The sequence below is a fragment of the Rubritalea sp. genome, from assembly GCF_051252225.1.
GTDB lineage: Bacteria > Verrucomicrobiota > Verrucomicrobiia > Verrucomicrobiales > Akkermansiaceae > Rubritalea.
In genome coordinates this window covers 173,014-230,684 of record NZ_JBPOGE010000001.1, presented here as the reverse complement: position 1 = coordinate 230,684, position 57,671 = coordinate 173,014, and the positions used below count along the sequence as shown (strand labels likewise).

The window sequence follows — 57,671 nt, the reverse complement described above, 5'->3', positions numbered from 1 at the left end:
CCATCGATAAGTTTCGGCTCAAGTAACTCTTTTCGCTCAGCTTCAACAACGTGTGTAAATGATAGTGGCAACCAGCGCCTCTGACGATAGTGCTGCCATAGCTCCTCATCTTTAACTTCCCAGTTAATCTCAAAAACCTCATTCGCCTTGGTGATTCGCTCACGTGCCCAAGCGACCACGAATTCCTTATCGGCATTGGCAAACTGCTGATACTGAAGAGAAGGATACCAAACTACTTTATTCTGCGCCAATGGATTACCATGCCGGTCAAGGATCTGACCACGCAGGGCTGGTATCGACAGCGTCATCGTCCGGGCATCAGGACGCGTGTAAATGTCAGCCTGATCCGCCGACCTATGGACTGGCGCATCAAGCTCAGAAATAGCTTCCGTATCACCCTTAGTGTCGACTGTTAGTCTAGGATCGCCCTCATTGGGTGCAGCCGCAGGTTTTGTAACTTCTGAGTTCTTATCTTCCTGCTGCTCTGACTTTTTATTAAGTTGAGCCTCCAGAGCGCGTAGACCCTCAGACCGCTGAGCCTGGATTACGCTAGAAACAAGCAGAGAACCAAGAACGACCTTCACTACAATAGAAGGCATCCGGTATTTAGTACTCTGAAATTGTTTCACTAATGTATATCTATAATACTTTCACTCATGGGCACAACCCTGAGCTAAAGAAAAGTAAGAGAGCTAAATCAATAGCTCTCGATTCTGCCGTGGATAACTTATAGTGTGATGCCTAGCAGTTCAGGCGTAGCTTCGCGTGGACGAGCAGTGAGAATGTCCGGACCATGTAGACCCACACATACGGTGTGCTCAAAATGGGCGGAATACTTTTTATCACCAGTGATCACTGTCCAGCCATCATCTAGGATGCGTACGCGTGGAGTACCACCATTGATCATTGGTTCTACTGCGAGCACCATGCCCTCCTTAAGACGAGGTGTACGTCCATACGGACGGTAATTAGGAACCGCTGGTTCTTCGTGCAGCTCTTTGCCAACACCATGACCAACGAATTCTTTCACCACTCCCAAGCCAAATGGCTTCACGTATTCTGCCACCGCACCGCAGAGATCTGCGAGAGATTCCCCTTCTTTAGCAAACGCAAGAGCCTCGTAAAGTGATTGCTCAGTGACAGCAAGAAGCCTCTTCACTTCATCAGTGACATTACCCACGGGAACCGTAGTTGCATTGTCACCAATCCAGCCATTTTTGACCACGCCGATATCAATGCTGATTACATCTCCATCTTTGATAATTCGATCTGAACCGATGCCGTGCACCACTTCTTCGTTAGGCGAAATGCAGATATTCCCAGGGAATCCACGGTAGCCGAGAAAGGCTGAAATACAGTCACGCTCTTTGATGAGCTCTGCAGCATAAAGGTCGACCTCTTTCGTGGTCTTCCCAGCTTCAATAAATTTTGCTGTGGCTTGAAGAATCTCGCTAGCAGTTTCACAAGCGACACGCATTTCTTTAATGTCCTGCGGAGACTTAATTGGGATCTTGTTCTTGTTTGGTTTACGTTTAGCCATGAGAAAATAAGGTGAGTTGTTTCTGAATCAGGATTTAGCGAGTTGAGTACCCATACTGAAAATGGCATCTCAATTTAATGATTCTATAGGAAGGTATTTAGCGTTGAAGGTGTTGTTCTATAATAGCAAACACCTCGTTAGGTGAGCGTGAACCATCGACAGCGAGTAACTTACCTTGTGCCGCATAGTAGTCAAATAATGGTTGCGTGAACTCACGATAGTTCGCGTAGCGTCTACGAAAATTTTCTAAATCGTCATCAGCACGTGACACCAACTCGCCTCCGCACTCAGGACACTTCTCGTCAGACCCTGCCGATACTGACACTGTAGCACCACACTGAGAACACTCGCGGCGACCAGCTATGCGATGTTCAAGAAGCGCCTCCGGCACGTCGAGCGCAATCGCTAATGTCGGAGCCTGAAACGATGGGTCAGATTCGAGAGCTTGTGCTTGGACGAGAGTGCGCGGAAAACCGTCGAGTAACCAGCCAGATTCATCATGTTCAGCGATCCAGTTAGCGACCATTTTCATGATCAATGGGTCTGGCACATATGCACCACTGTTGAGATATACTTCCACCTCAACACCGATCTCTGAGCCAGACTCCACTTCACGGCGCAGCAAGTTGCCTGTACTCAGCGCTGAAACGCCGAGTAACTTCTGGATGCGTAAGCTTTGAGTTCCTTTACCCGAAGCAGGTGGCCCCATTAGAATGATTCGATGCATGAATGAAGTATTCAGTTGGTAGTGAAAGTTAGCAGTGTTTCAGAGAAGGTGAACGTCTCTATCCTCTTACTTGATTAGTTTGTGAATAAAATGGCCGCTGGTGAGTAATACACAGCGGCCATACGTAAATTGATCTATGGGATGTAATCTATCCTTTGAAGGAGAGAGCGACGATACCGAGAATGAAGAGCACTGCGACTATGACGAGAAGGTAGAGCATGTTGTTGCTCGGACGTGCAGCCATCTGCTTGTTACGGCGATCAACGGCACCCTTGAGCTTACCTTGACGGAGGAAACCATCGTAGTTGCGCTGAAGAAGCTGAGTTTCTACCTGACGCATGATGTCGAGGATCACACCCACCATAATGAGGAGGGAGGTACCACCGAAGAAGCCTGTGACCATCTGGTTGAGCTCTGGAGCTCCGAAAAGACGTGGCATCTGTGACACCACGAATGGAAGTGCGAAGATGATCGTAAGGAATATTGCACCAGCAAAGGTGAGACGAGTCATCGTGAAATCGAGGAACTTTGCAGTTGGTTCACCTGGACGGATACCAGGAACATAACCACCACTTCGCTTGAGGTTCTCGGCGATCTCTGACGGCTGGAACATTGTTGCTACCCAGAAGTAAGAGAAGAAGAAGATCATCACGCCAGCTATCACGTAGTACCAAGGGCTGTTGAATGCGAGAATGTTGTTCAGAGCTAGTGCCCAGTCGGCAGTTGGGAACATCTGGTTGGCAATCATCGTCGGGATACCAAGAATCGCAGTAGCGAAGATGATTGGCATCACGTTCGCGTAGTTAAGCTTGAGTGGGAGATACTGAGTCTGACCACCGTACTGCTTGCGACCCACCACACGCTTAGCGTACTGGATAGCAATTCTGCGTTGTGCCTGAGTGATCGCAATCGTAGCTGCAGTCACAAAGATTAGGAAAGCGAAGAGAAACACCACGAATGCTGCACCTGCAGGGCCACCGCCACTGATCATTGACTTCCAGAGAAGCGCGAGCGCTGTAGGAAGTGAGGAGATGATGTTCACCGTGATGATGATAGAAGTACCGTTACCGATACCCTTCTCAGTCATTTGGTCACCAATCCACATTAGAAGGAGTGTGCCTGTTACCACAGAAAGTGTGAAAATAGGTATGAAAGTCCAAGTAGCATCTGGTGTGAGATTGCCAATTTGACTAATCCCTTGGAAGAATGGAAGTGACTCAGGGTTTGTTGAGACCTGACGCGCAAGGAAACCACCCTGCACAGTAGCAATGATGATTGTGATGAAACGCGTGTACTGATTGATCTTCTGTCGTCCACCGTCTTCACGTGAAAGCTTAGCGAGCTTTGGCATGACCGCGGTCATAAGCTGCATTAGGATCGATGCCGAAATATAAGGCATAATACCAAGAGCAAAGATACCGAGCTTCTGGAGCCCTCCACCGGAGAAAATCGTTGCCATGGTGTCGAGCAAGCCGTTATCACTACCACCTTTTTCAGCGATAGACTTCATGTGAGCATCGATCACACCAGCATCAACGCCAGGCAGTGAGATGTGCACACCAAGACGGACAATAACGATCATCACCAGTACATAGATGATGCGTTCACGTAGTTCGGCTACTTTCCAAGTATTCGCAAATGCGGAAATCATAATTTAGTTAGATTGAGGCGGGAGGCTATATAAAGAAGTGAGGAAGCGCGCAAGCGCTTCCTCACTAAAAGTTCAAAATAGCTTAATAAAGCTAGTTTTAAAATCGAAATGCTTAAGCAGCGGTGCCGCCAGCTTTTTCGATTTTTTCCTTAGCTGAAGCACTGAGTGCGTCTACAGAAACCGTGAGCTTTTTGCTGAGGTCGCCGTTACCAAGGACTTTGATCTGGTCGAAAGCGCCTTTTACAAGACCTTTAGCACGAAGTGATTCTTCGTTCACTGTGTCACCTTCTTCGAAGAATTTCTGGAGGTGAGCAGTGTTGATGACAACAACTTTGTCCGCGAAACGAACGTTGTTGAAACCACGCTTAGGAAGACGACGGTGAATAGGCATTTGACCACCTTCGAAACCAACGCGTACGCCGGATCCTGAGCGAGCCTTTTGACCCTTGTGACCTTTACCGGATGTTTTACCGAGGCCGGAGCTTTCACCCTTACCAAGGCGCTTAATGCGATGCTTGGAACCTGGGTTAGTTTTGAGATTGTGAAGATTCATTATCTTAAATTTCTATGGTTTGTAAAAGCAGCCGCTCTGAAATGCAGCGACTACTTCTGATTAACTTAGAGAGACTTCTGCTTGAACTTACCACGTGAGCTAAGCACTTCTTCGCGAGTGCGAAGCTGAGCAAGAGCTGCAACAGTAGCTTTCACTACGTTTGCGTGGTTGTTTGAGCCGAGTGACTTACCAAGGACGTTGTGAATACCGACTGCTTCACAGACTGCACGCACACCACCACCAGCAATAACACCAGTACCTGGGCAAGCTGGCTTAAGGAGAACCTTACCGCCGCCGAACTCAGCGTATGTTTCATGTGGGATAGTTCCGTCAACGATAGCGTAACGCTTAACATCGCGCTTAGCACACTCAGATGCCTTGCGGATACAATCGATAACTTCGTTTGCTTTACCGAAACCTACACCAACACGACCTTCGTGTGTGCCGGAGACCATAAGTGCGGAAAAGGAGAAACGACGACCACCTTTTACCACTTTAGCACAGCGGTTGATGAATACGACTTTCTCTACGAGTTCAACACCGTCTTCGGTAGTTGGCTTTGGAGGAGCTTGGCGCTGTGGACGCTCACGGCGACCACCTTTGCCACCACGGCCACCTTGGCCGCCTTGACCACCACGGCCACCTTGACCGCCGCGACCACCACGATCTTGCGTTGGGGCTCCAGCAGGAGCAGCTTTTGCTTCTGCAGGTTTTGCTTCTGCGTTTTCTTTATTTTCAGACATTGTTCGTGATGATTAGAATTTGAGGCCTGCTTCACGTGCTGCTTCAGCAAGTGCTTTAACTTTACCGTGGAAGAGGTGACCACCGCGGTCGAAAACGACTGCTTCGAGGTTCTTTTCCTTGGCGCGCTCTGCGATGAGAGTACCGACCTGTGCTGCAGTTGCAACATTAGAAGCTGCGCTCTCAACAGACTTGTCGAGAGAAGAAGCAGCAGTGAGTGTATTACCAGCAACGTCGTCGATCACCTGCACGTAGATGTGCTGGTTAGAATAGTTGATTGCAAGACGTGGACGCTCTGCGGTACCGGCTACCTTTTTACGGATACGGCTGTGAATGCGCTGGCGTACTGATTTACGATTGAGTTTGCTCATTGTATGAATTCAGTTTGAGATGATTAAATTGGTTCGTTTATTACTTACCAACAGACTTACCAGCCTTACGACGAACGTATTCACCAACGTAGCGAATACCCTTACCTTTGTACGGCTCAGGCTTGTAGTATGCGCGAACTTCAGCCGCGAACTGTCCTACTTCCTGCTTATCGATACCTTCAACCTTTACCTTAGTGGTTCCATCAACAGTAACTGTGAGGCCTTCTGGGATCGGGTGGAGGATTGGGTGAGATTTACCGAGGCTTAGGTCAAGCGCTTTGCCTGCGACCTTTGCACGGAAACCAACACCGATGATTTCAAGATCTTTAACGTATCCTGTAGATACACCAATGATCATGTTATTAACGAGGGAGCGAGCTGTACCGTGAAGGGCACGTACTTGGCGGCTCTCGTTAGCGCGTGTGATTGTTACTTCTCCCTCTTCCTGTGAGAAGCCGATGCCCTCTGGAAGTTGGAAGTCGAGCTTCCCTTTAGGGCCTTCAACAACAACGAGACCATTTGCCTCTGTTACTGTGACCTTCTCAGGAAGTGTGATTGATTTGAGTCCTACTCTTGACATTTTTTTACTTAAGTTAGGGTTACCAAATGTTGGCGAGATGCTCGCCACCAATGTTTGCCTTCTTGGCTGCAGCACCTGTCATAAGACCTTTAGAGGTCGAAACGATTGAGATACCGAGACCATTAAGGACACGTGGGACTTCACCTGCACCAACGTACTGACGGAGACCAGGCTTGGAAACACGCTTTAAGTTAGTGATAACTGCTTTACCTGTGTCCGAGTACTTGACTGTAACAACGATGGTCTTTTGGGTACCTTCGCCAGAAACTTCGAACTTCCAGACATAACCTTCTTCAACAAGGATAGCTGCGATAGCCTCCTTCATTTTGCTGTAAGGTGCGGAGAATGATTCATTGCCAGCTGAAGAAGCATTCTTCAGACGAGTAAGAAAATCGGAAATTGGGTCGCTAAGAACTGCCATAATATTTTTCCTTTTATATAAAATTAATGATTAGTGGAATTAGACTGCTGCTTCTTCCTTCTTGGCGTTCTCACGGAACGGCATACCGAGAGCGCGTAGAAGCGCACGGCCTGGCTCATCTGTAGTTGCAGTCGTCACAAAAATAAGATCGAAACCGATCTGACGTTTGATCTGATCAATCTCAACTTCCGGGAAAATGGACTGGTCTGCGATACCTACTGCGTAGTTACCTTTACCATCGAAACTCTTAGGTGAAATACCACGGAAATCTCGGATGTTTGGAGCAGTAACGTGAATGAAGCGGTCGAGGAATTCCCACATGTGTGCTCCACGAAGTGTAACACGGGCTCCTACTGCTTCACCTTCACGGACTTTAAAGTTAGCGACGGACTTACGAGCGTAAGAAACACTTGGCTTTTGGCCAGTGATCTTAGCAATCTCTTCGACTGCGTCTTCTACAGCCTGTTTGCGGTCAGATGCGCCACCACAGTGTGTGGTAACAACGATCTTCTCCAAACGAGGCACCTGGTGAGGGTTAGTGCACTTGAGCTCTTCTTTGAGAGCTGGCACTACCTTCTCCTGATAGTATGTTTGCATTGTTGGTTTCATAATTTGCGGGTCAGCTTGTTAATTCTGAATGCTTAGCTTAAGCGCTACCGTTCTCTTCATAAATGCTATGCAAATACGAAGGCGGGCGGGGGCTTTAACCCATCCCTCCGCGTTCGACAAGCGGAAAGCGAGAATTACGCACATTTTTTTCACCTAAACTCAGACAGATCACATAAACTAGAAGCTTCACAACAAGAGATGAACCAACCTCATACAGCATGTGACCATTTTGGGACCTATTGATTTTCGAAAAAAACTTGATCACATCACCAACCCACCCTAAGGAGACCGCGAACTGAGTTCTTAAGGCGTAATTGCCCCCGAATTCTCCCCAACACACTACAATTACACATATGAAAAAAGCAATCACCCTAGCCTTGGCTGGACTTAGCACCACTGCATTTGGCGCTAACCTCATCGGCAACAGCGGGTTTGAAATCGCACCTACAGGCACACCAGCTAAAACCTATGGAGCATTTATAGCCCAATACAACGAAGGCGACGTCGACTCTTGGGAAACTACTGCCACTGATGGTCTTATCGAACTTTGGAATTCTGACACCGAGGGTGTAGACTTCGACGTAGTAGCTTATGAAGGCAACACCTTTGCCGAAATCAACGCAACACAAGAAGCCACCCTCTTTCAAGACGTAGTGATCGGCGCAGGCATAGGAGTCGACTACCTCTTCGCTCATCGCGGCAGAAATGGTGAAGACACAATGCTTTTCACAATCGATTACTTAGGCGAGAATGGTAATGACGCAGCTGTTGAAGCATACAGCCTACAAGTCACTAGCGACAACGACGCCTGGAGAGTTCACTACGGCAACGAGGTATTCACCACCACTACTGAAACCGCCGGCGTATACCGCTTCAGCTATCAAGCCGTGTCCACATCCGGCGGCAACCTCAAGGAAGGCAACTTCCTCGATGCATTCGCATCTGGCGAAGGCGTAGCAGACGACTATCCTGGCACTGGCTCATTCGTAGCCGTTCCTGAGCCATCTTCTTCAGCTCTACTCATCCTCTCATCCACAGCATTCCTTGCACGCCGTAAGCGCAAGTAATCAATTAACACTTTAACTAGTAGTCTAGTTCTAAAAAGCCTTCGCAGAGTTTCTGCGAAGGCTTTTTTATTTACGCCCAAGCAACGCCCCATCCCACATAAATACTAGTCAACGTATCACCACACTCAACACAGCCAGAGTGATCAACGAAACACCAATCTCCCCATCAAGACTGACACCAACAACCCACGGACAACAGTATGCAATGGACTCGGCGAAACTCAAGCCCCCCTCACTCAACAATAATAAAAAAGCGGCCGACGAAATTAATCGTCGGCCGCTTTGTTTGAAATCTAAGAATCAGAGAAATTACTTAGCGTTACGCTCAGCAGCTTCTTTAATCACCTGCTCAGAAACGTTCTTAGGACATGGTGCGTAGTGGGAGAACTCCATGGAGAACTGACCACGACCAGATGTCATTGTACGAAGGTCACCGATGTAACCGAACATTTCAGAAAGGGAAGCTTCAGCCTTGATACGAACAACACCAGATGGAGTTGTGTCTTGTGACTGAATCATTCCACGGCGACGGTTAAGATCACCGATCACATCACCGACTTTTTCTTCTGGAGTGAAAACGTCGAGCTTCATGATTGGCTCAAGAATTTGCGGACCAGCCTTAGGAATGGATGCACGGTATGCAGCTCTTGCTGCGATCTCGAATGCTACTGCAGAGGAGTCAACTGCGTGACAACCACCATCAGTAAGAGTAACCTTAACATCTTCCATTGGGTAGCCAGCGAGAACACCTGCAACCATGGATGTACGGAAGCCCTTCTCAACAGCTGGGAAGAATTCCTTAGGAACGTTACCACCAACCACTGTGGACTCGAATACGAAACCTTCACCTGGCTCACCCGGCTCGATTGTGTAATCAATCTTACCGTACTGACCAGAACCACCAGACTGCTTCTTGTGTGTGTAGGAATCAGAAATTGTCTTAGTGATGGACTCACGGTAAGCAACCTGAGGAGCACCAACGGTAACTTCTACTTTGTGCGTACGCTTGAGGATATCCACCTTAATGTCGAGGTGAAGCTCACCCATTCCCTTAAGGATTGTCTCACCAGTTTCTTCGTCAGTCTCAACGATGAATGTCGGATCTTCTTTAACCATCTTACCGATAGCTATGCCCATCTTCTCAGCATTCGCATTATCAACAGGCTTTACTGCGATAGAGATAACTGGTTCAGGGAACACCATTGGCTCGAGAGTCGCTGGGAACTTAGGATCACAAAGCGTGTGACCTGTTTGAGTATTTTTAAGACCTACAAGAGCAATAATGTCACCCGCTTGAGCTGAGTCGAGCTCAGTACGGTCATCTGCGTGCATCTCTACGAGACGGCCTACGCGCTCAGTCTTACCAGTGAAGGTATTAAGAACTGTATCGCCCTTATTGAGGACACCAGAATAGATACGCGTGAATGTAAGCGCTCCGAACTTGTCGTCCATGATCTTGAAAGCAAGTGCACGAAGTGGTCTATCAGTAGAAACGATAGCGAATTCGCCAGTTTCATTACCTTCTGGATCCACTTCAGGCTGAGGTTTAACCTCAGTAGGGCTAGGAAGGTAGTCAACTACACCGTCAAGCACGTTTTGCACACCCTTGTTTTTGAAGGAAGAACCACAGTAAGTAGGGAAGAAATCGAGAGCGATAGTTCCCTTACGGATACAACGCTTAATATCTTCGATGCTTGGCTCATTACCTTCAAGGTATTCCATCATGAGTTCATCGTCTTGCTCAACGGCAGTTTCGATAAGTTGCGCGCGGTACTCCTCAACCTTGTCAACCATGTCAGCCGGCACGTCTTGAATCTCGTAATTTTCAGGCTTACCTGAGTCATCCCAAACCCACGCCTTGCGTGTAAGAAGGTCAACAACACCAACAAAATCATTCTCAATACCAATAGGTAGAACCATGATAAGTGGCACAGCGCCAAGAATTTCTTTCACCTGAGCTGACACACGGTAGAAGTCACCACCTGTACGGTCGAGCTTGTTGATGTAGATAACACGTGCAACACCAGACTCATCAGCATAACGCCAGTTAGTCTCGGACTGAGGCTCAACGCCGCCGGATGCACAGAATACACCTACACCACCATCGAGAACTTTAAGGGAACGGTATACTTCAACAGTGAAGTCAACGTGACCTGGAGTATCAATGATATTGAAGCGGTGACCATCCCAGAAACAAGTTGTTGCAGCTGACTGAATGGTGATACCACGCTCAGCTTCTTGTTCCATGAAGTCAGTAGTGGATTCACCATCGTGAACCTCACCAATCTTATGGATTTTACCTGTAAGGGACAGGATACGCTCTGTTGTAGTGGTCTTACCCGCATCAACGTGCGCGAAGATTCCGATGTTTCTGTATTTGGATAGATCTTTAGCCATATGAATGGTCCTTTCGTGTTCCAGCCCTAAAGAGGTTAGTGCCGAGTTACTTGCAGCGCTGATTACAACGCCCCCAACCATTTAGCAATCACTCTATGCGAATTTCGCTAAAAAAACACCAAACCCTTCCAAAAAACACCCAATTTTGAAACCCTAGAGATTAAAACTCCATCTACCAAACACTCCACATTAGCGAACTAGTTCGTCGCGCACTGGCACCAGAAACCCAACTCCTTGATTCATAAAAGAAACTTCACACACACCATTTCGCCAGTCACACTTCCACTCGTGTTCCCGCGAATCGCCATATTTCTCATCCTACTTCTCAGTTCCCTCCATAGCGTCTATGCGAGCGACTACTGGAAGCACAAGATCGACCAAGGAAATGTAGGATCATGTCACACCTTCGCGACCCTTGCTCTAGTCGAAGCTGAATACAGGAAAGTCACAGGAAAATTTATTAACCTTTCCGAACGCGAACTCTTTGCTCGGCACTATCTCAAGGACTACGGCTCCTTCGATAAAATGATCACTAGCCAGTTCGAGCTAGCAACCCGCCAAACCGTTGCACCCTACTATAAAGAGTCAGGCCACATCACTGACGATTTCAAACTCCTCCAACAGCACGGTGTCAGGACAGAGAAGGAGCTTCCGTATTCACCCTTTTTTAAAATGGGAGTACCAGAAGCCATGAACTCGCTACGTCATGCCCGCCACTCAGTGACACACGAAATGTTCTCAAGCCGTAAATCAGGCACTTGGAACGAACAGACGAAATCTACTGCACTCAACTCTCATAAACAGCGCCGTTCCACCACCTCACTCAGCCCATTCTTCACATTCCCAGCCAACACGCCTACCCAGCAAACGACAAAACAGTTTTGCTCTAATTACACCCTAAATAAACACACCCCAAAAACCACAGCGCAGGCGAAACAACAAATCATTACCCTACTCATCTCTGGACCAGTCGCTGTAGATGTAAGCAACTACAAAGAGCTCACACAGACTAAGACTCACGCACTTTATGAGCGCCACAGTTTTGTCGTCAGCCACTACCACCCACAGCACGACACCTTCACTATCCGTAGTTCAACTACAGGCAATGGCAAACAAGTCGACGCCAACGCGCTCGCTCGTGGCACTTACCAAATATACCACCTCGAGAGAAAAAAGTGATTAATGTGGATTTTGGACACACACCTGAGGATAAACCATGGGTTTCCCCCTCGTATAGTAGGCAGTTAAACATTCAATACCCAGCCATACACACGACACACCATTTACTCTCCAGCAAGACTCCCCACTCTTGAAACCCATCCACTGTCTCGCAGCAGATCAAACCTTAAATCCCCCCTGTGCGCGTCAAAAGAGCACAGCACGCTCTAACAATTAGTTTTACCTACTGCGCTTTTACCGCATAAACCACTCACTCTCCTACACTCTCCTACACTCTATGTCTCACGAAAACTGGTTCTCACGCCTTACTCAAATCAAAGCTCACGAAGTAGCCACCACACTACTCTCCTTCCTCTTCATTTTCATTTTAATGGCATCATACATGATTGTTAAACCAGTCAGAGATGCATTACCCAGCGACTGGGGAGACACGAGCTTAGCTCTCCAATGGACCTATACCTTCATCGCCTCGACCATTGCCGTTTCCGTCTATAACTTCTTTGCCTCCAGAGTGTCACTGAAGCGTCTCGTCCCCTTTGCCTTTGTATTTTTCTCCCTTAGCTTTTTAGCCATTTATTGCGCTTTTAGCCTCGGCTATAACCCGACAACTCTGGGGAAAGTATTCTATTGCTGGACCAGTGTTTTCAGCCTCTTTCACCTCTCTGTATTTTGGAGTTACATCTCACAGCACCACTCTAAGGAACAAGGGAAGCGCATCTTTGGCTTCATCAACACTGGCGCAAGCTTAGGCGGCATAGCTGGACCTCTCCTCGTAATCCTCTTGGTAAAGAGCATGGAGCTGAAGGACATCCTCCTAGTTACCAGTGCCGCACTCTTTTTAGTGCTACCCATCATCTACCTCCTCAACAAAAAATTTGCCGATATTGAAAACTCTGATGATGCTCAAACCAAGTTAAACCCGAACCCATTCTCTGGATTCATTGAACTCATCAACCACAAGCGCCTCCTCGGCATTGCCGGCTTCATCTTTCTTTTCGCAGGCATCAGCGCATTCTTCTACATTGCACAAACAGAAGTTCTTGCCGACTACACCCGCAGCGAACGTAAAGAGCTATTAGGCTCACTCGATCTAATCACGAATATCCTAACGATTTTGTTAGGCATTTTTGCAGCCAACCGTATCTCCCGCAAGTTTGGCCTCTCGACAGCGCTCTCGCTAGTTCCTTTCGCCACAGCGGCACTACTTCTACTCCTATCTTGCCATCCAGCTGTCTTTCTCATTCTCGCACTACAAGTCCTCCGAAAGGCTGGTAATTACTCTATAACCCGCCCCGCACGCGAAGTACTCTACACTGGCGTTGATAGAGAAGCGCGCTTCAAAACCAAACCCATCATCGATGTCGCAGTTTATCGCGGAGCGGACGTCTGTTGGATCTGGATCCTCGCCTTCCTTGGCGACGGGGCACTTCAACTTTCACTCCCACAAAAACTCATCGTTGGAGCCGGCATAGCTATCCTCTGGGGCTTGCTCGGTGTATACCTCGGTCGAAAGCACGAACAAGAAGAATACCAGCCATAGCGCACAGCTAGTGACGCATCGCTGATGGGCTAATCCCGTTCAACTTTTTAAACACTTTCGTAAAACTGTGGCTATCAGCATAGCCCAACTTAGCAGCAATGTTAGCGATCTTCATCTGTGTCGCGCCTAACAAATAGCGTGCCTGCCTCATTCTCAGGTACGCTAGTTGCTGCTTCGGGCTTCGCCCAAACTGCTTTTGGCATAGGCGCCGAAGCTGTTCCCTACTCAAAGTGGCTATCTCAGCCATCTCCTCTAGGGTCCACGCATAGCTTAGCCGCTTTTCAACCTGCATCCAGAGCTTCCAGAGCCTCTCATCCGCAACCTTTGGCTGAGCGTAGTGTAACACGTACTTATGAATCAGCTCCACCCAGAGATTCTGAGCAGAGAGACACTCTCCCGACTCGCAAGCATAATGCAGACCGAGTATCGCGTGATAAAGTGGAGAAACAGCCATTTTACCAGAAATAGGAGACATCGCAGTCACTAAGGGACGCGAGCCCACATCCTCTAAATACTTCACCCAGAGAAAGCTCCACTCCCCCCCCTCAGCCGCCTGAATAGAATTAAAAGCATAGGGCGGTAACAGGCAGGCGCATCCTGGCTCCAGGATAACCCACTCACCGTCGACCAACACCTTTCCCACTCCAGCCACTGTCGCTACTAAACAACTCCCGGATTGGTATGCGCGAGTCAACTCGTATGGGTACCCTGCCACCTGATAACCAGCATGCGCAATTCGGTAGTGCCAGAGCATCGCGCAGTGAAGATCTTTCACCAAACGTGCATCATTCGCATCACCCGCAACAAGCACGCGCTCGCGAATATTCACCTTCACATCATTATCTCCCAGCCCTTTCACTTCCGCTATCTACCACCATTCTCTTCAGTTTATCAAGTTCTACGCAAACTCAGCTGAATTTTTCATTTTTTAGTAAGTGGGTGGCTTACACCTTGACAGGGCTGACACGACCAGCCAAACCCCAATAGTCAAATGTGACAAACACGTCACCCCACCACCTACCCAACATGGTTACTCTGCTCACAATTCTCGGCGCTCTCGGCATCTTCCTTTATGGCATGAAAGTAATGTCGGAAGGCATCCAAAAAGTGGCAGGCAACGGCATGCGCCGCGCCCTAGCCACGATGACTAAGAACCGCTTTAGCGCAATGCTAACCGGTCTCTTTACCACGGGTCTCGTACAGTCTTCCTCAGCCACCACAGTCCTAGTAGTAAGCTTCGTCAATGCAGGCCTACTCACCTTAGTCGAATCAATCGGTGTCATCATGGGCGCCAACCTGGGCACTACCGTCACGGCCTGGATCATCGCCACCATCGGTAAGTTCAGCGTTTCCTCTGTCGCTCTTCCTATCATCGGCATAGGACTTCCAATGCTCTTTGCTGGCAAAGGTAAATGGAAAAGCTACGGTGAAGTATTCATCGGTTTTGGCCTACTCTTCTTCGGACTTGGTGAGCTAAAAGACGCCGTCCCCGACCTCAAAGGCGCAGTGAAGTCTGGCGACATGGAAACCATCGAATTACTACAATCCGTAGTGACTTGGATTCAGAGCACCGGCTTCGCCTCCGTAATACTCTTCATGATCGCAGGTGTCGTTCTCACCTTAGTCGTCCAGAGCTCCTCTGCAGCCATGGCCATCACCATCACATTTGCCATGAATGGATGGCTCGGCGATGACCCTATGGTAGCATTTAAAAACTCAGCTGCTATCGTGCTAGGTGAAAACATAGGAACTACCATCACTGCTTGGCTTGCCTCACTAGGAGCTAATGTACACGCCCGTCGCGCAGCCCGCGCCCACCTCGTCTTCAATGTGATTGGCGTAGTATGGATGCTCATAGCTTTCAGTCCCTTTACTAATTTCGTATGGTCCCTTGCCGACTCACTCCCAGACTCACTTAAGAGCGCCAAGCAAGATTTTGGGCAGTCTGAAGTCGCTTTCGCCACTGCTGTTTTCCACACCAGTTTCAACCTCATCAACATCGCAGCCCTCATCTGGTTTGTCCCACAAATAGCCAAGCTCGTCACACGTCTGGTCAAAGATACTGAAGACATAGCAGATGAGTCACCTAATCGGATCAAATACATCTCTCAGTCACTCGTTGATCTCGGCGAACTGAACATCGTCGAAGCTGAACAAGCTGTAGTGAAACTAGCGAAACATTGCTCTAAAATGTTTGATGGTTATATAACAGTCTTTGAACATCCTGAGCGCGACATGGGAGAGCAGGTGAAGGAGATCAAAGCAATGGAAGATGAAGCTGACCTCATGATGCACGACATCACCGAGTACCTCGTTAGTTGCACATCGCAAGAAGTCTCACCACACCTCTCCGAGCGCATCACCGGACTCCTCCGCATCACTGCTGAACTGGAAGAATGCTCTGACGCTATCTATCGCCTCATCAAACTTGCGGAGCGTAAATACAATAAGGGCCGTGCATTCAGCACCGAGCAATCCGATGCCGTCCGTGAACTCGCTGGCCACGTCGAGAAATTCCTCAACTACACGGAAGAGAACTTCCTCAAGCCTCTCGACTCTACGGTTACTGAAGAAGCTGAGCGACTACACGATGAAATTAGAACTCTGACGAAGAGCTACAATAAGTCTGCCATGTCACGCATGTCTACCGGAAAAGTGAAAACGGAGATGCTCAACATCGACACAAACAACCAGCTCAGTGTGATCGCTAACCACCTGCTTCACGTCAATCAAACGGCAGCTGAAATGAGTTAATCCACACACACTTGTGTGACAGAATTGCCACTGTCACACATTCGTAATTAGCCGAGCTGACCACTAGATCAGGCTCGGCTTTTTATTTTTACAGCAACGAGCATTTCGACTAAATCAAATAGTAAGATTCATAGATCTTAAAAAAATCGATCATATTGCAGTAATCCGCCCAGCCGCCACCACTTATCCTTATGCAAAAGATTCTCATCATTGAAGACGAAGTAGACATCGCAGACCTCATCTCCTTCAACCTACAGCGCAATCAGTTTGAAACAGTCATCGCCAACGACGGCATCGGCGGACTCAACAAGGCTCTAATGATCGAACCCGACCTCATCATCCTTGATCTTATGCTCCCAGGAATGGATGGCATCACCATCAATAAAACTCTCAAGCGCGACCCACGCACCCGTCACATTCCAGTGATCATGCTCACAGCAAAGGCTCAGACTGAAGACCGCATCACCGGACTCGAGACTGGAGCAGACGACTACCTCACAAAACCTTTCAGTCCAAAAGAGCTCGTCCTCCGCGTCCAAGCCATCATCAAACGCACCTCCACCAAAATGAGCGGCACCATACTGGAAGTCGGACCATTTAAATTCGACAAAAACACTCTCACTTTCTACTTAGAAGAACAAGCCGTCGATCTCACTTCCACAGAGTTCAAGCTGATGATTTTCCTCTGCGAGCGACTCAACGCACCACAAGACCGCAGTATTCTACTTAGAGAAGTTTGGGGATACAGTGACGATGTCCACTCCCGTACCCTCGACACCCACATGAAACGCCTCCGAAAGAAACTAGAACCGCACGCTAACTACCTCGAAACTGTCCGCGGAGTTGGCTACTGCATCACAGATAAGCCAGCTACGTAATCCCCCTAAAAACCATAGAAACACCTTAACCCCTTTTCATGTTTTTCGAAATCGTCATCACGATCATTGCCATTGCAGTGATCGGCTACTTGATCATACACCTGAAGGCACAACGCCTCCATTTAAGTAATCAACTCAAAGCTGCGCGTTCACAGCGAGATGAAGCTCGTAGAGAACTCAACGAGGTCACTCTAGACAGCAAAGTCACCCTAGATGCCCTCGGCGACGCCCTATTCATCGTCAGTCGCGATCTAGAAATTCGTAAAACAAACTCCCGCGCAAAAGAGATCTTTCGCAACCAAGACCCTGTGGGTCGCGAGATACCTGAAATCCTGATGAATCCAACCTTCACTGAAAACATTCAGCGTATGGTAAAACTGGGTAAGACCTCACAGAAAAAGCTCATACTCTCATCCAGCAGTCACGTACTCGGAGGAAATTTCTCAGAAGGCGAAACCGCCTGGATTCTACAAGTCACCCCTTTGCCAAATCACATAGCTGACCCCCTCAGCTGCGTCATACTGCGCGACATCAGCACAGAACACCGCACAGAGCAAATCCGCACTGACTTTGTCGCAAACGCATCACACGAACTGCGCACACCGCTCGCCATCATCAATGGCTACTTAGAGAATCTCGTCGATGACGACATCGTAGACGAACCTGAAATCGCTCGTCGCATGCTCACCACAATGCAACGCCACGGTGCAAGATTATCTAGGCTCATCGATGACATGCTCGTTGTATCTCGACTAGAGTCAGGAGAGAGCGCAGCCCTGAATCGTGAGCCATTTGACCTTATAGAATGCGCTGAAGACGTGCTTAACAGACTCGACCAGCTAGTCATTACGAGCTCGGCCCGCATAGTCAGAGAGTACGCCGAAAAAGAAATCATTATTACTGGTGACCGCTTCTACTGGACGCAAGTAATGTTCAACCTGATCGAAAATGCGATCAAGCAGAACCCGAATAGTAAACTTAAAGTCACGATTACAATCAAACGACTGAGAGATGATAACGTACAAATCTCCATTAGCGACAACGGTATCGGCATTCCGTCATCACACCTCCCCTTTATTTTCAAGCGCTTCTACCGCGTCGACAAGCATCACACTCAATCTGACATCAAAGGAACTGGACTGGGACTATCTATCGTAAAAAGAGCGATCGAAGCCCACGACGGCAGCATTGAAGCAAGCTCACAACCCGGCATTAAAACCACATTCAGCATAGTCACCCCCTGCGGTTCAGAAAAGCCTAACAAATCCACCGAAAACAACGATGCAACACATTCTTAATGAGCTAATTACAATTGTGACAACTTCGTTCCGCATTTCCTTTTGGCAGATTGCAATTTTCAGAGGATGTTTCGAGCGCTCCAACAAATTAGGAGAAACAATTAACTGAATACTCACAATGAAATTTAACACAATTGTAAAAGCAATAGTAGCCGGCCTTGCAATCACAGCAACAGCTTCCGCACAAACTAAACTCGTAGTTAAAGGCTCCGACACACTCGGCGCTAAGATGGTTCCTCAGCTTGCTGAAAAGTATAAGTCTGAAGGAAACAACGTTAGCTTCGAAATCGCAGCTGAAGGCTCCTCCACATGCTTCACAAACCTCCTCGCAGGCACAGCTGACTTCGGCATGTCCTCACGCGCAGTCAAATCTTCCGAGAAGAACAACTTCGCATCTGCTGGCAAAGACCTCGTTGAGCACATTGCTGGTGTTGACATGATCGCAGTCATCGTCAACGAAGCGAATGACGTTCAAGAACTCACTAAAGACCAAGTAAAAGGTATCTTCACTGGCACTATCACTGACTGGTCTGAAGTTGGTGGCAAAGCTGGTGAGATCAACGTATTCACACGCAACACATCCTCTGGAACTTATAAAACATTCCAGAAGCTAGGCATGGACAGCGTCGACTACGGCAAGAACACTCAGAAGATGGCTGGTAACGAGCAGATCGCTCAGGAAGTTGCTAATAGCGCGAACGGCATCGGATATGTTGGCCTCGCGTACATCAACAAAGATGGCATCTCTGCAGCAGCAGTTGACGGTGTTCTCCCTGAACCAAAAAACGCAGCTGATTACGCTCTTTCCCGTAACCTCTACTACTACACCGTTGGCGAGCCTACTGGTGAAGTAGAGAAATTCATCACATGGTCCACTACCTCTGACGATGCAGCTGAAGTCATTGAAAAAGTTGGCTTCATCGCTCCTGCTAACTAATCTTGCTATCCGTTTATTTCATAACAACAAAGGATAATTTACGGGCACCGCACAGCGTAATGTTTGTGCGGTGCTTTCTTGACTAAACTAGGAATTTTTCGCTCCCTCGCAACACACTAGTCGCAACCATGAAATCGAGCAAAAAATCACAATCTCCCAATCCTTTTGGTAAGCCAGGCGGTATTCGTCTCTTCGGAATTGGGAAGCAAGAAGCCATCAAGTATTTCTTTGGTGGAAATGCGACACTTGCGATCATCGTCATTGGACTGATCATTTTTTTTCTTATCTATCACTCTTATTCGTTCTTTCCTCAATACAGGGATAAGCTCGAACTCTATCGCAAATCTGGTCAGGAATTCACAGATTTTGCATCCGAGCAACTTACAGCTCAGAAAGAACTTTCCTCACTTGCCACGCAGGCTCGTGAATATGAAATCCAATACCAACTCGGAGCTCTCTACCGAGTCCGTTCTATTCACGCAGAATTCAAGCGCGACATACTCAAAGTTATTTCTGCGGAGCGAAAAGACTTCATGCGCGCGGAATCCAGTCTTGAAGACCTTCAAGACGGTGACTCTAGCACAGCTCAACAAATCGCCTCTGCCGAAAAAGCTGTGCAAGCTTCTCGTGAGCGACTCAAAACAGCCGCAACCCGAGCAGCCGAGGCCCTCGACTTTGGCAACCTCGCTGACAAATCTTGGAAAACCGATAATAAATACCTCACACCACTTCGCGAATCCGTCGTTGAGAGTATCGTTACAGGTAAATCGAACACAGAATTTACGGATCGAATCAAAGCAGAAGAAAAAGAAAAGGTAGCCAAGCTCGACGAAAGTAAAGCATTCCAAGACCTAGTCGCTGCTGGTGCTAGCTTCAAGGCACCACAAAGATCATTCGAAAATTTTGTCTCTGATCTACGAGTAATTGCAGGGACCAATAAAAGCCAGGCAGTCACCTACTCTTCGGCTGCTGCACGTAAAGAGGCACTTTTACAAGGAGCAGAGCTCTCCACTTCTAAAGTATCTCGCGAACGTAACATACTCGAGTCCAAGCGAGTTCTGACAGAAGAACCCGACTACGCTTCACTCAATGCACCACTCTATGCAAGCCTTCCTAAGCACAAAGAAATGCTCGCTGAGCTTTCCGCTAAAACTGCCGAAGGTTTTGCTAAAATGCCCAACGTCGACGCGTTCGAATCTAAGCTCGCTGAACGCCGCCTCCATCAAATCTCTGATATAGAAGCAGAAATCCCCGAACTCTTCGAAACCAAACGAAGTGCCATGGAAAATTGGGACCACACTACCCCCATGAGCATGACAACAGCGGTAACCGGTTTCTTCTTCGGCACAAAATGGGTGACAAACTCATCATGGCAGGATTTCTATGGTATCCTCCCACTGCTCGCTGGCTCCGTCTCTGTGGCCCTAATCGCTGTAATCCTGGCTATTCCATTCGCTATAGGTGGTGCCATCTACGTCAATCGCCTTGCATCGCCTTTCGAACAGAAATTCATCAAACCGATCATCGAATTCATCGGTGCTATACCATCCATCGTCCTCGCATTCTTCGGCGTCGTTGTACTCGGCGAATTGCTCCAGACATACTCCCAAGAACCCTGGCTCTCATGGATTCCTGGCTTCCCAGTAGAAGGCCGTCTCACTATTCTGAATGCGGGCTTCCTTCTCGCATTCATGGCTATACCTACCATCTTCACCCTCGCTGAAGATGCTCTAAACAACGTCCCCAAATCTTACAAAGAAGCTTCACTTGCCCTAGGCGCCACTCCGCTCCAAACAGTGATGCAGGTCATTCTTCCGAGCTGCGCTTCTGGTATCATTGCCGCAGTTCTCCTAGGCTTTGGCCGAATCATAGGTGAAACGATGGTAGTGCTATTGGTAATGGGCGGCCGCATCGCAATTCCGAAATCCATTACCGACCCCGCACACTCCATGACCGGTATTCTGGCTCAAGAAATTGGAGAGGTCGATGAAGGGTCTCTACACTGGGGTGCTCTTTTCATGGTTGGTCTCGTCCTCTTCGTGATCGCTCTCTCCCTCAACTACATTGCTCAAACTACTCTACGTAAGTTAGGCAATAAGTAACATTTGCATAATTAATAATCTTTAACGGCACACGACACCATGTCCGCACCAAATCAAAAGCAGACCAATCCATTCTGCAAATCTAACGATAATCGTAAAAACAAAGAAAGTGTTATTCGCACGATCTTCCGCTTTGCGACCTATTTCATCATCCTCTGCGCCTTCTTTATTTTTGGTGACATTATCATCAAAGGCGCCCCTGTTCTCTTCCACAAGGGAACAGATTTCCTGACAAGAAAGCCTCAAACACTCAATGTCCTTGAAGTCGAAAAGGCCGACAACATCCAGGTTCCTGAAGAAAACTTTGATGCCATCCTACGCAGTAATTCCAGCGTAGAAGACGTTTTTGCGAATGTAAAAGATGTAAACAGAGTCTTCGATTACACCCGATTCAATGTGCAGCCAGGCTCCCTTATCGGTGAAGGATACCTCAAGAATCTCGAACAGCAAAACGATGGATTCTACCTCCGGTATGATAAACGCGACATAAATGCCCCAGTAGCTTTCACACTCAGCTCAGATAAGGTATTCACTCTCAAACTAGATGAGTTCGACGCTTTCAAGCAACTAGCTCCTGAGTTCGTTCCCGATGAAGTCGAAACCAAAGAACTCAATCTATCCGAATTTGAGGTCACCGTAGCCAAAGGTGAATATCCGCTAGGAAAATCTGCCCACGATGCCCTCGTGCCCACTGGCCTTATCTTTCAAATGCGCCAAACATTTGCAGATGATGAGCCAGACAAGATTAACCAAGTCGTCATCCCTGAGACTCAGACCATCACCATTGACGCCGGTACATTCTTTACAGCATTCGATGAAGAAGAACGTGGCACGCTTCCCTTAGAGTCGCAAAAGACCATCCCAGTAAAGTCCACATTCTATGACTTCTCCATTCCAGCAGGAACACATGAAATCGATCCTGCGGCACTAGAAATTATTTCCACCAAAGGGGCAAATAGTCAGCACAACACCACTAAAGGCTCCATCATTTTCAACAATGAAGAGCCAATCAGCCTTCTCACCCCAACAGACGAGTACCAAGTTCTCGTAGCTGAAAACCCAGGTCTCATTACCTCAGAGGTAGAAGCTGTCGAAGAACTACAACCCTATGTCAGCTTTTCTATCGCCAAGGACACTGAACTCCGCCTCGATATTGAAGACTATGAAGCCATCACGCTCGCTAATGAAGAAAGCGGGAACTTCCACACACTTAGCCAAAAAACCCATTCCTACTCAGGCGGTGGTATCCTAGGCCCCATTATCGGCACCGGACTTCTGGTTATCATTTGTATGGTCGTCGCCCTCTCTACCGGTATTGCCACATCGGTCTACCTCAACGAATACGCAGCCAAAGGCAACTTCATTAAATCTGTTCGCCTCGCCATGCTCAACCTAGCTGGCGTACCATCCATCGTGTTCGGTCTATTCGGTCTCGGCCTCTTCGTCATACTAGCGCCAACAATCACAAGCACCCCCAATGCTGAAAGTAAATTTATCCTACCTATAGCCCCCATCGCTAGTGAGCCAGGCCAACGTGAAATCGAAGATAAAAAAATCTATATTTCAGATCATAAGATGAAAACATCTGAAATCGCTACCAAAGCTTCAGCTGCAAACAGCACACTCTTCTACGATGGCTGGACCTACATTTCCTTCCAGGGCTGGGGAACCTGCATGCTCGCAGGTGGCTTCACTCTCGCCATCATGGTACTCCCGGTGATCATTACCTCCTGTGAGGAATCACTCAGAGCCGTCCCGATGGGCTTCCGTGAGGCATCTCTCGCGCTCGGCGCCACCAAATGGCAGTCCATTAACACAGCGGTCCTCCCCTACGCCTTCCCTGGTATCCTCACTGCATCCATCCTAGGAATCACACGTGTGGCAGGTGAAACAGCGCCCATCATGTTCACAGCAGCAGTAGCCGAGCGCTCCGATCTGCCATGGCAAGCAATTCACGAGACTGGGTTCGACGCATTTCTTGCCTTCCTACAACAATCAGTCCAAGCCTTGCCCTATCATATTTACACCGTTGCCGGAAGAATCCCTCAATCAGAATACACTGAACCTATGCAATATGGCTCAGTACTCGTCTTCATGATAATCGTGATGACCTTCGCTGCATTCTCAGTTTGGTTGCGCATAAAAGTTCGCAACAAGATCAAATGGTAATATTTCTCTCTCACCCATTCACCTCACCGCCATGTCCACTATAGAAGCCACAGCCCCAAAGTCTTTAGCTAAGAAAATCACGAACACCGAATGTACACCTAAAGCGAAACCTACGCCTAAAGCGCAACCAACGACTATGGAAACCACTCCACAACAAACTCCTCCAGTTAAAACAATGATCGAGATAGACGATGTCTCCTTCAGTTATGATCTAGGTAAAACGAACACTCTTCGTAACATCAGCCTTGAGATCCCTGAAAAACAAGTCACCGCCTTTATTGGGCCATCTGGCTGTGGTAAATCCACCCTCCTTCGCTGTATCAACCGCATGAACGATCTCGTGGAGACTTCTTGCGTCACCAATGGTCAAATCCGCATCATGGGTCAGGACATCAATGCTAAAGAAGTGTCAGCTATTGAGCTGCGCAAGCAAGTCGGCATGGTGTTCCAAAAGTACAATCCCTTCCCTAAGTCTATCTACGACAATGTCGCATATGGTCTCCGTATTCAGGGGATAAAAAATAAAGACACTCTCGATGAAGCTGTAGAGCGTGCTCTCAACGGTGCGGCCCTCTGGGACGAAGTTAAAGACCGCCTCAAAGATTCCGCACTCGGTCTCTCCGGTGGACAGCAGCAACGTCTCTGTATCGCTCGCACAACTGCCGTCAACCCGAAGGTCATCCTCATGGACGAGCCATGTTCAGCGCTCGACCCGATTGCTACAGCAAAAGTCGAAGAGCTCATCACCGAGCTTCGTAGAGAGTTCACTATCGTCATCGTCACCCACTCCATGCAGCAGGCATCACGTATCTCTGATAATACAGCCTTCTTCTACCTCGGAGAACTGATCGAATACGACTTCACAGATAAAATTTTCTCGAACCCTTCAGTCAAACAAACTGAAGATTATATCTCTGGCCGTTTCGGTTAGAGCACTTCAACATTCTCCCCAAATACCCCAACATAATTACATGGAAACCGGCGGACACATACTAACCGACTATAACACAGCTCTTAAGTCGTTCAAAAATAAGACAGTCAATATTGGTTGCCTCGCGCAGCAAAACCTTGAACGCTCACTCCAAGGCCTCTTCGAACGCAACCCTGACCTTTGCAACAACGTTATCGCCGAAGATGAAGATGTGGATCAACTTGAAATAGAGATCGACGAAGACGGCATGATGCTCATGTCTAAATACCGTCCATTTGCGAGCGATCTCCGCATCGTGGTGGCCTCAATGAAAATCACCAATAACATTGAGCGTATTTCTGACCATGCTGTGAGTATTGCTAAGCGCTCACGTAAGCTTATTCGTAATTCAGAGCTCTCAGAAGTTGGACTCATCGAGCCTCTCTTCCTGCAGTCGAACAAGATGCTAACAGATGCTCTAGCTTCATATGCGGATGGTAATGGAGAACTCGCTATGTCCGTCATTCAGGCTGACGCCTCAGTGAATACTCTACATAAAAAGGCGACTAAGCAGCTCACCAAGTGTCTTGAAGGTGAAACTGGTAAGCACAAGGACTACCTCCACCTTGTCTTCATCTCACGTTGGCTAGAACGCGTGGGAGACCTCTCCGTCAACATCGCCGAAGATGTCATCTTCATGACCACAGCCACTGATATTCGTCACGGCGGCGAACTCCCTGAAGAGATCACTGCAAATAACTAATAAGACTTACATACTTTTAGCAGACCACAGATCGCCCCGCGACTGTGGTCTTTTCTTTACCTTATAGCCTCTTTCCAGCAGACTTCTAATTGTATCAAGGATTACTCTTAGCATGGCCGAAGAACCCACTCCACCACTACCCACAAAAAAGCGAAAATGGCCCAAGCGCTGCCTCTGGTTCTTGGGTATCATACTCGTTCTTCTCTGGTCGATAAATGGCCCCATTGCGCGTAAAGCCGCCCACTTTGGTATCAATAAAGCCTTATTGAGCCAAGGTATGAAAGGTGACTGCCAAGTAGAAGGCACGCTCACACACGGCTTCACTATTACCGATTTTTCCTATAATGGAGTCGCAGGGCTACAGAAAATTCAGCTTAAAGAAGTCGCCGCCGACTACCGGCTACTCAGAGAGCTCATCCACGGGAAAATCAGATCTGCTCACCTGACTGATGCGACTATCATCATAGATCTGGACAAATTCGTCTCCAACAAAGAGAAAAAAGAGAGTCATAAAAAAATAAAAGATTCCCTAAAGCTAGCACGCAAGTGGCTTTATCAACCAGAGATCACGCTCAGTAATATTGATCTAACCATTCTAAAGTCCAGTGAGCTGATGGCGCGCTTCCGCCTAGACAAGCTCCATCACCCCACCAATGGAGACGACTATAATCTCTCCAATTTTCAAGCGAGCGATGGTTCTGGAATCGAAACACCAAAACAAGACGTCACCCTCACCTGGACACCTAGTCACATCGAGCTCACCCGACTAGAGTTCTTTCCAGATTTCGCAGTCAACTCCGCCCATGTCGATTGGCAAAACGAGATTTCAGGCACAGCCAACCTCCAAGTTCTCAGCGCAGTTCTCGATGTCGAAGTAAATCAAACAATCGACGCTAAGCTCACCAGTGGCTATCTCAATGCTGAGATAATCGAACAACGCTTTGGCATCACACTCCCACTCGCATTTGAGCTCAACCACATTGAAGCAAATGTCGTCAACTGGCTCGCTCCGATGAAAGACTGGGAGATAGACTGTAAACTAGATATTCCTAGAATAGCGTACCAAGATTACCTAGCCGAAAGTACGCGCCTCACATTTTCCCAAAAAAATGCAGCCTATCAACTCGAGCTAAACTCTACTGTAAAATCAGCTCCTATTGATTTTAACATTTCAGGAACATGGTTAGATCCTGCTGCACAAAACTGGTGGGAAAGCACAGAAGCCACTTATAGCATGGAGTGCCCACGGTTAGCTGATATCTCTTCCCTCATTCCACAGATTCCCGCACAGCTGCAACTAGCTGACTGCTCACTCAAAATTGCAGGAACGACATCTCTTAAGGAGCTCGAGCTATACAGTCTAGATGCGGATCTTTCAGCCTCGGGCATCAAAGTAGGAGAAGAAACTCTACCCGCACTTAAACTAAGCGGAGAATACCAACACCTGGCACACGGCGAGGTCTTCTGCTCCTTTGAGCAAGCTGACGATAGACCCATCACCGCAAATGCTCGCTACACATTTGAAGACGACCACTACCAACTCAACCTGGACGTAAACGAAGATGACCCAGAATGGCTGAACGCCATGCTTAAAAGCTTCGGAGTCGATATCGCCATCCAGTCACCTCTCGTAATTAACTGGAAAAGCAACGGAAGCCCTGACTTATCTAAGCAGCAGCTAGGCTCGATCGCCATTGAATCGCTAAAGGTCAAAACCGGCCCAGAGTTAGAATTTAACCTCATTGCTCAAGCTAAATACGATTGGCCAAAATCGCTACAACTCACCTCGTTTGAACTTAGTGAAGAAGACTTCTTAGCTAAAGCTAAGATGATATGGGACGGTAAAATACTCAAAGTTCTAGAAGGGCAAATACACCGAGAAGAAAAACCCATCGCTAAACTCACTGCGGATATTCCCTTCACTGCTGAGATAACGAGTTTAGAAAAGTTTCTAGAGCAACAAGCTGAGTGGTATCTCGACCTCGATATTCTTCCACTCGATATTCAGAAAATTAACGAATGGCTTCAACTTCACGAAATCAAACAAATTGCCGACCTCACAGGAACTGTCGCCATGGGCATCGAATTCGTTGGTTCACCATCTAACCCAGATATCAAAGGTTATGCTAAACTTGAAAACCTAAAGGGCATTTCTAACAAAGACCTAGCTCCCCTCCATATGTTAGGCGAGTTCAACTCTGCTGACAAATCACTCAGTTTCTCAGGTCAACTCTTAGAAGCCTCTACCGAACGTGTAGTCTTAAAGGCAACCCTCCCATTCAAACCACTAGAATGGGTACAAAATGCGGATGACATCCCAGCTATACTCGAAGACACTACTATCGATGGCGAACTCCAAATCAACACCCTCCCGCTAGATCGCACCGCACGCTTCGTCCCCCAACTCAAAACCATAAAAGGCTCTCTAAATGGTAATGCACACATTTCAGGGACTCTAGCAGACCCTAAAGTTGAGCTTAATACTCGCATTAACATCCCTCTTTTAGTCACAGCTGGCGACGCCATAGACGATATCCATGATATCGAAATCATCTGTAAAGCTAACGACGACCGACTAATCGATGCGACCTTAAAAGCAACCATCAATGGCGGATTGTTAGAATCCAAAGCAAATATCAATTTAGCGGATCTCAAAAACCCTGAATTTGAAGTCACGGCAAAGGCATCTTACGCGATGGTGTTTAGAAATGATGCCGTATCAATTAGAGCCAACGCCGATGTCAAACTTGAGGGAACTCTAGAAGAAGCTACACTGAGCGGTTCAATAGGAGTCGTTGAATCTCTTTTTTATAAGGATATAGACATTCTCCCCATTGGAGTTCCCAGCTCTGCAGTGTCAGACGTCGAGCTACCTGCACTCAATGCTAAGCTCATCGATTTCGACATACCCGAGCCGTTTAATAAATGGAAACTCGACCTCTCACTCCGTTTTGAAGACCCCTTGGTTATTAGTGGCAACATTGCACGAGGACAAATCACAGGAGGAATTAAAGCTACTGGCACGCTCGGAGATCCAAAACTCGACGGAGCAATCGTTGCTGAAAAAATCATCGCTCGCCTACCATTCAGTAAACTTCGAATCCATAAAGGACTGATCGAGTTTAAATCAGAAAATGGCCTCATCCCATACTTGGACATCCAGGCCAAAACCACCGTCAATAATTACGATGTCTCCATTTTCGTTTATGGGCCAGCTACCAATCCAAAATCTGCGTTCACGTCCAATCCTCCTCTCGCGGAAAATGACGTAATCACCCTCCTCGCTACAGGTGTCACAGCATCTGAACTTACTAATAATACCGGAGCAGCCACTCTACGTGCCGCTCAGCTTTTCCTTGTTAAGCTACAACAAGAAGCTGGTGAAACCCGCAAAGCGATAATCATCGAAAAGCTCTTAGCCATTCTCCAAGAATTTGAATTGAACATCAAAGAGACCGACGGCTTTACCGGTAGAGAATACTCATCTGCACAAGTACAACTCACTAAGCGCTTCTATCTAGCGGCACAAATTGACGACGACAATCAAACCCGAGGACTACTCATTTATGTCCTACGTTTTAGGTAATGCGCTATTTCCTCTCCATATTTTTCCTATTTGTCTGCACCGCAAGTGCAGCTGAGATTCGTATTACCGGCTTAGACGAAGATAGTAAAAAAAAGTACTCTACCGCTCTCGAGCCACGGCTTTTGTTCATTTCTTCTCGTCCTGCTACAAGCTGGCGTGCTGATGATGCTGCCTTTTTCCTCAAGCGACTGATCATCCGAGAAGGTTATCCTGACGCTGAAGTAAAATGGGCAATCAGCGGCCAGACTATCGACCTCCGTGTCAACGAAGGTCCCCGGCTTTTTTATGGTATCGTAGAGTCCCGTCAAAGCTCTATTCTCGATGCTGAAACTCTAACCAACTACTTCTATCAGCCTATCGTCGTTGGTGAGCTCGCGAGCATTGACAAGGCTCCATACATTGCAGAGTACACAGATAAAGGAGTCACTAATGTTGAGAATTATTTGAAATCTCAAGGTTACTGGAAGGCAGCAGTTACATTGGCAACCGAGACCCGTAATCGTAGTACAGACAAAGTTAACATCACTCTCAACATCCACCAAGGCGCTCTCCATCACCTTGCTCGGCCACAGTTTTCTGGGATCAGTAGCGACACTGAGCAACAGATTCTCACTGGACTCACCCAGTACCTGGGTGGAATTGCAACTTCCAGTAATATCACAGAAATGAATGCATTCGTGCATGCCTACTTCCGAAAAACTGGATTCCATTTTGCCAAAGTCTCGGTCGAACCAATCCATGCTAACGCACTAAGCACACTCAGATTCAACATTGATCAAGGTCGTCGTTACACCGTCAGAGACATCAAAGTGAGCGGAAACGTAGACACTCAAATACGTCGAATCAGGAGAAACTTTAACGACCTCCAAGGTAAACCCTACGACGCTGTCCAAGCCGATAAAGACACTAACAGACTTCTATCGACAGGGATTTTCAGTAAAGTAGTCGTCACTCCCGTCACTCACGAGGACGGCATGATAGACCTCGATATTGAAGTCGAAGAAGGGAAATCTATCACTGTTCGAAGCTACATAGGTACGGATTCCTATGACGGTCTGATCTTAGGCCTCTCCTATACTGACCTGAATTTCCAAGGGAAAATGTGGCAGCTGAATGCACGTGGCGAGTACAGTAGTCGCGGACTCTTAGGTGAAGTAGGTATCACCGAGCCCTTTTTCATGGGTGAACATATTAGCTTCAACTTCCGTGGATTTATCCTTCAACACCGCCCAGATGGTTACGACGTGAACGAAGCGGGCTTCGAAGGCTCATGGATTTGGCGACCAAAAGATACTTATTCAGCCAGAGCATACCTTGGCAGCTCGATTGTTAGAACGTCATCAACATCCATGACGGATGAAGAACTAGGCCCTGAAGATTATATCAATACTCGCTTCGGTCTACTCAACACTTTCGAGTACAGAGATGATCCTATTCTTCCCACCAAAGGCTACCACGGACAAATCCTCACCGAGATTGGCAATATTACGGGCGATGCTAACTCAAACTACCTTAAGTTTGAACTCAATAACTCCTACCGTCATCACCTCGGCGACAAACAATTCTTATCTGCCCGACTAGATACAGGTTTGATAATCCCACAAAATTCAAGTGACCTCCCGATTGACCGGCGCTTTTTTGCTGGTGGGCCGAACTCAATGCGCGGCTTCAGTGAAGGTGAGCTCGGTCCGCGCTCCAAATCTGGCGATCCATTGGGTGGTGAATCCTATTGGACTGGAACTCTCGAACTAGTTCGACAAGTAAAAGGACCCCTCAACCTTGGATTCTTCTACGATCTAGGCCAAGTCTATCAGAAATACGAAGATCTAAGCTTCAGCGACCCTAGTCAAGCTGTTGGCCTTAGTGCACGTATCCATCTCCCTATTGGTCCCATTCGTTTCGAGTATGGCTACAACCTCAACCGAAAAAAACATGAGCCCTCTGGCACCTTCAACTTCACCATTGGTGCTAGCTTCTAAAAAAACACCCCATCCCTAATGAAAGGAATGAGGTGCTTATAAAGTTTATTTGGGAGAATCCTAAGTTGGATTCTAGCGCTCGCTGATTGGCGGCACTGGCACTGTAGTCTCAGGTCCTACGTACTTAGTTAGTGGACGGTAGAGGCGGCTGTCTTGCAGCTGCTCGAGAACCTGTGCGGTCCAGCCTGACATACGCGCAATCGCGAAGATCGGTGTGAAGAGGTCAGTCGGGATACCAAGTGAGTAATACACAGTAGCGGAATAGAAATCTACGTTTGCATTAAGCCCCTTGCGCTCGCGCATGATGGTTGCAATGCGCTCAGACATGTTGATCCACTTAGACTCACCAAGTTCTTCAGTAAGCTTGATCGCCATTTTCTGAAGGTGTGGAGCACGTGGATCGAGCACCTTGTACACACGGTGACCAATACCCATGATCTTCTTCTTGTTCACGAGACAATCTTCAACGAAAGCATCTACTGCATCTTCGCTGCCGATTTCTTCAAGCATCTTGATCACGCCCTCATTCGCACCACCGTGAAGTGGCCCCTTGAGAGTACCGATCGCAGATGTCATCGCTGAGTAGAGATCAGAAAGAGTTGCGATAGTCACACGTGCTGAGAATGTAGATGCATTCATGCCGTGGTCGGCGTGGAGAATGTATCCAATATCAAGTGTGCGAGCTTCAGCATCAGATGGAACTTCTCCATTGATGAGGTAAAGGAAATGCGCTGCTTCTGAAAGGTCCGTGCGCACTGCAGGAAGTTCTTTGCCCTGACGAGCAAGGTGATAGTAAGCCACGATCACAGGAGTCTTTGCTACCAGTGAAAGAGCAACCTCACGGTTCACTGCGTGGTTTGGCTCACCAATCGCTGCACGCTTATCAAAAATACCAAGCATGGAAACTGCCGTACGAAGCACATCCATTGGAGTCGCGTCATTTGGCAGAGTCTTGAGGAAAGCAATCACCTGCTCAGGGAGCTCACGGTCGTTGCGAAGTTTTGTTTCAAATGCAGCTAGCTCTTCAACCTTAGGAAGACGGCCGTTATGAAGAAGAAACGTGACTTCTTCAAAGCTGCAGTTCTCTACAAGATCATCAATGCTGTATCCGAGGTAGGACAACTTACCTGCGAGACCTTCAACCTTTGACAAGGCTGACTCATTCGCTACTACTCCTTCTAAACCTTTTGCGTAATCGCTCATAACTATTCTGGTGAAAATTTTTCAACCTGACTACAAAACGAGTCGGCTGACGCGAAAGAGAAGAACATAGCAGCAGCTAGATTCAAGAGCGAATACATCAGATTCCGAAAGATTCTACATCCGCCGCATGAATATTATTCAAAGAACTGTTTACTGTGCCTAATATACTCGCCATCGAAACCAGCGTTCCTGCTGCTAGCATTGCCCTAACAATCGGCAATTCGCCCTCTATCTGCAGAGACTTCGTCAGTCACAGACAGCAAAACCAACTACTCTTCCCCCCTCTCCAAGAACTACTAGAGTTCATCCCAGAGGGAGAGAAGCTTGACCTCATCCTGATAGGTACAGGTCCCGGCTCCTACTCAGGCTCCAGAATCTCCATTGCTGCAGCCCAAGGCATGGCGGCCGCACATTCATGTGATGTCATTGGCCTCTCCTCCTTTCTAGCCACAGATACATTTCTTAATGATGGAGACGCAGTTGCAGTTGGCGATGCGAGACGTGGCGCCTATTTTATAGCAGAGGTACCAAAGAGCCGTCTGCCACTCGAACCTAAGCTGATGGATCGTGCAGCATTCGACTCTCAGCTAGTAAACGAAACTCGTTCCATTTTCACCCTCGAGCCTAACATGCAATTCGCTGACGGCTCCGCTATACTGTTAGAAGTCCCAACGGCTGAAAAACATATTCAAGCATGGCAAGCTCTCAGCTCTGAAGATCAGGCCAAGCTACGTAACACTCCACCAGCTCCCACCTACCTCCGTGCGCCGTTCATCACTAAAGCTAAACCTGGCCACCCTCTGCTGCGGGGGAAAGTAAAGGAGCGCTAAACCTCTTCGTTAAATCCTTCATCTTTTGGTAAGTTCTCACCCTCAGTGCTGCCAAAAGCCAGTTCATCACAGCGTTCGTTCATTGGATTTCCAGCATGCCCTTTGACCCACGACCACGTCATTTGGTGAGAACTCGATGCCTTATCTAATCTCTGCCATAGATCGGGATTTTTCAATGGCTTATTGGGTCCTCGCGACCAGGCTTTCTTTTTCCAGCCATGGATCCAACCAAGCCGCATCGCATCGATCACGTATTTTGAATCTGAAATAAGCTCAACAGCACACGGTTTCTTCAACGCTTCCAATGCCACAATGGCCGCCATCAACTCCATTCGGTTATTCGTCGTCTTAGCAAAACCTCCTGACAGTTCTTTCTTATGGCTACCTGCTATCAAGATAGCACCATAGCCTCCAGGGCCTGGATTCCCACGTGATGATCCATCGGTATAAATGGTGACGCTCTGCATTATGCTGCACGTCTAACCTCCACACTTGAAACTTCCAACCGGAAACTTCACTCTCCCCCACATGCGCATCGACATTCTCACGCTCTTTCCAGAAATAGCACTCGCTCCACTCAGTGAGAGCATCATTAAGCGTGCGCGTGAAAAAGACCTAGTCGACATCCATGCCCACAATATCCGCGACTGGACGACAGATAAACACCGTAAGACAGATGAGTACCTTTGCGGTGGTGGCCAAGGCATGCTACTCAAACCCGAGCCTATTTTTGCCGCTATCGAAGAGCTCCAAACAGAACACAGCAAAGTCATTCTAATGACACCCCAAGGAAAGCAGTTCAAGCAAGCTACCGCACGCACCCTGTCCACTGCTCAGCATCTCATCATCCTTTGTGGTCACTACGAAGGCGTAGACCATCGCGTCATCGAAACCCTCGTCGATGAAGAAATCTCTATTGGGGATTACGTACTCACAAATGGCGCCATTGCTGCGGCAGTCGTCACGGATGCTATTGTTCGCCTCATCCCCGGAGCTCTCGGCGATGAGAGATCTCACCAAGAAGAATCTTTCTCAGACCCAAGTATGTTAGAAGCTCCATCTTATACCAAGCCGAACACCTTCCGCGACATGTCTGTCCCAGAAGTACTTCTCTCTGGGAACCATAAGAAAATCGATGCTTGGAAAAAACAAAAAGCCCTCGAGCGCACACAACAAAATCGCCCTGATTTATTAGAGAGCTAGCAGTCACGGCTGCCAGTTCAACCTGAATAATCCGCAGAGATTCTATCCCCCCCTTTCGAGATTTTCGTATATTTCGTGGCCTCACATCCCAATAGAGCGCTTTAATTCACCAAGAATTTCACAAAGCTACAAAAGGCCCAAGTCAGCATCGCTACCACAATAAAAGTCCCAAGCCACATCACAGCTTGCATTCCACCCGAGCGTTTATAGTTCACAACGGTCTCTTCACCATCGTCCCCCTCATCGCGTAATTTCTTAATGAGACTAAAAGCGGTGTCATAGTCCTCATCATTACTCACCCATAATTCTGGATAAACTTGGGTAAATGGCACCTCACCAGCTGCCAGTTGAGCATACTCATTCTTGACCAAAGTCTGAATACCATCCTCCTCTAAAACCGTACGGTAGTACCCCACCATTGTCATATCCTGATCCTCGTAGACTTTTCGCATCGCACTAGTAGTAACTAAAAATCACAGGAGGAACAATAATCTTCACATTAGGCACACCAGCATTCTCCATGCTAGCAATACTACTCACGACAGCGTCCTCAAACTCAAGGGTGAGCTTCTCGGTTTCCTCATAAATCAGATGCGAAAACTTGCGGTAGATTTGCCCAGTACCTGGATCCACCGTAGTCGTATACATTTTTCGCTCACGCCCCTTCGAGTACTCCCACTTCCCAGTCATCCCATCTTTAGTCTGCTTACTCTCTTTTTTTGTGGGATCACCGATAGCCTGAACGACCTCGTCACTAGTCATCCCTATAGCGACTTCACTATTTGCTATGAGCTCTCTTATCTGCATTTCACGCTCATAATGCTTCCTCAAATTTTCGATAAATTTAGGATCCTTCGAAGCTAAGTTCTTTGGTGAGAGCCAGCCAGTCACTAAGCTATGTGTTGCCTGACCTTTCACTTTGTAACCCTTATCTGTCATAGCAAGAAGCTGTAACTTGGTATCCACCGGATACACACCTAGTCTCCGTCCTCCATTTTTAGTCGCGTACACAGTAGCTGGTTGGACAACTAACAGCTCCATTTTTTCACCTTCTAAGCTAACGACATCAGGGTCCTTATCTAAGTTATAGGCTGAGACATTGCTCACAAAAATGAGTAGGAATAGCAGATAAATCCTCATCAGTCTACTATGTCCTATATATGACACCCCGACAAACCCGATCTTCTGACTTCGCAAAATAGGGATCAATACAAAAAAATATCGCTCGTTCCGCTAATTTCTGAGAAACCTACTCCCAGTAAGCCCCTCGCTCATTTCACACATTCTCAGAATCATGGTAGGACCACTTTCCAAAAAACTATTCGCTAAAGCTAAGACAGTCATCCCAGGCGGCGTCAACTCGCCCGTCCGAGCATTTAAAAATGTCGATGGCGACCCTTTCTTCGTGCGTCGCGCTGCAGGCAGCCGCATCACTGATGTTGATGACAAAACATACATCGACTACATCGGCACCTGGGGCCCTGCTATTCTAGGCCACGCGCCGATCGTCATCACCCAGACCATTCACGAAGTCGCTAAAGACGGCGTATCCTTCGGCGCTCCATGCCCTTGGGAGGTCCAGATGGCGCAGAAAATCGTCGACTGGGTTCCTTCAGTCGAAAAAGTCCGTATGACCAACTCTGGCACCGAAGCCACCATGTCAGCCATCCGTCTCGCACGCGGATACACTGGCCGGGATAAAGTGATCAAGTTCGATGGCTGCTACCACGGTCACGTCGACCACCTTCTTGTAGCTGCTGGCTCAGGAGCCCTCACTCACGGCGAACCGGATTCTGCCGGCATCCCAAAAGCATTCACAGAACAGACCATCGTTCTCCCGTATAACAACTTTGAAGCAATCCAAACGGTCTTTGATCAGATTGGCGACCAGATTGCCGCCATCATTCTCGAACCATTCCCAGCGAATGCTGGTCTCGTCTTCCCGCGCGAAGGCTACCTCCAGTTCCTCCGAGACATCACTAAAAAGCACGGAACTGTGCTCATTTTTGATGAAGTCATGACCGGCTTCCGTGTCGCTAAAGGCGGCGTGCAGGAACTCGTTGGCATCACACCTGACCTCACGTGCATGGGCAAGGTCATCGGTGGCGGCCTCCCCGTAGGAGCCTTCGGAGGACGCGCTGACATCATGGACTGCGTAGCTCCCATAGGGCCAGTCTACCAAGCTGGTACGCTCTCCGGTAACCCACTCGCAATGGCAGCCGGCCTAGCCCAGCTCAACGCGCTCGAAGAATCCAATGGCTACGCTCAGCTCGAAGTCAAAGGAGCACAGCTTGAAAGCGGCATCCGCGGCTTACTGAAAGACCGTGGACTCGACTTCACCTTCCACCGCGTTGGTTCCATGTTCTGCCTATTCTTCACTGACAAAGAAATTTGGAATGTCGATGACGTCAAAGGTGCTGACATGGAAGCATTCAAGCGCTTCTTCTGGGCATTGTTAGATGACGGTGTTTACATCGCACCAAGCCCTTATGAAACGGGCTTCATCTCCCTCGCTCACAGCGCTGGCGATATCGATGACACTCTCGATGCCATGGCCAAAGCAATGAAGGCGATCTAATTTTCTCAGCCAGAAATTTAACATTGTAAGGCGGGACAATTCCCGCCTTACTGCGTCCCATCCAAGCGGTGAGTAGAAAAAAGACTTCCTCCTTTTTCCTCACCCCTTTTCCCTCCCGAGCTCAGCTCGGGTCAAAGGTCCCATGGTGTAATGGATAACACATCGGTTTCCGAAGCCGAGGATTCGAGTTCGATTCTCGATGGGGCTACCACTTGTTAGCAAGCTGAGAACATCCTCATTGAGGTTGTGCTTTAAGTAAGTTTCACCCCACTAACAGCTGCTTCCACTGTTCAGCAATTGCTGGCCACGTCCACTCGGTTTTCGCTACGCGCTCGCGTCCGGACCCTCCCATCATTTCTCGATAATCACGGTCGCTATACAATCGCTCTAGCGCGTCTGCGACTCCAGCTGGAGAGACCGCGGCCATCTCCAAGGGGGAATAATGCGGTACCTCGTAGATAGTAGGAGCAACAAGTTCTGCCGCTCCTTTCCAGATTTCAGAACAGGCACTGTGGTCTGGCACCACTTGTGGTTTTCCGGCCGCAGCATGCTCACAGGAGACCAAGCCCCAGCCTTCCCCTGACGAAGTGTTTAAGCCCACATCGCATGCATTGTAGAGTCGATTGAGTTCGGCATCGCTCAGAGGCGCGTCACCACACGAGAGTGGGTTCCACAGAATTCTCTCCAGAATTCCTAAGTCAGTGGCCAGAGCTCGAAGCTTTTCCTGCACTTGCGCGCTGCTCTTGGCATGATGCAAGCAGAGCATGACGTTGGCCGGCTTCCCCTCAGCAAACAGAGCAAAACCTTCTAAAGTGATGTCTAACCGCTTACGCACATCGGGCCTGCTAGCATTCAATATGATAAAAGCCTGCTCAGGATCTTCGATCTTAGGAAAGGCCTCCCTTTTCAACGACTGCTGCTCGGCATGGTTTGCAGACAAGGGATAGAACTGGCTCATGTCCACGCCGTGTGCAATCACGTGCACTTCTGGCACCCGCTCCCCCTCCGTAGCCACAGCGGTCATGGCATGCGCCACATCATCCGATGCTCGCTGAGTGTAGGTCACTACCAGATCAGCCTTCAGCAGAGGAGCCGCTAGAGACGCCTCTTTAATCCTTCCATCGAGTGGGAAATACACCACAGTCCGAAACCGCTGATGCTCGGGTTTCAGGATTCTAAAATAGTACTCAAACATCCAAATGTCGTGCAGGATGAACACCACCTCTGGATCCACGCTTGCGATCAATGCCTCGGCCGCAAAGACGCCATACATATCACTCCCATCCGAGTCGCAGGGATAGAGTGACCAATCACCATCAAGCCGAGGCCCATGGTACCCAATGCCAACCTGGTGGATTTCAAAATGGGATGTCAGAGGACGTAGCACCTCATGGAGGACACGTGTAAAACCCGTGCCCTCTGAGGCCCATCCCAGCACAACCATGCGGGGCAAACTCATAATAATTTAATCACTGAGGGATGTAGGAGTCCACATGCTAGTTCCATTCTCTAAATCGATATCTCTTAGCTCTACGGTCAATAGAGCGGAGGCTCCGTAGGTGGTATCCACTTCTTCGAAACCAACCGCTGGCCCCATACCTGAAGAACTAAATAAAGTATTTACCATGCAGTAACTCATTCCACCATAGGACCCACAACCAAACTGAGTCGCAATATTGATCATGCGTCTCAATCCACGACCTGCACCATATTTGTCCAAAAACTTGAATAGCTCACCCTGTGGAGTGTGAAGCATGCTCAAATAAACCGACGCCACAACCAAGATATACTTATCATCGAGGTAAGGCAGAATTTCAGGTGGAACTGTCGTGTTATCATCATGAACAATCGATAGAGCTAATGCTAATGTGCTGCGATCTATCACGGCAAACCATAGTCCCGATTTCGGTGAAGGTGGAGCATTATGGGTAATTGCTGAAGCGCCCTCCCCAATAATAAAAAGTGCTGGAGATTGGACACCGTAGGCTTGGCTCCTTACAGAGAAAGCCGCAGGTGAGGCGAGATTGGCATTTGGAGTTGTCATGGTTTTTTATATTTCAGTTTTATCTATAGTGAAAAAGAAGAACACCCTATGGAGCTCCCCAAAATCACACGAACGACTAACATTAAATACGTTAGTTCACCACTAAACACTAACAGAATTAACATGGAAGAAAAATTTAACGCTCTAGCTGTAATAGCAAGGAACTAATAACCAACCTTATAGAACTTAAAACTCTCACCATTTCCCTACTCGCCATTTAGGTAGACGTGAGAGAAAATCCTCCCCCACTTTCCCTATTGCTCAGCGCAGTGAATCTACCACCCTTTTAGATTCTCACTGATAGGGATGAACCTACGCTGTGCTGTCTTTACATAATCAACTTTGATTTCAATGTGGCCATCTATCAGATCAACTTCTGACCATTTTAGCCTTTCAATTTCTGAACGTCGTGCTCCAGCAAAAAATGAAAAGGCACGAGTTCGATTCTCGATGGGGCTACCACTTGTTTACCCGCTTACTTTTTACCTGCCTCGCTGTGATAAGAAGGCGTGAAGTCACTGTTATAGAACCTCCCTTTGGAAACTTCGGCTAAATTTTCCAAATTCCTATCATAGAGGTTCGAAGGCACTGATTTACCACCAATCACTTCACCTTCGCCATCTAAGATTAACACAGCGTAGCCAGAGTATTTAGCTCCACGGCTAGTCTCTTTAGTACCGTCCACATAGCTAAAACTAGTAGAGTTCATCTCAAACTCCTTGCTTTCACGTGACTCTAGGCTCGGCAACCCTTTCTTCTGTATATCGAGTATAAAGTAGTTACCACTCTTAGCCTGTGAACGCCCGATGGATATAACTTTCATCTGAGCGGCAGCTGAAGGAATATTGTTCGCGCCGTTCGAGACAGTAACTGTGAGCTGTAAAGTATTCATCACCGGCTGAGATTTATTGTTCTTATTCGAATTTTTAGCGTTATTGCCTGTATTCGTAGCCTTTGGTTTCTCTGTATCTTTACTCACTTTCACACTCACATCGAAGTCCCGGGAAAGTCCACCACCAGCATTTTTCCACTCTGTGATAAGAGCCTTTGATTCATCGCTTAATGAGGTCAGAGGAATATTTACCACCTTACGAGAACTTGAAAGTAGTCTCACCTTAATATCGCTCTCCGTGAAAGAAATCAAATCCACAGTAACTGCCTTCCCATCAGAATTGGTTAAATCCACTTTCTTTGCATGCGCTCTCGTTCCACCCAAGAATAGGCTAAGGCAAGCTACCGTAGGTGCTAGTAAATTTTTCATACACAATATTATACAATATCGATCCCTTAATGAGGACACCACCCCCTCTAATCTCCAACTTTTATTTTCTACACTTAGTCTAAAATCACCGCAGAAACGCTCCCCGCTTAATAGCAAATCAAGATCAACAAAGGCTAGCCAGCGACATAACAGATTGTTGCTTCATGACCGCTATAGACCTTCTAAAACCACTAAAGGGGGAAACACTTTCAAGCTCCTAAAACTCGTCCTCCTGACGCAGACTATACTCTTGCATCGATCTATCATAATAGCCTCGCGCCTTCAGCTTCAGCAAATCTAGGCCATGTTTTTCTAAAGTAGAAGGGACAGTTTTAATCGCTAAAAGCGCCCCTTTACCATCGTGCACTAAGACTGCATAACCGTGATAACGTGAGCCGTACTTAGCGTATCCCCTGTCATCGTAGTCGATACGTACGTCTGAGAACTTCACCAACAACTCCTCTAAAGACTCAATCTCTCCAATGCTTTTAGTTTCATTTAAGAAGACATAATACGCTCTAGAATCCGTCACACTCTTACCAAAAAGCAAAAGAGTTACCTGCTGCTTGCCTGTTTTCAACCTATAATCCGTATTCTTTAGTGTCGCCTCCGGAGTCAATTTGAGAGTTCGATCGTCATAATCCTCGTTTTTTGAATGAGCTGACACCTTACCTGACTTGAAACTAATCTCGTAATCCGCAGACAAGCCTCCCCCTTTAGTCTTCCAAGCCTTAATCTTTTTAACACTGGCAGCGCTTAAGCTCTTAAGCGGAAGTGTAAATTCTTGGCCTCTCGAATCGGCTACTTTGACCGTCACATTCTTACTATCGGCAGCTATCAAATAGGCTTTTAGAGATTTCCCTGACTTATTCGTGAGCGTGACGGGCTCCTCCGCCGAAAGAACCGGCAACATAAAAAACAAACACACAACACACTGAAAAAAAGTTTTCACGTGGGAGAAACTAATAGTCTATTCAAACTCCTAACAATTACAAAATTGTGCAATTTCCACACCCACACATAAGTCTTTGCTACACAACACGCAGACCTGATCACATCAATTCTCACACACCCTACTAGCTTAACCTAGACTAATTGTCGCCCCCTTAGAACTGAATGTTTTAGGACGAATCTGCTGAAAATTTAAAATCTTATGAGCCGATCCGTTTTTTCAGCTTTGACCTTCGTCTAAAAGTTGCCTAGTTTCCCGCCCCCGTGCCGAGCGACTAACGCTGTCGCGCATGAGCAACGACCCAATTTATTGAACCAATTTCGTCATGAACATCACAGTAGAAAAGAACACATGCACTGCAACAGTGAACGTTGAAGTGCCAGCTGACAAGGTAGCTTCCGAGCGCAAGAATATTGTTAACGCATACGTAGGCCAAGCGAACATTCCAGGTTTCCGCAAGGGCAAAGCTCCTGTGAAGGTTGTCGAAAAGCGTTTCGCAACTGAAATCAACGAGGAACTCACTAACCGCCTTGTTCAAGAAGGTTGCCAGTCTGCAATCAAGCAAGAAGAACTCAAGGTTCTCAACGTACAAGCTCCACAAGCTCCAGTTTTCAAAGAAGACGGCGCATTCACATTCGAAACATCTGTGATGCTTGCTCCTGAATTTGAACTCCCTGAATACATGGGTCTCGAAATCGAAGTTCCTTCCGCAGAAGTTACTGACGAAGACGTAGACAATAGCCTCGCTGAACTCCAGCAACGTTTCGCAGACTTCAAAGAAGTCACTGACCGCGCACTCGAAGACGGTGACTTCGCCGTGATTGATTTCACAGCAGCACTCGACGGCAAGCCTGTAGCTGAAGTAATCGGCAAGCCAGCTGGTTTCCTCGAAGGCCGTGAAGGTCACTGGGTGAAGATAGAGGAAGACTCATTCCTCCCTAAATTTGGCCCTGAACTCAAAGGTCTCAATGTTGGCGATAGCAAAGACGTCACAGTAACTATCGGTGAAGACTTCCCGATCTCTGATGTCCGTGGTGCGGAGATCGTATTCTCTGTAACAATCAAAGAAATCAAGCTTCAGGAACTTCCTGAACTCAATGATGAATTCGCCGGCAAGCTTCTTCCTGAAAAAGGTATCGACGAGCTCAAGGAAGTGATCAAAGAGCAACTCAGTCAGGAAAAGACACGTGCATCTGAAGACGCTAAGGTCAACCAAATCGTTGAACAGCTCAACAACGCTGTTGACTTCGACCTTCCTGAAGAACTCGTAGCAGCTGAAACTCAAGGCAACATCCAAGGCATGGCGCAGCGCGCAATGCAGCAAGGCATGACCCAGGAGATGCTCGCATCACAAGCTGAAGAGCTTGAAGAAAATGCAGCTAAACAAGCGCGCATCAATCTTAAGACTAACTTCCTTCTCCAGGAGATCGCTCTCAAAGAAGGCATCAAGGTTGAAGACCAAGACGTGCTTCAGCGCATCTACCAAATGGCTCAGCAGGAGAACAAAGCTCCTAAGAAGTACATCAAGGAACTCCAGAAAGCGAACGCGATCCAGAATGTTAGAAACTCCGTCCTCATCGGCAAGGCTATTGACTTTTTGGTAGAGAACGCAAAGGTAACAGGAGCAACTGCTACTGAAGAAAAAACCGATGCTTAATCAATATAGCCAAAACTCAAATCCTATGGCCCCGCAGGCCAATTACTACCCGATCCCTACAGTCATCGAATCAGATGGCCGTGGTGAACGCGGGTACGACATTTACTCACGCCTGCTTAAGGACCGCATTATCTTCATTGGTACTGCGATCGATGACCACGTAGCAAACGCAGTCATCGCGCAGCTCCTGTTCTTGCAAATGCAAGATCCGAAGAAGGACATCCACGTCTACATCAACTCACCTGGTGGCTCCGTCACCGCTGGTCTTGCGATGTATGACACCATGCAGTTCCTTACCTGCGATGTGAACACCTACTGTATCGGAATCTGCGCCTCCATGGGCTCAGTACTCCTCACAGCTGGTACTAAAGGAAAGCGCTTCTGCCTACCTAACTCACACGTCATGATCCACCAGGTTTCTGGCGGAGCTCAGGGCACAGCATCTGATGTCGAACGCACAGTAGAATTCATGTACGGTCTCAAGTCCCGCCTCAACGGCATTCTTGCTAAGCACACTGGCAAAACTGCCAAGCAGCTAGAAAAAGACGCAGACCGTGACAACTACATGTCCGCAGAAGAAGCCGTGAAATACGGCCTCGTCGACAAAGTACTCGAAATCAGCAACACGCCTGACAAGAAGTAGACCACGTCACTTACCTTTTAAAATCCCGCTCAGCTTCACCGCTAGCGGGATTTTTTGTTTTTACTAAATTAAGCTTTGCGAGAACGATGAAAACAGCAACCGCCAAGACCAAGGAGAACCATTATTGAACTACTAGGCTCTGGCACACTAACCACTTCACTAATCATTACATTTGAGAAAGATGGATTATCTGTACCAGCCTGCGGTGACGAACTCTGATCTAAATTTAAAGTATACTGACCAGCATCCAAATTAAACGTTTGGGAAAAGCTTCCTGAACTAATCACTTCCATACTCCCACCAGCAATACTATCTCCTGTGAATATCAACCCAGAATTACCAACAAGATCCAGTGATGTAGTACTCCAATACAACTCACTGAAGAGTAGGACAACTTCTATCTCAGCCCCCTCAGTCAGAGTAAAAGTTATCTGAGTTTCAGCTCCTGAATCAGAAGTGGACCCAAACGCGTTGGCTGAATTAAAGTCAATATCTGTGCGCAACTGTACAGAAGTATCTGAAATAACTACATCAACCTCGGCTAAGGGATCTAATTTATCTTCTACCCCAGGGAAAACCTCATTTAAGTAAGGAGCATACGCATTATGTTCATAGAGACCGCTAGCTGGAGAATTGACGACTAAGTCAGCTGGCTCATCTAGCACATCAGAGCCAGTAGTGGGAGTGGATCTAGCATAAACTGAAGATTGGATCTCATTTACTGTTATACTCGCAAAAGTTAAGCCTGAGCTTAAGAGAGCTACACCACCGACATAAAACACACATTTGTTAAGAGTCATTGCATTCAATTACAATCTATCAGATCTTAAGTCCAACGCTAAAGAATCTATTATTCACAATAATTCGCATCCTCTCACTGACGCTAATACTCCTTGCAGCACCATACAAATGGGTGCAAACTCTATACACAATCGATAGAGTGCACTCCTCGCTAAATTTCATTCAATATTTAATACTCAACACTTAACACTCTCAGAAATTCTCCGAAGTTTTTGAGCCCATATCATGGCACGTTCTACTAATCTCACTCTCTGTTCATTCTGTGGTAAAAGCCACTCAGAGGTGAAAAAACTCATCGCAGGTCCTGGCGTCTACATTTGTGACGAATGTATCGACGTCTGCTCCACCATTCTCCAAAAAGAGCTCAACGGCGTCACCAAGTACGCAAACTCGCCGACCGACATCAATGCTCCTCAGACACCTGCTCCGGATGTGCTGACACCAGCCCAGATCTGCGCTCGTCTCGACGAGTACATCATCGGCCAAGAACATGCGAAGAAAACTCTCTCCGTGGCGGTGTACAATCACTACCAGCGTCTCCGCCAGCACGATCACCCACACGACCCAGAGCTCGAAGGTGTAGAGATCGAGAAGTCAAACATCCTCATGCTCGGGCCCACTGGCTCAGGCAAGACCCTCCTCGCACGCACGCTTGCACGCGTGCTCGATGTTCCATTTTCTATTGTAGATGCCACCACGCTCACTGAAGCGGGTTATGTCGGTGAAGATGTTGAAAACATCATCCTTCGCCTCCTGCAGTCTGCCGATGGCGATGTCGAACGCGCCCAACGCGGAATTATCTATGTCGACGAAATCGATAAGATTGGCCGCAAGACAGAAAATGTTTCCATCACCCGAGACGTCTCCGGTGAAGGTGTTCAGCAAGCCCTCCTTAAGATTCTCGAAGGCACAGTCTGTAACGTACCACCACAAGGTGGCCGCAAGCACCCACAACAAGAGTACATTCAGGTAAATACTGAGAAGATTCTCTTCGTCGTTGGTGGTGCATTCGTTGGAATGGAAGACCTTGTCCGCAACCGCCTAGGCAAGCGCACTCTCGGCTTCAAGGTGTCTGAAGAAGACGCCACTGATAAAGAAGACCGTGACCTTCTCACCAAGGTTTTACCGGAAGACCTCCTCCACTTCGGACTCATCCCTGAATTCATCGGCCGTCTCCCAGTCTTTTCAGCGCTTCGTAAACTGGATGAGGCTGAACTCGTCAAAATCCTCACTGAGCCGAAAAACGCCATGGTCAAGCAGTACCAAAAGCTGCTGAGCATGAACGACGTCAAACTCGAAATCACCGAGGACGGACTCACCGCACTCGCTGAAGAAGCGGTTCGCCGCGGCACGGGCGCTCGCGCACTCCGCTCTATCGTAGAAGGACTCATGCTCGACGTCATGTACGACGTCCCAAGCCGTGAAGACATCGAAAGTGTCACTATCACTCGCGAAGTCGTAGAAGGCAAAAAAGAGCCAATCCTCAAAAAGAAAAAGAGCAGCGCGGCCTAAGCCCAGTAGCTCCTAATAATTTAAATTAACAACACCCGCTCAGTTCGCTGTGCGGGTGTTTTGTTATTGAGTGATTACGAACGCCTTCTACGAAGGAAAAAAGCTGAGCATCCTATCACTAATAGGGCTGAAGACGATGGCTCGGGGACAGCCGTTACCGACAAACCAAAACTTATACCTGGCAAGAAAATGTCATCATTATTAGTATCCACATTCTCAATCTCCATTGTCGCTGTATCCGCTGCAGTGAAACTAGTTCCTGTGAAGTTCACACCATTCACATCATAATCATAGCTTACTGAATTAGTAACAGTACCTCCAGTAAAGCCATCAAAAACAGCAGTCCCTGAAGCTCCACTCGAAAGCACAAAGGGAGAGGCTGGCAAGATCATACTATAAGTAAGCACCTCTCCATTTGATAAACGAGGATTTCCCACACCTACATAACCTGAACCATTTGAGTTTACTATTCCAGAAGTAGCAGTGGCAACAAGGGTGAAAGAAAATGAATCATCAATAGTGTCCCCATCAAAATCATCAGTGAGAGTGTAGATTGCTGAGTGTGAAGCGGCATTGTTATCAGCTTTACTGTCATAGGTAAAAGCACCTGCACTTACCGCACCGGCCTGTGCGTAGCGGATACCAGAGAAATCATAGGCCATGGTTGCAGCATGAGTTAGTGCTGCACTTCCGATCAAAAAGATGAAGGGTGAGAGATATTTCATAAGTGTTTAAATATGAGGTACATTCATAGCAAATATTCCAAGCTTAGGTCAAGATGAAACATTATGTCACAGCAGGAAAGTCAGCTTATACCCTCGCGCGGCAGAGTAAGATACTCAGCAGCTCCACAGGACAACGTTGCCACTTTAAAAATCGCTTCGTTAGCGTGATGTCCCAAATGTGCACTCACCAGAATGCACATAGAATGAGACTGAACTAAAGTCCTAAGCGCGCAGCTGTCTTCGCCTTAAACTTACCCGGTGGCTTTGGAAGCTTCGGATAATACGTTTTAACGAAGCTCTTAAGCTGTTTCTGCATCGCCTCCACCACTTCTGGCTTTTGCTGTGCAAGATTCGTTGTTTCGCCTAGGTCTTCAGAAATGTCGTACAGTTCATCCTCATCCCCAGTGAAGAACATCAGGTATTTCATGCCCGTTTTCTCGTCGAACATCGCAGCATTAGCGCGCTGCCCCCAGTGAGGTCGGCTGTCAGGAAAGTACCAATAAAACTTCCGAGGCTCTAGATCATTCCCAGCGAACACCGGAAGCAAGGACGTGCCATCAGTCGGATGGTCCGCAGGGATTTCCTGCTCCGTTCCATCCATCACTGTATTGAACACATCGCCGATAAAAATAGGCTTCGTGTATTCGGACCCAGGCGTGATGTGACCATTCCAAACCATAAAGGCCGGCACACGCACCCCTGCTTCATAGGTAGAATTCTTACCACCATTGAGCGGCGCACAAGGCACATCATCAGTGGTCGAACCATTATCAGAAAAGAAGACAATCAAGGTGTTCTCGTACTCACCAATCTCTTTCAACTTGGCGACCATTCGCCCCACCGACTCGTCGAGCGACTCGATCATCGCAGCATAGAGCGCATTGGTCTCACTGCTCAGTAATTTTGAGCCAGTCTTAGGGTCGACTCGAAACGTTTTTTTGATCCCCAACTCAGCGATCTTCTTTTCATATTTTGCAATGACATCAGCCTTCGCCTCCTTTTGATTGTGCACCGTGTAATACCAGAAATTGAGGTAGAATGGTTTTTCAGCGTCACGCTGATCCAGCAACTTGAAAGCTTCGTTGGTCAATCGATCTGTGAGGTACTCCCCTTCTTTACCTCCTTCTTTTAGCATGGGCACACTAGTGCGCTTCGGGCTCTTTCCATTCGGCATCCAGTTGTATGGCCAGAAATAGGAGCCTGGCCCCCACGCTGTCCAACCGCCGATGTTCACATCGAAACCGAGATTCGTCGGCATCGTCTTCTGCCTCTCGTTACCGATATGCCATTTGCCTACATGCCAAGTCTGATAGCCTGCTTGCTTCAGATAATGGGGTAAAATTTTCTGCTCCTTTGGCAGAGTGTGATGGTGATTCCACATGCCGAGTTTCAAGCAGTGTTGGCCCGTAAGTGCAGTAGCCCGTGCTGGTGAACAAATCGCTGCCGATGTGTACGCCTGAGGGAAACGAATCCCCTCAGCGCAAAGCTTATCAATATTTGGCGTCTCATAAAGCTCCGCACCAAAACATCCTAGATCCTTCCAGCCAAGATCATCGACTAAGAAAAACACTACATTCGGCTGCTTACTTTCTGCGCTCACCTGCCCTACTAGCCCAATGGCTAACAGACACTTTAAAACCCATTTCATTCTCATCATCATTTACTTTTGTCAGTTTTGTTCATCCCATCCAAAGGCATGCCGCGATACTCGAGCATCGCCTGCATCATGGTTTCCATTCTCTCAGGCTGCTGCGCCGCGAGATCATGCATTTCACTTCGATCCTTCTCGAGGTTATAGAGCTCAAATTTCTTATTATTGGTGGTCACTATCTTCCACGGGTATTCGATATAAGCAGTCGAGTCTCGATAGTAGAAATGCATTGGACGTCTCAGATCAGCTTCACCACCTTTTAGAATTGATGCAAAAGAGACTCCGCGCATTGACTTAATAGTCCTCCCCTCAAATTTCGCTGGATAGGCAACCCCAGTGAGGTCTAACACCGTTGGCATCACATCCATCACCATGATCGGTTCTGAACTGAGCGTACCTGCCCCTTTAATCACTGACGGGGCATTCACAATGAAAGGCACGGAAAGCCCGCCTTCGTGACAAAAATTCTTCCACTTACGCAGCGGCGTATTGCTGTAATTCGTCCACGCTGGGCCGACTTGCCAATGCGTTTCTTTCGAGCCAAATGCCGCCTTGCTATCGTACTTTCTACCAAAGCGAGAACCTTTATGTCCCGGCCACATCCCCTTGCCGCCCTCAGGACAGCCACCATTGTCGGATGAAAAGAAGATCACCGTATTCTCGCGCACTCCCATCTTATCTAACTGTTCAAGAACGCGGCCAATATTTTGATCCACATTGTCAATCATCGCACAGTAACCTGCCATCACACGATCGTAGAACTCCTTCTTTTCATGACTGAGTTTTTTCCATTCGCTGTTCATCTTGGCGAGGTCAGCGGAAAGTTTCATTCCTTCAGGTACCAGCCCAAGTTCCTGCATTCTTGCGAAACGCTTCGGACGCAAGGCGGATGGACCTTCCATAAATTTCCCCACATACTTCTCAATATCCTTCTCTTTGGCCTGAATGGGATAATGCGGTGCGTGATAAGCGAGATGCAGGAAGAAAGGTTTTCCCTCTTCATGCTCTTGGAGAAACTTGAGTGCGAAGTCCGTGTGCACATCCGTCTTGTAAAACGGCTCATTGGTGTTCCACGGTTTCCCATCGAGCAAGGTCTGCTTCAGAGTGTGATCCCAGTAATTCCCACCATCTTCATTGCCGAAGCTCCGCTCGAACCCACGCTCTGGAACGATGGAGAAATTATCCATCACCGCCCCGTGCGTTTTGCCGACAAAGTAGGTGCTATACCCAGCTGGCTGCAGCGCCTCCCCTAGAGTAATTCCATCCTCTACAGTTCGCACTGGCGGAGAATCCATCCCCGTCATGATTGCATCCCGTGTGGGAAAGCACTTCGGGTACGTCCGGTAATTGGTAAAAAGAATCCCACCTTTAGCCAGACTGTCGATGTGAGGAGTTTCGATCTCCCCCCCCATACACATCAAATCCGAATACCCCATATCATCGACCATGATGTTGATGACGTTTGGGCGCTCAGCTGCACTCAATAAACTGAGTAGGCCCAAATAGAGCACGCTGACGATTCGGATTCTTCTCATAGTTTTTACTTAGATGACTTTGGTGTCGTTTCGGAGATCCACTTCTCAAGCTTCTTATCCATCTCGCTCACCCTTTCTGGATACTGATCGGACAAGTCCATTTTTTCACCTATGTCATCAGAAAGCTTGTATAGTTCGTACGGCTTTCCTTCGCTAAATTTGATCAATTTCCAACCATCGATCTGGATCGCCGAAGACGGCTTATGGCCATTCCCGTGGATATGTGGGTAGGTCCACGCTAGGAAACGTCCATCTACAGCCTTATCAGAATTTCCAGCTAACACTTTCTTAAGAGAAACCCCATCGAGGTGCTGCTCTGGTTTCAGCGGCAAACCACAGAGATCTAACAACGTAGGATACACATCCATTGTAATAATCTCTTGATTACTCTCCACCGGCGAGATCTTACCCTGCCAGCTCATAATCGTTGGAATTCTAATCCCACCTTCGTAGGTCCAAGCTTTCCCTGAACGCAGCGGAGCATTACTTGTTGGACCGCCAGTTTGCTTACGGTGTGCAAGCCCCCCATTATCCGAACTAAATACCACAATAGTATTCTCGAGCATTCCTTTTGACTCTATATGCTCCATCACGCGACCGATATTCGTATCCAGGTTCTCCATCATCGCCGCATAGGCTGGATCTTCCTGGCGAGCGGTCGACATCGTACCGTATTTGTCTTCGAGCAACTTAGGCTTTGCCCCACCATACATTTTTTCCTTCTTTGTCTGATACTTCTTCACCAAGTCCTCAGGAGCCTGAATCGGCGTATGGACCGCGTAGTGCGAAAGACAGAGGAAAAATGGCTCTTCACTTTTTGTATCAATAAAATCAATTGCTAGATCAGTAAGAGCATCCGTTAGGTAATCCCCCTTCTTGTAGTTTCCTAGATCAGGCACACTCGAGCCACCTTTCCTCTTACCAAATGGATAGAAGAAAGACGCAGGCTGACCCGCGCGATTCACCGCTGCGGTGTAGCCAAACCCTTGAAACTGTGGCTGCACATCATCAGATTTACCTAGGTGCCATTTCCCAATATAGCCCGTTCTATAACCAGCCTCTTGGAATGCCTCACCAATGGTTACTTCTGTTAAAGGGAGGGCAATCTTACTTCCAGTCGGTATCCACTGAGTGATCCCCACCCGCTGCGGAGCTTTCCCCGTCATCAAAGCTGCACGCGTCGGCGAGCACACCGGGTTCGCAGCATAGGAGTTTTTAAAGTTCGCCCCAGTCTTAGCCAGCGCATCGATATTTGGTGTCTCATGAAATGTAGAACCATTCGCCCCGATGTCAGCCCAGCCAAGGTCATCGATAAAAAAGATCAGAACGTTAGGCCGTGTACTTTGAGCAATAGCACTCGAGCTAACAGCCAGTGTACTTAGAGTGAGAATAGAAAGAAATAATCTACGCATTTTAGTTGGTGTGGTGAATAAGAAAAAGCCCGACGCTTGCCGAGCTTTGTGAATTACTTTCGTAAAAATAAGATTAGCGTCAAGCTATAAGGACTAGCGACGGCGACGCATTACTGAGCAAAGGCCGAGCAATCCCAACATTACTGAAGTAGATGGCTCTGGGAGGGCTGCAATACTGGCTTCGTCAAAGCTCGTTTGCTGATTACCACTAGTCCGCTTGGTGATGAACTGAACTGCAAGCTGCTTACCAAAGGCATCATCAGATGCCAAAATAGTTCCATTCACAGTAAAATCAGTATAGGCACATTGACTCCAAATACTCAAAACGAGTATCCAGCAGCCATCAGGCCTTACTCAAACTCTACTTCAATCGTATCTAGAATTGGCTTGGAATCATTCTCAGTGACATCAATGAGCCGTACTTTGACCTGGAAACCATAGCCATCAGGTAATTCGCTAAGGTCGAGCTGCGCAGGTGTCTTAGCTACTTGCTTGGCAAAGCCGTCCACGTAGTCGTAACTTTCTTTGACCTTGGACCAATCCGTCCATTCATCGATTAACTTGTCATTATCTGTATCCACTCCCACACGTACCTCGACTCCATCGACCCATGGCCCTGGACTCACGAAGTCATCCGTTTGAGAGATCAAATAGAACTGGCCTTGCGCAAACATTATGTCGGGATCTGGGTGCCCTTTTCCTATAGAACCACAGAAAGTAAACGGTTCATTGATACTTGAGGAAGTGAACCACGCAGTCTTCATATTCTTCGCCCCATGTGCTCCAGCCGGGTCATAGTCACCAAAGAGATAGTACTGGCCACCAATAGCAATCGCAGCCCAATCACCGTAAGCGTCTTGCTCCGGTTCATGAATCTCATATTCAGCTTCATTGGTCGGGTAATTCTTTGGATCATCCTTCTTCCAATGCGGATGATTATACGTTCCCTTTTCACCTGTCGGCTCAGTACGATAGTCGACAGCTGGATCTAACAGTTTGAAATCACTAATGCCGTCATCACTCACAGCATGACTAGCAAGAGGAGAATCCCATGAGCGACTAGATGCTTTGATCGGGTCCCAATTCTCAAGAATGAGGTGAAATTTACCATCGAGATCTCGAATGATCGCACTGTCAGACCCATGGGAAGGATCTTTGAAAGCCATCCCCATTTTCACCCCCATTTCCCCGTCGGTTAGATCTTCATCTATAATCAAATGCGGATCTTGGTCATTTGGGAAATCATAGTAGAAATACGTCTTATCACCCACTTGCTCTGCCGTAGTCATCCAACGCGCGTCTTTGTCAGAAACAGGTCCATGGTGCACCCAGTTCTTCATGTCACGCGTTTGCCAAGCATGGTAACCACCAAGTGATGGTTTCAGACCACCTGGGGCATTATATTGATTCTTATAAGCCGTAGTTTGCAGAGGTGTCTCATATCCCTCCAGATTTACTTCTTTTGGCTCAAAAGCCTTCTCCCCTTTCTTACTCGCTCCTTTGTAACGAGCAAACACCCAGTAATCGTTCGCACCACGACGTAGAAAAACGGGGGCATCAGCCATATTTTTAGGCCCTAAATCTGCAATAGGATTCCAGTTCTGCCAAATCGGCGACTGGCTAATAGTTACCGAACTTGCCTTTCTTTTATCAGAGAACACTTTGAGAGCGCTGGTGAACGTACCTTCAGCTGCAGTCAGCTTTGCAATCCCGCCTTTGAGCTCAATGTTTGTCCCCTCAGTTTTGTTTAACTCCCAATCTGCTTGATTATCAATCACCCAACTCTCCCCACATACCATGAGAGGAGAAGCCAATACTGCTGTGAAAAACGTGCGTCGTAAATATTTCATATGTGTAGTTTTTAGAGCTATAGTGAGCAAACTTAGTGGATTAGTGAACCCTAGACGATCATAAATCGTAAATGTGAGGATCCCACTAAGCGATTCCTTAGATCCCCCTTATACGTCCGAGAGGTCGGCATCTTTCAATACGGACATCGGTAGATTCACTCTCGCCCCCCCCTTGGAAACATTCTACTTCATATCAAAAATAATCTGAACGCCTCGAAATAGCTTCAAAGTCCTGCTTTTTCCTTTCCACTTCACACTCCTCACTTTTCACTCCCCCCATGAAGCTCACTAAGCCAGCGGGAGACTACGACAACGACGACGCTCTCAACCATTTTCTCACTACCGTCGCAGATGCTGGCATTGAGCTCTACGACCACCAAGAGGAGGCCATTCTGGAAATTTTCTCTGGAAATAATGTCATTCTAAATACTCCAACCGGCTCAGGAAAGTCGATGGTTGCCCTCGCCCATCACTACAAATCCTGGTGCGCGGGAAAAGTTTCCTACTACACAGTCCCCATCAAGGCGCTTGCCAATGAGAAATTCCTCTCGCTCTGCAACACCTTCGGCCCCGACCACGTCGGAATGATTACTGGTGACGCCACCGTCAACCCTTCCGCCCCCATCATCTGCTGTACTGCAGAAATCCTCTCAAATCTAGCCCTGCGAGATGGAGCTCAAACGAAAGTCGACGATGTCATCATGGACGAATTCCATTACTACTCGGACCAGGAACGTGGAGTCGCTTGGCAGATCCCGCTCCTCACTCTTCCCCAGTCGCGCTTCACTCTCATGTCCGCCACCATCGGCGACACCCATTTTTTCCAAAAAGGCCTCACCGAACTCACAGGAGCGGAAACAGCTCTCGTGCAATCCGACCAACGCCCAGTCCCACTTGAGTTCGACTACTCAGAAATCCCTCTTGCGGAAAAAGTCACCGAACTCGTCGAACAAGACCGCGCCCCCGTCTATCTCGTCCACTTTTCCCAACGCTCCGCAGCCGAATCCTCCCAAAACCTTCTCTCTCAAAATTTCTGTTCCAAAGAACAAAAACAAGAAATTGCAGAAGCGCTTCAGTCGGCCAACTTCCGTTCTCCCTACGGAAAAGAAATCAGCAAGCTACTACGTCACGGTATCGGCATTCACCACGCCGGACTACTCCCTAAATACCGTATGCTCGTTGAGAAACTCACTCAGCGTGGACTGCTCAAGGTCATCTGCGGCACCGACACCCTCGGCGTCGGCGTCAACGTACCTATCCGCTCCGTCCTCTTCACCCAACTTTGTAAATTCGACGGCTCTAGTGTGAAAATTCTCACCGTGCGCGACTTCAAGCAAATTGCGGGCCGCGCTGGCCGCCGCGGATTCGATGACAGAGGTTTCGTCGTAGCCCAAGCCCCAGAACACGCTATCGAGAACCTCCGTCTGGAAGCAAAGGCAGCCGCTTCCACCAAGAAAAAGAAAGTCGTCAAAAAGAAGCCCCCCGAGCACGGCTTCGTCAACTGGAATCAAGACACCTTCGAGAAACTCGAAGCCTCCGCACCTGAACCACTTAAGTCCAGCTTTCGCCTACGCCACAATCTCATCCTCAACATGCTCAGCCGCAAAAATGAAGATGGCTGCGCAGCACTTAAAAAGCTGATTAACGACTGCCACGAGACCGAGGCATCGAAGAAAAAGCTACGTGAACAAGCTCGTAAAATGTTCATAGCCCTCGTGCGCGGCGGAGTCCTCACGATCATTCCGCCAGCAAACCGTAACCCCGAGCCGAACTCCCCCAAAGTTCAACTCCACCTCGACCTACAAGACGACTTCACCATGAACCAAGCTCTCGGACTCTACCTCCTAGAGACCATCCCAGAGCTCGACCAAGAGCACCCGAACTACGCGCTACAAGTACTCAGCCTCATCGAGTCCATTCTCGAAGACCCTGCAGCCCTACTTAAGGCGCAAATCAGTAAAGCTAAGGGCGAGCTCATCGCCGAGCTACGCGACGAAGGAGTCAGCTATGAAGAGCGCATGGAGCGGCTCGAAGAAGTCAACTACCCACAGCCAGGAAAAGACTTCATCTACGACACCTTTAACAAGTTCCGCGCCAAACACCCATGGGTCCAGTCTGAGGGCATCCGCCCGAAATCCATTGCCCGTGAAATGTTCGAGGAATACATGGACTTCGAAGACTACATCAAGGACTACAAACTCGAGCGCTCCGAAGCCATCCTCCTTCGCCATCTCTCAGAGGTGTATAAAGTACTCGCGCAAACTGTCCCCCCGAATCTGAAAGACGAGAACCTACTCGAAGCTGAAGCCTACCTCAAGGACCACGTCACCTCTGTCGATTCCTCGCTCATCGATGAATGGGAACTCATGCGCAACCCTGACTACCTCCTTGAAAAAGAGGCTAAGCAGAAAGAAGCAGCAGAGCGTCCACTCACCCAGCAAAAGAAAAAATTCACTAAGCTCGTTCGTGAAAAATCCCTAGATGCCCTCAAGCTACTCGCCCACGACGAGATCGCCCTTTTCCTCGCAGAGTTTCAGCCACACGACCCACATGGTGAAGCCTGGAACTTCAACCGTCTCGATCCAGACATCGATGCCTACTTTGACAATCACCACAGCATCCGCCTCGACCCTGCTGCACGAAATGCACGCAATACTCAGATCGAAGAAACCGCTGACAAAAAGCACTGGAAGGTCACTCAAATACTCTCCGACCCCGATGAAAAGAACGATTGGGCATTCACCTTCCTCGTCGACCTCAACGCTTCAAATACTGAGAAAGCCCCCGTATTCCTGTTAGAAAACCTAACAAGCGTTTGCTAGTCACCTATTTCATAAGGTTTAGAGACCATCTCTAATTGTTAAATATTCAGCTTTCTAACTAGCCAACAGCCAACCAGTCTTGTATAGCATACATTGTCGTCTTTGTTTCAGTCGGCTTCGTTTTGCTACTACTATGAAAATACAACTCTACCTGAGTGGAGAGGTGCGTACGCACTTTTCAATCTCCACACAAGAAATCCAGAGTGATGCCAAGACTCCGCTCTTCTCAGATTGGAGATCTCTCTGGCGCTGCGACCACCTCATCAGCACCGATGACGGTCTCGAGCATCTCTTTCTATTCACCAATGCGGTCACCCAGTACAACCTCATCATGGTGGACAGAGATAAAGACTTCCAGAGCCTACTCGGAAGCTTCCAGCAGCACTTTGCTCTGACACTCCACGAACACGGGCAAGACTTTTCTGAGCAATCTATAGATACGGAATGCCAACTACTCAGTGGTGAACCGTGGGGTCTCTCCAAGCGTATGCAGTTCACCGCCGACCAGGCTATTGAATGTCTCCTCGCTAACGATGCCAACATCGATATCACCGAGGAATGGATCAACGGCTACGAAAGCCTCACTTACCCAATCTCAGCGAGCGATGCTATGCGCCTCCGAATCACCCCAGATTCCTTTGAATCCGACGCAGAGATCTTGCCATTCAAAATTGCACGCTGAGCAAGAGTTTGCTTGCCGCACGTGCAATTCGCATTCCCTACCGCCTAGCCGATGAGACGTTTAAGCGTCTCATCGCTGACCGGTCGAACATCACGGATGCTGTTGCCGATCATTTCGTTCATCAGTGTGCTACAAGCATCTTTCGCCGCTTCATTTTCGAAATCCATCCCCACGAGAGCACGGCCCACGCGCTCACCTGAGTATTCGTAATTGAAATAACAGAGGCTAGAAAACTCGCTCACTTTGCCCATAAATTGCTCAAAGGCTCCCGCGCGTTCAGGAAATTCTACATTTACAAACAACGGGCAAGTAAACAGTGCTGGATCGTAATTAATAATACGATAGCCCACTATTTCTTCAGTAGAGACATCCGCAGCTTTCACACCGCGCTCCTCTAACAGAGAATCAATTTCTCTATAATCCTCTACTGAACCAATCATCCCGATGACGGGATACTGTGTCTGTGATCCGACACGTCCATACTGTAGGTCCACAATACTTACCGCTTCAGGAAGATCTTTAAGGAACTGTAATAATGACCCTTTCCCTTCTGGAATAGGCACACGGAGGAAACGGCGCTGACGCGAGCCTATACCAGCTCTGCGAGAAATGTTCGCAAGTTGGGCGAAATCCATATTCGCTCCGCAGATGATAGTCAGTACTTTCTCACCTGACTTGATCTTGCCTGCCGCGTAATCCTTAGCAATCGCCGCTAAGCCCATCGCCCCACTTGGTTCTGGAATAGCACGCACAGTCTCCCAGAGTCGGCGCACGCCGTGACAGACCTCATCATTGGTCACGGTCACGATCTCATCCAAGAGTTCATTACAAATTTTAAACGTATTCTCACCCACCTTGCGTACCGCGGTACCGTCACAGAAAACATCGAGGTACTCTAGCTCGACTGGTTCACCTGCCGCAATAGCAGCCTTCATCGAGGCCTGGCCCTCGCCCTCAACACCGATAATTTTGCACTCAGGCCAATACTTTTTCAACCAGCAGCTCACGGAGGAAGCTAAACCACCTCCTCCAATAGCAATGTAGACACGGTCAAACGGCCCCTTGCCGCTCATCACGATCTCATCTGCCACTGTACCCTGACCACCCATGGTTACCGGGTCGTTATATGGATGGATGTAAACAGCACCTGCATCTTCACAGTACTTGCGAGCAGCGATTCCAGCCTCATCGTACGAGTCGCCAATAAGACGAATTTCTACATTATCTCCGCCATGACGCATCACCTCGCTCTGTTTTACCTCTGGAGTAGAGCACGGCATGAAAACGATGGCCTGACAGCCGAGCTTACTAGCCCCAAGTGCAACCCCTTGGCCGTGGTTACCAGCAGATGCTGCCACTATCCCCTTCGCTCGTTGCTCTGAAGTCAGCGCAGCCATCGCATTATACGCACCGCGCCATTTATACGCTTTAATCGGCCCAAGATCCTCGCGCTTCGCCCAGACCTCACAGTCGTACTCGGCAATCTCAAGCTTCTGCAAGGGTGTAGGATCACCAGCTGCATAGACGCGCTGACGCGCCATTAGGATTTCTTGAAAGA

The 57,671-nt window shown here is 48.0% G+C and carries 49 protein-coding genes and 1 tRNA gene (2 of these 50 only partly in view); 22 read left to right on the top strand and 28 right to left on the bottom strand.

Translation table 11 applies throughout. The features are described 5' to 3' along the window. The 10 genes from ACSHX2_RS01040 to rplE all read right to left on the bottom strand — a co-directional run. Positions 1 to 599: the 5' portion of a peptidoglycan D,D-transpeptidase FtsI family protein gene (locus tag ACSHX2_RS01040; protein ID WP_435689721.1), read on the bottom strand. It extends 1,771 nt beyond the left edge of the window; 599 of the gene's 2,370 nt are visible here — the first part of the coding sequence; its start codon is at positions 597 to 599; the stop codon falls past the left edge of the window. 128 nt (positions 600 to 727) lie between these two features. Then, positions 728 to 1,540, bottom strand: a complete 813-nt coding sequence (map, locus tag ACSHX2_RS01035; RefSeq protein WP_435689719.1) for a type I methionyl aminopeptidase — start codon at positions 1,538 to 1,540, stop codon at positions 728 to 730. 97 nt (positions 1,541 to 1,637) lie between these two features. Further along, positions 1,638 to 2,267 (bottom strand): adenylate kinase family protein, encoded by a 630-nt coding sequence (locus tag ACSHX2_RS01030; RefSeq protein WP_435689717.1) that lies wholly within the window; start codon positions 2,265 to 2,267, stop codon positions 1,638 to 1,640. Between the two features lie 148 nt (positions 2,268 to 2,415). Continuing rightward, positions 2,416 to 3,918, bottom strand: coding sequence for a preprotein translocase subunit SecY (secY, locus tag ACSHX2_RS01025; protein WP_435689715.1), 1,503 nt, complete (start codon positions 3,916 to 3,918; stop codon positions 2,416 to 2,418). A 112-nt stretch (positions 3,919 to 4,030) separates the two neighbouring features. Beyond that, on the bottom strand, positions 4,031 to 4,471 hold the full coding sequence (rplO, locus tag ACSHX2_RS01020; RefSeq protein WP_435689713.1) for a 50S ribosomal protein L15: 441 nt from the start codon (positions 4,469 to 4,471) through the stop codon (positions 4,031 to 4,033). A 65-nt stretch (positions 4,472 to 4,536) separates the two neighbouring features. Continuing rightward, positions 4,537 to 5,214, bottom strand: coding sequence for a 30S ribosomal protein S5 (gene rpsE, locus ACSHX2_RS01015; RefSeq protein ID WP_435689711.1), 678 nt, complete (start codon positions 5,212 to 5,214; stop codon positions 4,537 to 4,539). A gap of 12 nt (positions 5,215 to 5,226) precedes the next feature. Next, positions 5,227 to 5,583 carry a 50S ribosomal protein L18 gene (rplR, locus tag ACSHX2_RS01010; RefSeq protein ID WP_435689709.1) on the bottom strand — a complete coding sequence of 119 codons (357 nt, stop codon included), beginning with the start codon at positions 5,581 to 5,583 and terminating at the stop codon, positions 5,227 to 5,229. Between the two features lie 40 nt (positions 5,584 to 5,623). After that, positions 5,624 to 6,163 (bottom strand): 50S ribosomal protein L6, encoded by a 540-nt coding sequence (rplF, locus tag ACSHX2_RS01005; protein ID WP_435689707.1) that lies wholly within the window; start codon positions 6,161 to 6,163, stop codon positions 5,624 to 5,626. Positions 6,164 to 6,182: 19 nt separating this feature from the next. Further along, positions 6,183 to 6,584, bottom strand: coding sequence for a 30S ribosomal protein S8 (gene rpsH, locus ACSHX2_RS01000; protein WP_435689705.1), 402 nt, complete (start codon positions 6,582 to 6,584; stop codon positions 6,183 to 6,185). Positions 6,585 to 6,623: 39 nt separating this feature from the next. Further along, the gene (rplE, locus tag ACSHX2_RS00995; protein WP_435689703.1) at positions 6,624 to 7,193 is read right to left on the bottom strand and encodes a 50S ribosomal protein L5; all 570 of its coding nucleotides are present in this window, start codon (positions 7,191 to 7,193) and stop codon (positions 6,624 to 6,626) included. A 353-nt stretch (positions 7,194 to 7,546) separates the two neighbouring features. Between rplE and ACSHX2_RS00990 the strand changes: the two genes are divergently transcribed. Further along, positions 7,547 to 8,260, top strand: a complete 714-nt coding sequence (locus ACSHX2_RS00990) for a PEP-CTERM sorting domain-containing protein (RefSeq protein WP_435689701.1) — start codon at positions 7,547 to 7,549, stop codon at positions 8,258 to 8,260. Positions 8,261 to 8,569: 309 nt separating this feature from the next. On the opposite strand, the gene fusA is transcribed toward ACSHX2_RS00990, so the two are convergent. Then, complete coding sequence (gene fusA / locus ACSHX2_RS00985) at positions 8,570 to 10,657, bottom strand: elongation factor G (protein WP_435689699.1); 2,088 nt, start codon at positions 10,655 to 10,657, stop codon at positions 8,570 to 8,572. Positions 10,658 to 10,945: 288 nt separating this feature from the next. Here fusA and ACSHX2_RS00980 point away from each other — a divergent pair, with 288 nt between their 5' ends. Together ACSHX2_RS00980 and ACSHX2_RS00975 are read left to right on the top strand one after the other, a co-directional pair. Further along, positions 10,946 to 11,836 carry a C1 family peptidase gene (locus ACSHX2_RS00980; RefSeq protein ID WP_435689697.1) on the top strand — a complete coding sequence of 297 codons (891 nt, stop codon included), beginning with the start codon at positions 10,946 to 10,948 and terminating at the stop codon, positions 11,834 to 11,836. A 277-nt stretch (positions 11,837 to 12,113) separates the two neighbouring features. Next, a complete protein-coding gene (locus ACSHX2_RS00975) occupies positions 12,114 to 13,376 on the top strand; it encodes an NTP/NDP exchange transporter (RefSeq protein ID WP_435689695.1) in 1,263 nt (420 codons plus the stop codon). 7 nt (positions 13,377 to 13,383) lie between these two features. Here ACSHX2_RS00975 and ACSHX2_RS00970 read toward each other — a convergent pair whose 3' ends face one another. Continuing rightward, a complete protein-coding gene (locus tag ACSHX2_RS00970) occupies positions 13,384 to 14,235 on the bottom strand; it encodes an AraC family transcriptional regulator (RefSeq protein WP_435689693.1) in 852 nt (283 codons plus the stop codon). A gap of 167 nt (positions 14,236 to 14,402) precedes the next feature. On the opposite strand from ACSHX2_RS00970, the gene ACSHX2_RS00965 reads away from it, so the two are divergent. The 10 genes from ACSHX2_RS00965 (at position 14,403) to ACSHX2_RS00920 (ending at position 30,752) form a co-directional block, all read left to right on the top strand. Next, positions 14,403 to 16,130: a Na/Pi cotransporter family protein gene (locus tag ACSHX2_RS00965; RefSeq protein ID WP_435689691.1), complete on the top strand. Its 1,728-nt coding sequence runs from the start codon at positions 14,403 to 14,405 to the stop codon at positions 16,128 to 16,130. A gap of 191 nt (positions 16,131 to 16,321) precedes the next feature. Then, the gene (locus tag ACSHX2_RS00960) at positions 16,322 to 17,008 is read left to right on the top strand and encodes a response regulator (RefSeq protein WP_435689690.1); all 687 of its coding nucleotides are present in this window, start codon (positions 16,322 to 16,324) and stop codon (positions 17,006 to 17,008) included. A 38-nt stretch (positions 17,009 to 17,046) separates the two neighbouring features. Further along, a complete protein-coding gene (locus ACSHX2_RS00955) occupies positions 17,047 to 18,306 on the top strand; it encodes an ATP-binding protein (RefSeq protein ID WP_435689688.1) in 1,260 nt (419 codons plus the stop codon). A 118-nt stretch (positions 18,307 to 18,424) separates the two neighbouring features. Then, complete coding sequence (locus tag ACSHX2_RS00950) at positions 18,425 to 19,243, top strand: phosphate ABC transporter substrate-binding protein (protein WP_435689686.1); 819 nt, start codon at positions 18,425 to 18,427, stop codon at positions 19,241 to 19,243. A gap of 128 nt (positions 19,244 to 19,371) precedes the next feature. Next, positions 19,372 to 21,345: a phosphate ABC transporter permease subunit PstC gene (gene pstC, locus ACSHX2_RS00945; RefSeq protein WP_435689684.1), complete on the top strand. Its 1,974-nt coding sequence runs from the start codon at positions 19,372 to 19,374 to the stop codon at positions 21,343 to 21,345. Between the two features lie 39 nt (positions 21,346 to 21,384). Then, the gene (locus ACSHX2_RS00940; RefSeq protein WP_435689682.1) at positions 21,385 to 23,514 is read left to right on the top strand and encodes a PstA family ABC transporter permease; all 2,130 of its coding nucleotides are present in this window, start codon (positions 21,385 to 21,387) and stop codon (positions 23,512 to 23,514) included. Between the two features lie 31 nt (positions 23,515 to 23,545). Further along, on the top strand, positions 23,546 to 24,445 hold the full coding sequence (gene pstB / locus ACSHX2_RS00935) for a phosphate ABC transporter ATP-binding protein PstB (protein ID WP_435689680.1): 900 nt from the start codon (positions 23,546 to 23,548) through the stop codon (positions 24,443 to 24,445). A gap of 40 nt (positions 24,446 to 24,485) precedes the next feature. Then, positions 24,486 to 25,187: a phosphate signaling complex protein PhoU gene (gene phoU, locus ACSHX2_RS00930; protein WP_435689678.1), complete on the top strand. Its 702-nt coding sequence runs from the start codon at positions 24,486 to 24,488 to the stop codon at positions 25,185 to 25,187. Positions 25,188 to 25,299: 112 nt separating this feature from the next. Beyond that, complete coding sequence (locus ACSHX2_RS00925; protein WP_435689676.1) at positions 25,300 to 28,773, top strand: translocation/assembly module TamB domain-containing protein; 3,474 nt, start codon at positions 25,300 to 25,302, stop codon at positions 28,771 to 28,773. Further along, positions 28,773 to 30,752 (top strand): BamA/OMP85 family outer membrane protein, encoded by a 1,980-nt coding sequence (locus tag ACSHX2_RS00920; protein WP_435689674.1) that lies wholly within the window; start codon positions 28,773 to 28,775, stop codon positions 30,750 to 30,752. The genes ACSHX2_RS00925 and ACSHX2_RS00920 overlap by 1 nt, the downstream gene beginning before the upstream one ends. 72 nt (positions 30,753 to 30,824) lie before the next feature. Here the strand turns inward: ACSHX2_RS00920 and ACSHX2_RS00915 are convergent, their stop codons facing one another. After that, entirely contained in the window at positions 30,825 to 31,955 is a 1,131-nt protein-coding gene (locus ACSHX2_RS00915) for a citrate/2-methylcitrate synthase (RefSeq protein ID WP_435689672.1), read from the bottom strand. A 155-nt stretch (positions 31,956 to 32,110) separates the two neighbouring features. On the opposite strand from ACSHX2_RS00915, the gene tsaB reads away from it, so the two are divergent. Further along, positions 32,111 to 32,785, top strand: a complete 675-nt coding sequence (gene tsaB, locus ACSHX2_RS00910; RefSeq protein WP_435689670.1) for a tRNA (adenosine(37)-N6)-threonylcarbamoyltransferase complex dimerization subunit type 1 TsaB — start codon at positions 32,111 to 32,113, stop codon at positions 32,783 to 32,785. On the opposite strand, the gene rnhA is transcribed toward tsaB, so the two are convergent. Continuing rightward, positions 32,782 to 33,252 carry a ribonuclease HI gene (gene rnhA, locus ACSHX2_RS00905; RefSeq protein WP_435689668.1) on the bottom strand — a complete coding sequence of 157 codons (471 nt, stop codon included), beginning with the start codon at positions 33,250 to 33,252 and terminating at the stop codon, positions 32,782 to 32,784. The two genes, tsaB and rnhA, sit on opposite strands and share 4 nt — an antisense overlap. 25 nt (positions 33,253 to 33,277) lie before the next feature. On the opposite strand from rnhA, the gene trmD reads away from it, so the two are divergent. Then, positions 33,278 to 33,988, top strand: a complete 711-nt coding sequence (trmD, locus tag ACSHX2_RS00900) for a tRNA (guanosine(37)-N1)-methyltransferase TrmD (protein ID WP_435689666.1) — start codon at positions 33,278 to 33,280, stop codon at positions 33,986 to 33,988. A 101-nt stretch (positions 33,989 to 34,089) separates the two neighbouring features. Here the strand turns inward: trmD and ACSHX2_RS00895 are convergent, their stop codons facing one another. Both ACSHX2_RS00895 and ACSHX2_RS00890 read right to left on the bottom strand, forming a co-directional pair. After that, positions 34,090 to 34,440 carry a DUF2007 domain-containing protein gene (locus ACSHX2_RS00895; RefSeq protein ID WP_435689664.1) on the bottom strand — a complete coding sequence of 117 codons (351 nt, stop codon included), beginning with the start codon at positions 34,438 to 34,440 and terminating at the stop codon, positions 34,090 to 34,092. A 4-nt stretch (positions 34,441 to 34,444) separates the two neighbouring features. Continuing rightward, positions 34,445 to 35,128 carry a hypothetical protein gene (locus tag ACSHX2_RS00890; protein ID WP_435689662.1) on the bottom strand — a complete coding sequence of 228 codons (684 nt, stop codon included), beginning with the start codon at positions 35,126 to 35,128 and terminating at the stop codon, positions 34,445 to 34,447. A 154-nt stretch (positions 35,129 to 35,282) separates the two neighbouring features. Between ACSHX2_RS00890 and hemL the strand changes: the two genes are divergently transcribed. Both hemL and ACSHX2_RS00880 read left to right on the top strand, forming a co-directional pair. Next, a complete protein-coding gene (hemL, locus tag ACSHX2_RS00885) occupies positions 35,283 to 36,566 on the top strand; it encodes a glutamate-1-semialdehyde 2,1-aminomutase (RefSeq protein WP_435689660.1) in 1,284 nt (427 codons plus the stop codon). Between the two features lie 136 nt (positions 36,567 to 36,702). Continuing rightward, a tRNA-Arg gene (locus ACSHX2_RS00880) sits at positions 36,703 to 36,777 on the top strand. Between the two features lie 51 nt (positions 36,778 to 36,828). Here the strand turns inward: ACSHX2_RS00880 and ACSHX2_RS00875 are convergent. The 4 genes from ACSHX2_RS00875 to ACSHX2_RS00860 form a co-directional block, all read right to left on the bottom strand. Next, positions 36,829 to 38,025 carry a glycosyltransferase family protein gene (locus tag ACSHX2_RS00875; protein WP_435689658.1) on the bottom strand — a complete coding sequence of 399 codons (1,197 nt, stop codon included), beginning with the start codon at positions 38,023 to 38,025 and terminating at the stop codon, positions 36,829 to 36,831. A 6-nt stretch (positions 38,026 to 38,031) separates the two neighbouring features. Next, positions 38,032 to 38,610, bottom strand: a complete 579-nt coding sequence (locus tag ACSHX2_RS00870) for a hypothetical protein (protein WP_435689656.1) — start codon at positions 38,608 to 38,610, stop codon at positions 38,032 to 38,034. A gap of 475 nt (positions 38,611 to 39,085) precedes the next feature. Then, positions 39,086 to 39,871, bottom strand: a complete 786-nt coding sequence (locus tag ACSHX2_RS00865; protein WP_435689654.1) for a hypothetical protein — start codon at positions 39,869 to 39,871, stop codon at positions 39,086 to 39,088. A 217-nt stretch (positions 39,872 to 40,088) separates the two neighbouring features. After that, entirely contained in the window at positions 40,089 to 40,823 is a 735-nt protein-coding gene (locus ACSHX2_RS00860) for a hypothetical protein (protein WP_435689652.1), read from the bottom strand. Between the two features lie 325 nt (positions 40,824 to 41,148). On the opposite strand from ACSHX2_RS00860, the gene tig reads away from it, so the two are divergent. Both tig and ACSHX2_RS00850 read left to right on the top strand, forming a co-directional pair. Continuing rightward, complete coding sequence (gene tig / locus ACSHX2_RS00855; RefSeq protein ID WP_435689651.1) at positions 41,149 to 42,480, top strand: trigger factor; 1,332 nt, start codon at positions 41,149 to 41,151, stop codon at positions 42,478 to 42,480. Beyond that, positions 42,452 to 43,123, top strand: a complete 672-nt coding sequence (locus tag ACSHX2_RS00850) for an ATP-dependent Clp protease proteolytic subunit (protein WP_435690217.1) — start codon at positions 42,452 to 42,454, stop codon at positions 43,121 to 43,123. The genes tig and ACSHX2_RS00850 overlap by 29 nt, the downstream gene beginning before the upstream one ends. Before the next feature lie 68 nt (positions 43,124 to 43,191). Here the strand turns inward: ACSHX2_RS00850 and ACSHX2_RS00845 are convergent, their stop codons facing one another. Further along, a complete protein-coding gene (locus ACSHX2_RS00845; RefSeq protein WP_435689649.1) occupies positions 43,192 to 43,923 on the bottom strand; it encodes a PEP-CTERM sorting domain-containing protein in 732 nt (243 codons plus the stop codon). 226 nt (positions 43,924 to 44,149) lie between these two features. Between ACSHX2_RS00845 and clpX the strand changes: the two genes are divergently transcribed. Next, positions 44,150 to 45,436 (top strand): ATP-dependent Clp protease ATP-binding subunit ClpX, encoded by a 1,287-nt coding sequence (clpX, locus tag ACSHX2_RS00840; protein ID WP_435689647.1) that lies wholly within the window; start codon positions 44,150 to 44,152, stop codon positions 45,434 to 45,436. A 74-nt stretch (positions 45,437 to 45,510) separates the two neighbouring features. On the opposite strand, the gene ACSHX2_RS00835 is transcribed toward clpX, so the two are convergent. The 6 genes from ACSHX2_RS00835 to ACSHX2_RS00810 form a co-directional block, all read right to left on the bottom strand. Beyond that, positions 45,511 to 46,161 carry a PEP-CTERM sorting domain-containing protein gene (locus ACSHX2_RS00835; RefSeq protein WP_435689645.1) on the bottom strand — a complete coding sequence of 217 codons (651 nt, stop codon included), beginning with the start codon at positions 46,159 to 46,161 and terminating at the stop codon, positions 45,511 to 45,513. Between the two features lie 214 nt (positions 46,162 to 46,375). Beyond that, the gene (locus ACSHX2_RS00830) at positions 46,376 to 47,809 is read right to left on the bottom strand and encodes a sulfatase (protein WP_435689643.1); all 1,434 of its coding nucleotides are present in this window, start codon (positions 47,807 to 47,809) and stop codon (positions 46,376 to 46,378) included. 8 nt (positions 47,810 to 47,817) lie between these two features. Then, positions 47,818 to 49,347, bottom strand: coding sequence for a sulfatase-like hydrolase/transferase (locus ACSHX2_RS00825; RefSeq protein WP_435689641.1), 1,530 nt, complete (start codon positions 49,345 to 49,347; stop codon positions 47,818 to 47,820). 5 nt (positions 49,348 to 49,352) lie between these two features. Beyond that, positions 49,353 to 50,759, bottom strand: coding sequence for a sulfatase (locus ACSHX2_RS00820; protein WP_435689639.1), 1,407 nt, complete (start codon positions 50,757 to 50,759; stop codon positions 49,353 to 49,355). A 93-nt stretch (positions 50,760 to 50,852) separates the two neighbouring features. Beyond that, the gene (locus tag ACSHX2_RS00815) at positions 50,853 to 51,044 is read right to left on the bottom strand and encodes a PEP-CTERM sorting domain-containing protein (RefSeq protein WP_435689637.1); all 192 of its coding nucleotides are present in this window, start codon (positions 51,042 to 51,044) and stop codon (positions 50,853 to 50,855) included. Positions 51,045 to 51,109: 65 nt separating this feature from the next. Continuing rightward, a complete protein-coding gene (locus tag ACSHX2_RS00810; protein ID WP_435689635.1) occupies positions 51,110 to 52,609 on the bottom strand; it encodes a hypothetical protein in 1,500 nt (499 codons plus the stop codon). A 278-nt stretch (positions 52,610 to 52,887) separates the two neighbouring features. Between ACSHX2_RS00810 and ACSHX2_RS00805 the strand changes: the two genes are divergently transcribed. Together ACSHX2_RS00805 and ACSHX2_RS00800 are read left to right on the top strand one after the other, a co-directional pair. Continuing rightward, positions 52,888 to 55,431, top strand: coding sequence for a DEAD/DEAH box helicase (locus ACSHX2_RS00805; RefSeq protein WP_435689633.1), 2,544 nt, complete (start codon positions 52,888 to 52,890; stop codon positions 55,429 to 55,431). A 133-nt stretch (positions 55,432 to 55,564) separates the two neighbouring features. Continuing rightward, positions 55,565 to 56,113 carry a hypothetical protein gene (locus tag ACSHX2_RS00800; RefSeq protein WP_435689631.1) on the top strand — a complete coding sequence of 183 codons (549 nt, stop codon included), beginning with the start codon at positions 55,565 to 55,567 and terminating at the stop codon, positions 56,111 to 56,113. A 44-nt stretch (positions 56,114 to 56,157) separates the two neighbouring features. Here ACSHX2_RS00800 and ACSHX2_RS00795 read toward each other — a convergent pair whose 3' ends face one another. Further along, positions 56,158 to 57,671, bottom strand: partial view of a pyridoxal-phosphate dependent enzyme gene (locus ACSHX2_RS00795; protein ID WP_435689629.1) — the 3' portion only. It continues 16 nt past the right edge of the window; 1,514 of the gene's 1,530 nt are visible here — the last part of the coding sequence; the start codon falls outside the window, past its right edge — the gene reads right to left on this strand; the stop codon is at positions 56,158 to 56,160.

What these genes read in the sequence shown, in the direction of transcription:
- map (WP_435689719.1), bottom strand. Translation starts at nt 1,540, where the DNA reads ATGGCTAAACGTAAACCAAACAAGAACAAGATCCCAATTAAGTCTCCG.
- ACSHX2_RS01030 (WP_435689717.1), bottom strand. Translation starts at nt 2,267, where the DNA reads ATGCATCGAATCATTCTAATGGGGCCACCTGCTTCGGGTAAAGGAACT.
- secY (WP_435689715.1), bottom strand. Translation starts at nt 3,918, where the DNA reads ATGATTTCCGCATTTGCGAATACTTGGAAAGTAGCCGAACTACGTGAA.
- rplO (WP_435689713.1), bottom strand. Translation starts at nt 4,471, where the DNA reads ATGAATCTTCACAATCTCAAAACTAACCCAGGTTCCAAGCATCGCATT.
- rpsE (WP_435689711.1), bottom strand. Translation starts at nt 5,214, where the DNA reads ATGTCTGAAAATAAAGAAAACGCAGAAGCAAAACCTGCAGAAGCAAAA.
- rplR (WP_435689709.1), bottom strand. Translation starts at nt 5,583, where the DNA reads ATGAGCAAACTCAATCGTAAATCAGTACGCCAGCGCATTCACAGCCGT.
- rplF (WP_435689707.1), bottom strand. Translation starts at nt 6,163, where the DNA reads ATGTCAAGAGTAGGACTCAAATCAATCACACTTCCTGAGAAGGTCACA.
- rpsH (WP_435689705.1), bottom strand. Translation starts at nt 6,584, where the DNA reads ATGGCAGTTCTTAGCGACCCAATTTCCGATTTTCTTACTCGTCTGAAG.
- rplE (WP_435689703.1), bottom strand. Translation starts at nt 7,193, where the DNA reads ATGAAACCAACAATGCAAACATACTATCAGGAGAAGGTAGTGCCAGCT.
- ACSHX2_RS00990 (WP_435689701.1), top strand. Translation starts at nt 7,547, where the DNA reads ATGAAAAAAGCAATCACCCTAGCCTTGGCTGGACTTAGCACCACTGCA.
- fusA (WP_435689699.1), bottom strand. Translation starts at nt 10,657, where the DNA reads ATGGCTAAAGATCTATCCAAATACAGAAACATCGGAATCTTCGCGCAC.
- ACSHX2_RS00975 (WP_435689695.1), top strand. Translation starts at nt 12,114, where the DNA reads ATGTCTCACGAAAACTGGTTCTCACGCCTTACTCAAATCAAAGCTCAC.
- ACSHX2_RS00965 (WP_435689691.1), top strand. Translation starts at nt 14,403, where the DNA reads ATGGTTACTCTGCTCACAATTCTCGGCGCTCTCGGCATCTTCCTTTAT.
- ACSHX2_RS00960 (WP_435689690.1), top strand. Translation starts at nt 16,322, where the DNA reads ATGCAAAAGATTCTCATCATTGAAGACGAAGTAGACATCGCAGACCTC.
- ACSHX2_RS00955 (WP_435689688.1), top strand. Translation starts at nt 17,047, where the DNA reads ATGTTTTTCGAAATCGTCATCACGATCATTGCCATTGCAGTGATCGGC.
- ACSHX2_RS00950 (WP_435689686.1), top strand. Translation starts at nt 18,425, where the DNA reads ATGAAATTTAACACAATTGTAAAAGCAATAGTAGCCGGCCTTGCAATC.
- pstC (WP_435689684.1), top strand. Translation starts at nt 19,372, where the DNA reads ATGAAATCGAGCAAAAAATCACAATCTCCCAATCCTTTTGGTAAGCCA.
- ACSHX2_RS00940 (WP_435689682.1), top strand. Translation starts at nt 21,385, where the DNA reads ATGTCCGCACCAAATCAAAAGCAGACCAATCCATTCTGCAAATCTAAC.
- pstB (WP_435689680.1), top strand. Translation starts at nt 23,546, where the DNA reads ATGTCCACTATAGAAGCCACAGCCCCAAAGTCTTTAGCTAAGAAAATC.
- phoU (WP_435689678.1), top strand. Translation starts at nt 24,486, where the DNA reads ATGGAAACCGGCGGACACATACTAACCGACTATAACACAGCTCTTAAG.
- ACSHX2_RS00925 (WP_435689676.1), top strand. Translation starts at nt 25,300, where the DNA reads ATGGCCGAAGAACCCACTCCACCACTACCCACAAAAAAGCGAAAATGG.
- ACSHX2_RS00920 (WP_435689674.1), top strand. Translation starts at nt 28,773, where the DNA reads ATGCGCTATTTCCTCTCCATATTTTTCCTATTTGTCTGCACCGCAAGT.
- ACSHX2_RS00915 (WP_435689672.1), bottom strand. Translation starts at nt 31,955, where the DNA reads ATGAGCGATTACGCAAAAGGTTTAGAAGGAGTAGTAGCGAATGAGTCA.
- rnhA (WP_435689668.1), bottom strand. Translation starts at nt 33,252, where the DNA reads ATGCAGAGCGTCACCATTTATACCGATGGATCATCACGTGGGAATCCA.
- ACSHX2_RS00895 (WP_435689664.1), bottom strand. Translation starts at nt 34,440, where the DNA reads ATGCGAAAAGTCTACGAGGATCAGGATATGACAATGGTGGGGTACTAC.
- ACSHX2_RS00890 (WP_435689662.1), bottom strand. Translation starts at nt 35,128, where the DNA reads ATGAGGATTTATCTGCTATTCCTACTCATTTTTGTGAGCAATGTCTCA.
- hemL (WP_435689660.1), top strand. Translation starts at nt 35,283, where the DNA reads ATGGTAGGACCACTTTCCAAAAAACTATTCGCTAAAGCTAAGACAGTC.
- ACSHX2_RS00875 (WP_435689658.1), bottom strand. Translation starts at nt 38,025, where the DNA reads ATGAGTTTGCCCCGCATGGTTGTGCTGGGATGGGCCTCAGAGGGCACG.
- ACSHX2_RS00870 (WP_435689656.1), bottom strand. Translation starts at nt 38,610, where the DNA reads ATGACAACTCCAAATGCCAATCTCGCCTCACCTGCGGCTTTCTCTGTA.
- ACSHX2_RS00865 (WP_435689654.1), bottom strand. Translation starts at nt 39,871, where the DNA reads ATGAAAAATTTACTAGCACCTACGGTAGCTTGCCTTAGCCTATTCTTG.
- tig (WP_435689651.1), top strand. Translation starts at nt 41,149, where the DNA reads ATGAACATCACAGTAGAAAAGAACACATGCACTGCAACAGTGAACGTT.
- ACSHX2_RS00845 (WP_435689649.1), bottom strand. Translation starts at nt 43,923, where the DNA reads ATGACTCTTAACAAATGTGTGTTTTATGTCGGTGGTGTAGCTCTCTTA.
- clpX (WP_435689647.1), top strand. Translation starts at nt 44,150, where the DNA reads ATGGCACGTTCTACTAATCTCACTCTCTGTTCATTCTGTGGTAAAAGC.
- ACSHX2_RS00835 (WP_435689645.1), bottom strand. Translation starts at nt 46,161, where the DNA reads ATGAAATATCTCTCACCCTTCATCTTTTTGATCGGAAGTGCAGCACTA.
- ACSHX2_RS00830 (WP_435689643.1), bottom strand. Translation starts at nt 47,809, where the DNA reads ATGAAATGGGTTTTAAAGTGTCTGTTAGCCATTGGGCTAGTAGGGCAG.
- ACSHX2_RS00825 (WP_435689641.1), bottom strand. Translation starts at nt 49,347, where the DNA reads ATGAGAAGAATCCGAATCGTCAGCGTGCTCTATTTGGGCCTACTCAGT.
- ACSHX2_RS00820 (WP_435689639.1), bottom strand. Translation starts at nt 50,759, where the DNA reads ATGCGTAGATTATTTCTTTCTATTCTCACTCTAAGTACACTGGCTGTT.
- ACSHX2_RS00810 (WP_435689635.1), bottom strand. Translation starts at nt 52,609, where the DNA reads ATGAAATATTTACGACGCACGTTTTTCACAGCAGTATTGGCTTCTCCT.
- ACSHX2_RS00805 (WP_435689633.1), top strand. Translation starts at nt 52,888, where the DNA reads ATGAAGCTCACTAAGCCAGCGGGAGACTACGACAACGACGACGCTCTC.
- ACSHX2_RS00800 (WP_435689631.1), top strand. Translation starts at nt 55,565, where the DNA reads ATGAAAATACAACTCTACCTGAGTGGAGAGGTGCGTACGCACTTTTCA.